Genomic DNA, 57,671 nt, shown 5'->3' with positions numbered 1-57,671 from the left:
CAACTCGGCATTCCTACTTGGGCATTCAATGGGTGGCTTAATAGTGCTTCACTACTTAGGTAGGATTGGTAAGGGAATTCGCGCAGCGGTGACAAGCGGAGCCGCTGCAATAGTCAATGTTAGCGCTGGTTCCTGGTTCATGCTATCACTACTCAATGCGTTATCACCAAGGTATAGACTAAACCTACCGATAAACCCTGAGTTCCTGACTCATGATAAGAAGGTCGTTGAGGAATACGTAAGTGACCCCCTCGTCTTTAAAAAGCCAACCGCCAGGATCCTGTATGAGCTTGTCAGGGCATCAAGGAACGTTTGGAAGTATATCGATAACATATCGGTACCCATAATGATGATGCATGGAGGTGAGGATAGGGTAGTACCACCAAGGGCCACCCAGGAGGTATTCAGTAGATTGAGGGTTAGTGATAAGGCTATGAAGATCTATGATGGGATGTACCACGAAATACTAAATGAGTTGAATAGGAATGTGGTTTATGAGGACGTACTAAACTGGCTGAGAGCTCACACCTAATTCTCCGCAGTCCTTATACGCATCCAATACTGCTCTCAAATCACGTAGTGCAATTTCAGGGGGCATTGGGACGTCGGCATTATTAATGACTGACTGTATGAAGAGCTCAATCTCCCTCTCAATCGCATTTACCTTCTCAACAATGACCTTCTCTCGCTTCTCATCAATACTAATTACTAAACCACCGTATGGCTTACCAGGAACACGACTATCCGGGTCCTCCATTATGAAGCCACGTTCACCATAAACCTCGAAAGCGGGTGCCCTATCACCACCCGACGATGACCAGGAATAAAGCAAGGTCCCCACAGCACCATTTTTAAACTTAAATATTGATACGCTGGTGTCTTCACCCTCAAGCCCGGCAAAGCCGCGTGTGCATATTGACTTAACCTCGGTATAATCACCACCAAGGTTGAGTAAGGTATCAATATAGTGAATACCACCGTCAATAAGCGCACCACCACCCATCAACCTCCTAATTCTCCTCCAACCACCCGGTGAATTAAACTGAAGCTTCCTAACAATAATCATCGAGATCTTACCTAACTTACCCATAAGTTCCTTGGCCTTCCATACTGACGGATCGAAATAATGATTCTCAAGAACCATGAATTTCTTACCACTGGACCTAGCAACATTAATTATACCTACTGCCTCCTCGATCGTCCTCGTTATCGGCTTCTCAAGCATCACGTGCTTACCAGCCTCGAGAGCCGCTATGCTCATGGGCATGTGGGCGTCATGACTAACCACAAGGTCTATTACGTCTACGTCAGACCTCAATACATCGCTATACCTCATGAAGTAGCCACTGGTGTCATACTCCCTATGGCAATCCCTCGCGTACTCCTCAGTCCTACTAAACACGTAAACCTCCAGCCCATACTTATCACGAAGTTTTGATAGTGCATTTAAGTGGATCTTGCCAAATCCTCTACACCCAACAACCGCAATTTTAAGTGACATTCGCTATAACGTTAATGCCATTTTATTTAAGGGATTTCTTGGCAAACACCTTCCTTGGATCAACCCTATGGAATACCCTGCCAGCCCCATGGAGTGGTATGTTTGTCTTACTGAAGTCTATGCTCCACTCATCAGCAATTCCAGTTTTCACTTTAACTTTCAATACTTCAAAGACAAAGAGCGTACTTTCACCAACATCTAGCCTATTCATAACCCTCACCTCATACGCGGCAATCGCATCCCTCCAGGTTGGTGCCTTAACGATATCACTCGGTATTAACTGTACCTTAAATTCTCTTATCTTATCCACGTCCCTACCTGAGACGGAACCAAGTTGATAAATTAAGTCAACATGCTTAATGCTTGGCACATTAATCGTGGCCTCAGGGTGGTAATTAAGGCATTGATACGTGAATGTCTCCCTATAAACAGCCACCCCAATTGTTGGCGGTTCCTCTGATATTGGTAAATTCCAGCTGGCGGGCATTATATTCACCCTATCACCTGGGCATAACGTAATCAGTAGGATTGTGGGTCTTGGATGTAGAAGCCTATAGAATACGCCATTGTATTCTATGAATGACACGTATAGAGAGTTCACGGTACTTAAAAACCTAGTTCCTCGTTCTCTAGCAATATTACTTACATATTTTCTACGCATTATCAATTATTGTAAGTATATGGTAATTTTATTTCGTAGATTTAATGATAATTGATGTATGATTACGTAATTAATTGTGGGAAAGTTGATGAAGATTCTCTCGTTGGTTCGTCTATTAAGGAGGTCATTAATTGGGCCGTAGGTAGGGTAATGAGTAATGAGAAGACATTGATCATAATGGGTGAGACTGGCAGTGGTAAAACCACCGCATTATTAGCAATAATGAATAGGTTAAGGAAGTTAGGAATACCTGTAACCTATGTAAATGCCTATAATGAGCTTGGCCTTAGGTCCATAAAACTTGTTGATTGCCATAATGACCTAAATGCGAGGGTCTTACTTATTGATGATATTGATGCAGCATTCACAGTACCTAGGATTGCCCAGGGATTCATTAACAAGATCCTGGATTTTAACGGTACGGTAGTCGTCACATTAACGATACCCTTGCTTGTTGGCAATGAGTTAGAATTACTTGAACCATTAGTAAGGTTTCTACGTAATGCGTCAAGGATAGCTATTGAGTATCGTGATGACGACATAAAGATGTTCGCCCAAAAAATAGGTATTAGTTATGTTAAACCCATTGTGAAGACTCCAGGCATGGTTCTGAGGAATTTCAGGAAGTGGGATAATAATGAGAATTCAGTGGTTGATAAGGTTCTTAATGATAGTAATAGTGTTGTGTTATAGTATCCCACGAAATTCCTCCTTCATTCTCTCGATAAGAATTTCAGAGCAATCAAGTATGTTTGTGCTTCCTAGGTCAATTAGATTTATACCAATGCCATTAATCTTAAATATTTCTGGGTCAATCCAGGATATTTTAAGGAGATCCGGATTAATGCTTCCCTGGATTACTGATGATGTGAGTGCGTGTTCACCATTTATTGAATACTCAATCATGCCACCTTTCTCATCAGTCTTGATATCGAAATACTCCCTTAAGGTTTCAATGTCTTCCTTTAATACATAAGCCTTGATATAGTTATCATTCAATTTATTATTACTTATAAGGTACTCAGCAGCGTCGGTATTCGTAGGCACCCTATTCAAGCCCTTGGTTAATAGGTATATATAGCTATCCGCAATAATGTCGAGTCCTAGGTGCGTTGGATTTATTACGAAGTATACAGGAAGTGCTATTAGGCTCTCCACAACTATGCTTGTTGGGTTCTCAAACATCTTCTCTAATGGTATTAACATTTCACCATTGATATTCTTAACCTTAATATCAATGCCATACTTCCTCATTAACGTTTTATCAATATATGCTATCCTCTCGCCATCTCGTATCGATTTATCCTTACAAGTCACTGAGAGTATACCCTCATTAACACTTATTGATATGCAGTCATTGAATTCCGCGTATTTAATATTATCGATTGACCAATTATTTATCTTTGCCAAGTCAGCAAGGAGTGCCACTGAATCCTCCATAATTATATAATCCAGGTTTTTCCCGTCGACTCGGTAATCATAGGCATTATATGGATATAGGCTAATTACATCCTCAGTGCTTAATGACATTATTGAACTCTCTCTAATGGCCTTAACTATGAAGGCCTCCTTAACCATATCCCCAACTATCTTCTTAATCCTCACCAATATCTCAAGCGCATTCATTTTATTAATGATTGAAATTAAAATTTAAAAACTTATCAACTGATTTTAGCCATAATTACGTTAATGAAAGCATCCTTAGAATTCAGGTATAACTTATTTAAATTTATAATTACTCATGTTAATACGTGGACCCTTTAGTAATTAAGGAATTCCTTAAGGAAAATCTTAATAGAATATATGATGAATTCAGTACCCATGAGTCGTTACTTAGGATTACGACGAGTAAAGCCATAATTATTGGTGATCTACATGGCGATTTTGATACATTATTACGAGTAATGGATAGGTTCTCACCAGATAAATGGACATACATAATGCTTGGAGATTATGTAGATAGAGGCGAGCACCAGATCGAGACGCTATACCTCGCATTAAAGTTGTTCCTTGAACATAGGGCTATACTATTAAGGGGTAATCATGAATCGCCATTGACTAATTATGAATACGGCTTCTACATGGAATTACTAAGGAAGTTTAGTCCTAGGGATGGCGATTCCATTTATGATAGGCTAAAGGACGTATTCTCACAAATGCCAATCTCAGCAGTTCTCAATGATAAGTACTTCCTAGTTCATGGGGGTTTACCAATAAATAACGTGAGTATTGATAGTATCGCCAAGCTTCCAAAGCCTGATGAAATACCTAGTAATGAAATAACATTTCAACTGTTATGGAATGATCCATCTGATGATGTTAAGTATTACGAACAAAACATTATTAGAGGCCCAGGAACATACGTATTCGGGCCTGTATTAACAGAGAATTTCCTTAATAATAGTGGATTAAAGATGGTGATTCGAGGACATGAATATACACCACAAGGCTACAAGTGGAACCATGGAAATAAGGTCTTAACAATATTCACTTCGAGAGCCGGTCCATATAATGGTACAAAGCCCCACATGGTGCTAATTGATGGTGGCTCGCTCAGTATTATTGATGTTTCCTCGTAGTATCCATACGCGCAGTTTAACACTGTTTCTTACCTTAATTATTCATTATTAATTACTCAGTCTGGGGCTTGGCTCAGTCATGAGTCCTAATCAGAGGTGGTCATCACACGCGTTCTTATACTTGGGAGTGATTTAAATATTATTGTATCAGAATGATTTATAAAGGGGTTTCCCCCCCATTAGTGTTGTAAGGCGGTTACTACGTCCGAGTCCGAGAGACCAAGAAGGAGAAGTTTCCAAAGAGGTAGGGGTAGAGGTCCAAGAGGTCCTAAGCCAGTAAATGTTGGTGATGTAATAGAGGTAAGCATAGTGGAGACATCTAAGAGAGGCGATGGTATAGCTAGGGTGAAGGGTTTCGTGATCTTTGTGCCTAATACAAAACCGGGGGATAAGGTTAAGGTTAAGATAACTAGGGTAGGTAGATCGTACGCTGTAGCTGAGATAACACAGGAAGGAGCTGAGGCGTCTCAGGAAAGTGCTGAGGAGGCCGGAACCGAGGAATTTGAGGAAGAATCTGAGGAGTGAAATCCCCCTATAAAGGGTTTTTATTAAAATTATCCGTGTAATGTCTTTCTAAGTATTATTTTCGGGCCATTTATTAAGGAGAATTTAATAATGGATGCTGGTACTCGATAATACCATATATTTCCCCTCATTATTCTCTTGATCAATTTCTTAGTATTTGACATGGAAAATGCACTTATTCCTAGTCTTCCCATTACTAAATGATCAACTCCATAAGCGCCTAACGATAAGTAATAAGCCAATGATAGGTTCTTAATTAATGGTTCGATACTTCTCAAATAATTATTTGCAAATTCTGCAGGGTTACTTGAATACCTTAGTGCTAGTGCTGCTAATGCACCGCTATACATGGCGTAGAAAATGCCCTCGCCTGTAGTTGGGTCGGCAAATCCACCTGCATCACCAATTAAGGCTATGCGTTTGGAGATTATATTCTCACGAGGCTTAATTGGGATGGGATGGCCAAGTACTGCACCTTCTCTTAGTCCTATATCATGTACGTACTTAATGAGTTGGGTTTTATAATTAGCCCAACGTATTGAGCCAATACCAACATCATATTCATTATCACCTCTTGGAAATACCCATGAATAACCCCATTTCATTCTTGTCATATCTATAATACATAAATCATTATGGTAGCTCCCACGTGCTATTGTCATGAACGCCATTGCGTTATTTCTCCGTATATTATTACCAAGGCTCTTGGCAATTATGGAATTAACACCATCTGCTGCAATTACGTATTTGCCGATGTATGAATTATTCATACCCGTAACACTAACGTAATCATTACCATTATTAATCCCAATTATTCTATCATTAACGTAATCAGCACCCTTCTCTAGGGCATTGGATAATAGATAATTATCGAATTCATCTCTGGAAACTACACTTATTATTGGTTCATTGTCGGTAATGATGAAGGAACCTGCATTATTAATAATAACCACTCTATTACATGTATTCCTAATGACATTGTTTAAGTCAATACCGAAACTCCTCAATAAAATTACAGATTTCTGAGTTAATCCGCCACCACAGGGTTTCATTCTTGGAAAACGAAATCTATCAATAACTAATACCCTTAATCCAAGTCTTGCTGCTACGTAAGCAGCCATAGAACCGGCAGGACCAGCACCAACTATAATAGCATCATACGTATTGCCCATGCTATTGAGATAATGCTAGAACCCTTTTATTTCATATACCTTATTGTGATTTTCACTAGTACCTGTGCGGTATTATTAGCTTAAACCCGTATAGGAGAATAGCCAATATACTTGCTATGTATAGTGTTGTTAATACCTGGTTACTTAATACCAGAATAATCATCACTGCAATAAGTACTAGAATAATCGATAGCTCATGAATTAAATCCTTTAGGAAGGAATAACTATGGGTTAACTGTCCCTTAGGTGTTGGTACCCACTCCCACTCATCAATTAATAATGACTCTATTGAGTATGCAAGCATTGGGAATGACATAAGTATCGTAAGTAGTACCGACCTTACGGCATTTGTTATGAAGTCCCACATTCCATAACCTACACGCCTACTAATTAGTAATAGGATTATGGTTAGCGGTATTACGATGATTGCGTTTATGGCCTCGAGAAATAGTATTGATATTGGTGGTACCAAAACGCCTATTATTGAGAGTATTACTGTTACTAAAATTGATAATGCAGCAAAGGACATGCTTGGAAACTGTAGCATCCAAAGCAAGCCATCAATCTTCTCCCAAAATGTGGTCTTATTAGACGTAATTAGTAAACTCAGGTTATGTTTCATATTCCATATACTATTAAATAACCATCTGCTAAATTGTTTCTTAAATGATGGGTATGTATATGGTACCTCACAGTAAACATCAGAATCTATTAGCCCAACTTTATACCCTCTCGACCTCAACTTTATACTAAGATCAAGATCCTCACCAGTGCATTCGCAAAAGCCGTTAACAGAATATAATACCTTTCTCCAGATCACTAAGTTATTACCGGTTATGGCTGGGAAACCACCACTAAGGAACCTACCTCTTATGAAAACTTCATTATAGACATCATACATGAACTTCAAAAGCCTTGAAATAACATTATCAACCGTGTAATAACCCTTCCACACAGCAGTGATCGCATCATAACCGTTCAATAACGCATTCACAGCCTTCATTAAGTAATCACTAGGCATTATTGTATCAACATCAAATACAGCAATAACATCACCTTTAGCATGCTTAATCCCATAATTTAGGGCACCGCCCTTATAACCAGTATTATTTACCCTACGTATTATCCTAGCGTTTACGCCCAACTTATGCATCATAGAGCCTATTATCTTAGTGAGCCCATTTACGTAATATTCAGGGTCATCACTTATGTATAGCACTTCAAGTAATTCCCTGGGATAATTAAGTGATGCTATGTTCTCTAGGTTTCTTTTTATTGTTAATACGTTCTCGTTCTTTATAGGTATTAATATAGATACAAAGGGTAATTTGTGCACTGGTATATTTTTGATACTTAAATTGTTCCTTCTATAGGTCTTAACATACCTTAAACTCGCCATGCTATATCTCACTAATACTACTATTTGTATGAAGCTTAGTATAAGTGTCGTTATTGTTATTATGTATGTTATTGATAATATCATTAATGCTACTGGTGTTAATGGCCTTGTTATTATTCCCCAGGGATATTGATTCATCACGTACTGCTGAATTATTTGCTTAGTCAGTTCCTTAACCTCGAAATACTCATTACCGCTCATTATGTAATGCCAGTATTAAATAAGACCCTTAATTTGTGTTTCTCTCATTCTCTATCATTTCCTGGAGTTTGGATAAGGCATGTTTATAGTCCATTGATAGTACAAGCATTTCTGTGTCTCCATACTTAGATAATAACCCATTATTAAGTAACTCCTTAATACTGTCCTTAACATCCTTACCCAATAGCATTGAGTAAAGTGCAATCACTCTCTTTGCCTGTGCTGATATTTCCATATCAATCATTTCATCATAAATCCTAGAGATTCCCTCAGCAGTACTAATTAAATTCTCAAGCTTGACATCACCCACAACCTTTATCCTAGAACCCTCAATTTCCGCATTTATACCCTTAATATGGAGTAAATCAATGATTAGGTCAATGGGTATGGCAGCACTAAGCCTTGCCTTACTGAGTATGAAGGATATATCATAAGTGCGAACACCAAATTTACCCCTCATTAACTTAATATCATTATATAGTCTCTTGATCTCCATGATATAAAGCTCAACTTCATGGGGCTCGCCCTGTATTGAGACCCAGACCCTAATCCCACTACCAGTATCATAGCGAATAAGCACCTCTTTGCTCTTAATCTTATTTGTAATCATCTCCATGAATGTTAATGCCTCATTTATATTATTAAACGTGAATACTAATTCCCTGCGCACTATTGATCACAATCATTGTGGAACTAATGGGTTATAAGGCTTTGGTATCGGGCAGCACCGAAACAGTAACGTGGTGAGGCATACTATAGATCTTAGCTATTTCTTCCTCTATCTCAGTGGCCACATCATGCGCCTCAACGATGCTCATGCTCTGCGGTAAATATACAAGTATCTGCATAATGCTTACGCCCTCAATATCGATAATGCGAACATCACCTACACGACCACCATACTTAGAACTAATATTTTCAGCCACCTTCCTTATTTCATTGATGTTAATGATTTTCTTATCAGGCTCTAAGTGAATCCAAACCTTGGCATTGGGTATTACCTGCCTTACCTTACTCTCTATTTCACTTATAACCTTACTAATATCGCTTAACTTAGCATTACTTTTAATAACTACGTGCATACTAACTATAGCATCATTATTTGGAGAATCTATTATATTTAGTTCATGAATATTAATTATTAATGGATCCCTAACACCAGCAAGCACCTTTTCCACCTTTTCACGAAGTTCAGGTTCTACATGAACCATAACAATTGATGAACCGATTTCATGTTTTATGGCGGATTCTACATTATCAGCAATGTCATGGGCCTTAGAAATACTTAAGTGATCAGAGACGCCTATTGTTACCTCTATATGAGCCATGGAACCTGCCCTCCTGGCCCTAACATTCTTTACGGATATAACGCCAGGTACAGACTTAGTAATGTTAGTAATCCTCCCAATGAGTTCCTCAGATGACCTATCCATTAATTCATCTATTGATGTCCTCATTAGGCGAATACCAATTATTGAAAAGTAAATGACAATTCCAAAGGCAACCATGGCATCAAGCAAGGTACCCCACCTATCAAACAAGCCAACGTTCAGTCTTTCCATTACTAGGCCAACAGACATGAGAACCACAACCAACGCAGAGATTGCAATATCACTCATGAAGTGATAGGAATCAGCCTCGAGAGCTCTACTGTTCCATTTTATTGCCACTCTTCTTAATGCCCTTGACCTATTTACATCGATTATTATTGCCATGGACATAACAATGATTGCAATAATATCCGGGCTGAATGGTATCCTCATTATTATACGTTCTGCACTTTCATAGCCAATGAGTATGCCAGCAATGATTATGAATAAGGAACCAAAGAGTCCACCAATGCTCTCGGCCTTACCATGGCCAAAGGGATGTTCCCTATCAGGTGGCTTAGAACCAACGCTAACTGCGACCAGTGTTATTGTCGTCACTAAGATATCTAAGAATGTATGCATTGTCTCGGCAAGCACGGCCAAGGAGTTTGTGAGGAGCCATGCAGTAATATTCATTATGGTTATCGATAATGAAGCTAATAATGAAAGGAGGGCTACCCTAGTCTTCTCGTTCTTCATATACATAGATAAACTTCTCATTCCTACTTCTTTATCCTGGGATTCATTAATTAACCTATCTTCAGTCATGCTCTAATTCGATAGCAAATCCGATATCAAATTAATAAAACTAACTGCTCAAGAAAGATTTATTAACCCTAACTTTAGGGTAGCCCTAATGAATATGGTCTCACGAAATGGTCTAACAATGATAAGCAACCTGGCATTACTAACAACTGTGGCAGTATTACTTGGACTTGGGGCATTTAACCTAAACTTCCTACTTCATCCATCGAGGCAATTAACTGTGACTGAAATACTAATAGTATCTCTATTTCTGGGAATGCTTCATGGAATAACGCCTGATGAGCATACATGGCCAATAACCTTCAGCTACGCAGTTGGTGAGTACAGTACAAAGGGAGGTATGAGGGCAGGTTTCCTATTCTCGCTAGGTTTTACGATACAGAGGGCCTTGTTAACGACATTGGGTTACATAGGGCTTGCCTACTTCTACATGAAGTATAACCTTGATGGGCCGGTTTACTTCGTGGTTGGCCTGGTTATGGCAATAGCTGGTTCATACATATTGAGGGGTAAGTACATACACATACCAATTGATGTGTTACTTGGTGGTCATCAGCACCATACAAATGAAGCCAGAAGAATACCACTTCATGAGGCGCATCCTAGGGAAGTACCGATAAAGATGACAATTATCCATGGATTAATAGCAGGTTTTGGTTTTGGTGCTTACGCTTCAATAATAACATTCGTACTCGCCCCAGAAATGCCAAGCATATGGTACGCACCATTACCCGGATTAATGTTTGGAATAGGCACTATGATAATGCAGATAGTACTTGGTGCGGTCTTTGGTGGATTATTGAGGGCTAAGAAGTTCACGGAAGAGGAGGTTAAGTACGTTGGTAGGAAGACGGCGGGTATTACGCTTTATTATGGAGGTATTGTGTTCGCCCTGGTTGGTCTACTGATCATCTTCTTACCACAAATTGATGCGTGGGCAATAAGTACTGGAATACCAATACCAAACCTCGATGCAATAGATATAGGCTTTCTACTTGTTATCTCGGTAGTGGGTATAATTGGATTATACGGCATTATTAGGTCATATAGGGAGGCCGTTAAAATCCACAGAATTAATTCATCAACAACCAATAATGCATGATTTAAAATCTATTTTCGTAATAACACTTATTAGGTCTTAGATTCAGTCTTTATTAGCGCTAATGCCTGAACGACTCTTTTCACAAGTTCTAAGTCGGCCTTAACCCTAGTGTATACATCATCAGGTATTTCACCCTTAGCCCTATTATCCTCAAGCTCCTTTATCATGCTATCAACTTGGTCAGTGGTTAGTGTTGTGACATCCATTGACCTAAACCAATGTTCCTTAATACCCCTGTCAATCTCGTCAATCTTAGACTTAGCATCATCATACATATTAGTTAACTTTGTGAGTGTATCTGTTAATTCCGTAGATGATCTTGAGTACTCCTCATCATCAATGAGCCCAAGCTCCTTCTTAACCTTAAGCATGTCGAGTTCCTCACGTATTGAGTCAATACTAGCCTTAAGCTCATTAATCCTAAGTGCTAATAATATGTTATCAACGTCCCAATTTCTCTTAACGCTACCAACGGCGGTTTTATAATCAGACCACATGCTGTTTAAACGCTTTATTTGCTCAGTGTAGCCGTCATAGGTCCTATTAATTTGCTTAAGTAGCTCCTCGTATATTTTCAGCATATCCTCACTCATGATATCACCCCCTCAATCTCAGCCTTCAGCTTCTCATAAATCTCCTTACTGATCTTACCATCCCTATACATCTCCTCAAGCTTCGCTAGGGAGAGCTTAAGCTTACTGATCTCAGGCGTCACTGTAGTCATTAACAACCTCTTATAATGCTGATTTATTGTTGATTCAACATCTTGATATCTAGCATTCAATTCCTTAAGCTTATCACTAATCCTATCAAGCTTCTTCTGAATATTATCCTTAAGTTTATTATAGGTTTCATCGTTTATCAAGCCCATACCCCTCCTAAGCTCAACCTCCTTAAGATCCTCGCTATACTTATTACGAATCCTCTCAAGAATAACCATATACCTCTTAAGCTTTGCCTTCTCAGTCTCCCAATTCTGTCTAGTTGATTGTACAGAGCCTTCATAATCCTTCCACTTATCATTAAGAGTCTTAGCACTTCCTTCAAACTTGGATATTATTGATTCACTGTTCTTAATTAACTCATCCTCAGCATCTCCCATGGACTCAACACGCGTGGTTGTTGCGGTGACGGGGACCGTAACTACTTGTTGCTGTGACTGTTGCTGGGTCTGCTGTTGTAGCGGTTGAACAGTTTGTGAAGGCTTGGTCTCGGCTTTGACCTGCGCGCCCTTGGTCTTTGTGTATTGTACGTATATTGGGCACTCAAAATAATCACCAAAGCAGTACCACTGGAATGGGTTAATTGGTCTCTGTGCATATGTACATACGTACCCACTCGCTGTCCTTTCAAGTCCTGGACAAACAGCCCTAGACATTATTAATAATCCCTGTATTTTAATTGCTTAAATATGTTGCGTTCAATGATCTAACGATCCATGGTCATGTTACTAATGAATTCAAATAATCCTGAGGCACTCCAAGGTCTATATAATTACCATCCATTAAATAAACAATTATTTTCAAGCCCATCTGCCGTAAGGTCTCGATGTACTTATTCATGTCGAGTCTTTCTTTATTCAATCTTTTAATCAATGAACCTCTCAATATGTATATGCCAGTGACTATTGGTAATGTAATGGTGGGTTTCTCAAGCCATCCTCTGAACTCGCCATTAGGACCAATATCAAGTACTCCATACCTAGCAGTTAGCTTATAATTTATTGAGATTATCGTTATATCTGCATTATTTGACTTATGGTATTCAAGGGCTTTTATAAGAGATGCATCAGTTAATACATCGCCATTTATTATGATAACATCATCATTATCATTAACTAATTCTCTCACGTACCATAACTGCCCAGCAGTACCAAGTAATTGGTCTGCTGTAACAAATCTAATATTGCGCATGGCATTACCCAATAACGAAAGTATCTTATCCGTCATGTATGCTGTCACTATGATGAGGTCATCATAATGCAAATCCTGTGATTTAATCCAACTCAGTATATGCTCAATTATTAATCCATCACGAAGTGGTAAGTATGGCTTAGGAACCAAGTAAGTGAGTGGTCTTAATCTCTCCCCTAAACCTGCAGTTAAGATAATTATTTTTAACATTGTAGACCTACATGTAGTCCTTAAGACCAAGCTTCTTTAAATGCCTATTAATTACCGAGGCTTGCTTATCGAGCTTCTTAGCCTCCTCAATAATATCCCTCTCCTTACTCTCCATATTCCTAAGGTCAAGCAAACACCTGCCATCAGGTGCCATTGCATGAGCCTCACAGACTGCGTACTGGCACTTATACCCAATGCAAGGTCCTCCAAATAATGTACATTGAGTTACTACCTTATTACCCTGCCTAACGATCTTCAAAGCCTTCTTGGCGCACCTGAAGTATTGGAAGTTACACCAGGTACCATCACAGTACTTAACCTTAACCTGGACATTAGCCTTGGACACGGTAATCCCCTAGCTCTTAATACCCAATACACACCTTACATATATAAGTTTTTTCCATTACTAAATTAGAACTGCCCGAGTTGAGTCAATATTTCATTGGTCAACTTAGCATAACCAAGAGAATTCAGGAAATCAAGTACTTCATTTAACTTAGGTGACGACCTAGCCCCCCTCTTAGTAACCTTAAGTGATGCGGTTGCATTAGCAAAAACAAGTTTATCTATTGGGTCCAGGTCTAGTACGGAAGCAACAGTGTAAGCCGCAGCAAATGTGTCACCAGCACCGGTCGTATCTATTGGAGGAACCTTAAATGCATCTGAATACTTAACCTCACCATCTCTAAGCAACAATGCCCCGCGGGGGCCAAGCGTAACTATTAACTCCCTAACCCTAACCCTACTCACTATATTCTCGGCGGCCTTAACAACATTTTCTGAATGACCTAGTTCTCTGGCCTCAAAGCTGTTCATGAACCAAATATCAACATCGTTCATTATATCCTTAATCACATCAAGCCCCTTTTTAGCCAATGGTGTACCTCCATCAACAGAGACGGTTAGCCCCATGGATTTGGCAATGCGCTTTGCTACCTCGATAATCTCGGTTCTACCGAGGGCCACGTGGACGTGTGATACACCATTCATGACATCATTAGTAATATCGTTGGGTGTTAATCCCAGGTTAGCCCCTGAATACCTAATCATTCGTTTAGAGCCATCGAGACCCACAATCACAATCACTGTTCCAGTCTTTTCATGGCTAATGCGCTTTATGAACTTTGTATCAACACCCTCGGATTCCAATTCCTTAATCAGCATGTCGCCGAATTGGTCATTACCCACGGACCCAAGGAACCTAGAGCCAAGCCCAAGCCTTGCCACTGCAACGGAGAAATTAGCAGCAGAACCTCCACCACCCATATAGGTCTCATATGCGTCAACCGACTCATCGGGTCTTGGTATAGCATCGGTCTTAACGTAAATATCTAGGTTTAGGTTACCCATTGAGAGTACTATCGTTCTTTTGTTCACGAGTAGCTTTATTAACTGGGCTTATTAATTCTTAACCGTGGATAATACAATAGATGTAAAGAGGTTGCTTGAGCTTAGGGATAGGCTGGATAGTAGGATTAAGGAGCTTCAGGAGGAGCTTAATTTACTGAATGAAGTTAAGAGCGTCCTTGATGACATAATAAAGTCTCAATCAATAGTACCAGCCACTGAACTCGTGAGTAGACCTCAGGACCTAGGCAAGTTGGTGGAGACAAGGGAGATTAGATCTAGGATTGGTAATGAATTACTGGGTACCGTTGAGGTTTACGAGAACGGTGTGAATATTAAACCGATAAAGCCATTCAATAAGGATAATACGGCATTTAGGAGGTTCTTTAGGGATAAGATACTCGAGGGCTTTAAGCAGGAGGATGACAAGTTGGTCAAGGACGGCCAATTAAGACGTGAGGAGGCCTTTAGCTATGAGATTAAGCTTGATGGGGATAATGTGGTCAGTGTAATCATTAAGAATTATAGGAGCGATGAGAGGCTCAGGGAGATCATTAGGGCCCTGAGATGGACACTAGAAAGGATATTGAAGGAGGAGGGTGGGGAATAAGATAATCATGGGTTAGGGCCTTCCTCAACCTTGACCTTCTTCTGCTCCTTATACATCTCGAGGATTTCATCCACTGTTGTTGCTTGTTCTGGTGATTTATCGGTTCTATAGCGTCCCGTGAATCTTGGGAATCTAATGGCCAGTCCAACATCGGATCTTACGCTACCCACGCAACAAGTGTGGAGTGGACTTAAGGTTATTTCAGCGCCGATTATTTCAAGGACGACGGCAGGTACAAACCAAACATCAGGCTCCATCTTAGAGACAACCCTTGGATGCCTATGCGGTATCCTATACGGGTCAAGCATCTGCTTAAGCTTTACTAAGTCCTCATCGGTAAATCCACTACCCACCTTACTCACTGTGTAGAATTGGTCAGTCTTAGGGTCATAGGCAGCAATAAGCAATGCACCATACGTGCCAGCTCTCTTACCACGGCCCCAGAAGGCGCCAACAACGACTAAGTCCAGGGTATCCGTCAATTCACTCCTATAGTCACGCTTATACTTAATCCAGAGCCAGCCCCTGGCGCCCATTTCATAAATGGAGTCAGCTTTAATGGACTTACACATGACTCCCTCACAACCATCACTTATGGCCTCATGGAAGAACTTATCAAGTTCCTCAGCATCATTAATTACCCTCCAAGTCGCTAGATGGACATACTCACTTGGTTTGAGAATTTCGAGCAGCCTTCTCTTCCTATCAATCAGTGGTAAATTCGTTAGGTCCTGTCCATCGACATACATAACATCAAACAGGAATATGTTGACTGGGTACTCCTTCATCGCCTCCTTGACATCATGCTTCCTCTTCCTATGCATTAACTCCTGGAAGGGCCTAAACTCACCCGTGTCCGGATCAATAGCTATTATCTCACCCTCCACTATGTACTCCTTGGCATCAATGGCCTCCTTAACATACTCAGCAACGTCTGGATAAGCATACGTGATGTTCTCAAGTCTCCTACTGAAGATCCTAACCTCGCCATCCCTAGTCCTATGCACCTGAGCCCTTTCGCCATCATACTTATACTCAACCATTGCAGTACCACCTAGCTTAGCCAGTATCTCAGCTGCTGTACTCAATCTTTCCGCAAGCATTGGCTGGATGGGTACACCCGGCGTCACATGGATCTTACTTAAGGCGTTCTGACCCTCCTGGGCAACCATCTTTGCTATATAACCAAGGTCTGGGTAAATGTGGTAGGCTCTCTCAAGGGCGTCCCTAGACACCTTATAAGCATCAGACAGGGCATCCAGTATGGTCATGTCAGCAACACCAAGCCTTAACCTACCAATCACGAACCTAGCAATGTACTTAGCCTCCTCAGGCTTAGCCCTTGAGAATAGGTATATTAGGAGCTTAACCTTAGTATCTTGGGCACCCTCACCGCTTGCCTTGGCTATTGACATTAACGTATCGTAGACCTTACCCATTGTCAATTCCTCAATACCCCCACCACCAAAGAACTCAAGTATTGACTTACCGCCACCCTGCTGAGGTTTACTACTCATTATCCTCTTCGCGGTTTCGCCAATATCGCCAATCTTTTTATATAAATCTTCGACTTGCTTAACAGAGGCCCCAGTGGCATTGGCAATAGCCCTAAAGGTGAACTTTTCAGCGACACCAAGCTCCACACCCTCCCAATCAGGCCTTAACTGACCAAGTATGAAGTAAATAACCTTATCAATAACATCCGGTGGCGTCTTCTTTAGGAGAGATGATAGTAACTTGGCCATGACAGTCCTTTGAGTAGTTGCCTCAATACTCTCAAGAACTCTCACAACATCGATGAATTTAATATCATTACCGCTAGACATAGCGATTACAACACTCTATTAGGAGGTTAATTAATCCACCGCTTCGTAATACCCAAAGAATAGGCTAGATAGGCAGAGAATTAAAACTTTAATAGATAAGTCGTTAGATCTCAGTAAATGTCGATGGATCCAGATTCAGTATTAAATGAGGTATTAGATATAGTGAAGACGCATAATAAATGGCGTAGGTTAGAGGCAATAAACCTCATACCCAGTGAAAACGTAATGTCACCATTGGCGGAATACGTGTATTTAAATGATATGGAGGGAAGGTATGCGGAGGGCACATTAGGTAGTAGGTACTATCAAGGGACTAAGTATATTGATAGGCTTGAGGGGCTTCTTGCGGGCTTAATGGGACAGTTATTCCACGCAAGGTTCGTTGAGGTTAGACCTATTTCAGGCACTATAGCCAATGCTGCGGTTTATGCGGCACTTACACAGCCTGATGTCACTATAATGTCTGTCCCGCTTAATTCAGGTGGGCATATAAGCCATAAAACAACGGGCGCGCCAGGAATTTTTAGATTGAAGGTTGTGGATTTGCCGTGGGACAATGACGAATTCAATGTTGATGTTGGCAAGAGTATTAAGTTGATTAAGGAGGTTAAACCAAAACTCGTGATTTTAGGAGGTTCTGTATACTTATTCCCACATCCTATTAAGGAACTTCTTGATGCTATTCATGAGGTGAATGCCGTATTACTCCATGACTCAGCTCATGTACTTGGATTAATAGCTGGTGGAGTATTTCCAAATCCACTTGATCTAGGCGCCGATGTCATGACGTCATCAACGCATAAGACATTTCCCGGTCCTCAGGGTGGTGTGATCTTCACAAATAGGGAGGATTTATTTAAGAGCATTCAAAAGACCGTATTTCCCGGCCTAACATCTAATTATCATCATCATAGGTATGCCGCAACTGCCGTGACTGCAATAGAAATGATGAAGTTCGGTAAGGCATATGCCGAACAAGTCGTTAATAATGCACGGGCACTAGCTGAGGAATTACATGCCCTTGGATTTAATATTGTGGCTGAGAATAAGGGGTTCACGAGGACTCACCAGGTTCTTGTTGATGTTTCGAGGGTTGGTGGTGGCACGAAATCCGCTGTTTTGCTCGAGGAGGCTAACATCATAGTGAATAAGAATGCGCTTCCCTGGGATAGAGGATTTAGGGACCCAAGTGGGCTTAGGCTTGGTGTTCAAGAAATGACTAGGTTTGGCATGGGTAAGGATGAAATGAGAATTATCGCGGAATTTATGGCTCGTGTTCTCATAAAGAGGGAGGATCCAAGTAATGTTAGGAAGGAAGTGATGGAGTTTAGAAGGGAGTTTACGCAGGTTAAGTATGGCTTAACGCCAAGGGATGTTGGTATTGATTTCAATATAAGTATGTTAATGTAAGTGATGGTTCATCAAATAACTAAGACCTTATGTAGTTAAAGGGAGTCCCTATGCACGGTGGTATTGTGCTTGATCCAATGGAGTGGTTAATAGTCAGGAGTTATTATACGGCACTGCTTCCTCAATTAAACTTTGAGGGTGATTACCTAGCGGCTGAATTGGCGCCTAGCTTCTGTAATTATGATGGTGATTTAAAGGAGTTTAAGTGGGATATTGTTAATATTGTGATGCCGCCAATCGAGATAAAGCCCAGTGATGATGGCTTATTAATCGCTGTTGAGGGTTACTCCGTTAAGTTACTTCATGATTGGGGTTTAAGTCCTGGTATTGTTATTACGGACTTTGACTTTAATCCTGAGGAGGTAATTAATTGTGATTGTCTAGTGCTTGGTCATGCGCATGGTGATAATATTAATTACTATCCTAAATACGCATCCAGGGTTAGGAAGTTGCTACCCACAGTTCAGGTATGGCCGAGAGGTTGCTCATTATTAATTCCTGGATTTACTGACGGTGATAGGGCCATTTACCTTGCATATTATATGGGTGCTAGGGAAATTAGAATTTATGGGTTCAATCCAAGTAAAGTTGTGAAGAGGAATGATGAGATAAAAAGAGCGAAGCTAGAAATAGCTAAGGCGTTAATTAATAGAGTCTTACAAAAGGCTAAGGGTAATACCGTGATTAAACTACTTTAATCACTGCGTTGTTGGTGTCTCCTGTAACTGGGCTATTGTTACTAAGGGCTTTTCCTTACCCACTGCAAACAAATAATCAATTATTGTCCTAACTTCCTTGCCATCACTTGTCATAATCTTCGCCGTAGACCCCCTCTTCCTGTATGTTTGTATTATTTCAATTATCTTGCCGTAATAGCCCACGTTCTTACCATCAACTATGAGCCCCAGGGAGCCTAGTTCCAGTTTTACGTGGTCTAGGATCTTATTCCCGCTTATGTCTATTAATACTGAGTCAAGCGTTTCGTACTTACTCCCCTCTTCATAAGGTAATTGTAGGTTTTTACCATCATGTAGATTAAGTTGTATTTGTCCTCCCTTAACCATCGTCTTGTTCTCAATTCTACAAAGCTTATACCTCGCCTCCTCCTGACTTATTGGTACTGGCCATAGAAATTTAGTTGGATGAGGAACTAACCTATAGGTCTCGTTCGTTGGTATAATCTCAATAACATCCATCAATCCAACTGGGTATTTATAATCTCTCCTAATTTTTCCATCAACCTTTATCAATCCATTACCAATTACGTACCTAGCCTCCCTAAGGTTTTTCGTATATCTAAGCACGTCCCTTACCAGTATCGCTAATGGTAATGACTTAGCCAATGGGTGAGGTCCAGGGCTTGGCCTAACAACCCAAGTGGCTTCCTTAGTTGATACTGGCCACCATTCAGGTGCTTGATAACGCCTAAGATGTCTTCTAGGCATTGCCTATCACCGTGAGTAAACCCTATTTAAAGGCTTACTATTGTTTCGATTCATTACTACCGCCTTGTCCAACAACAATGACTTCAGGTTTTCTCAGCGCCTTGGTCTCCTTAACCTCCTCAAGCTTTCTAAGGTACTCTTCACGCTGTTTCCTGACCCTCTCAATGGCTTCAAGTCTCTTCTTATCACTTGTGTCCAGCTCAACAATCATTACCTTTGACGGATGTATTGGGTAATAAACAGTCTCACCACCGGGCTTCTTCAGTGTTGCGTTCTCCACGTGAATCCTCATCTTCCTTAGATCAACCTCCATTACCTTACCCCTAACGCCCTTGAAGTCACCCCTTAGTATTAACACGGTGTCACCCTTCCTAACAGGTAACCTCTTAATGCCATACTGTCTCTGCAGATCCTCGCTTAATCTAGCCGTCAATAACCTACGCCTAGCATGAAGTGGTGCATTATATAGCGCCCTCCTCTGTTTCCTTGGTTGTTTCGACTTTGTTAATGCGACCATGCAATTAAACCCGCTAAGTTAATTACTTAAAAATTTTAATATTCTTATAAGGCATGAAATTAAATCGAGGCTAGGTAAATTCCCAAAAACATTATTGCGGAACCAATTATCTCAGGTATGGTGGGCTGAATGCCCATGATTAAGTAATTAAGCGCTAATGTTAGTGCTGGTACTGTGAATATGTATGGTGTTGAATTAGCAACACCAATGGCATTAACAAGCAAGTACCAGGTTAGGAATAATACGGCACCACCAATGACTGATGTACCCAGTAAATTACCGATAAACCCAGGCACCCACTCAATTCTCATAAATGTGTTTAATCCATCAATCATTATTCCCATGATTACAAGCATTAACGAACCAATTATGAACATGTTAGACACGACAATTAAGCCATCATTATTACCCAACTTCCTGAAGTATATGCTATATAAGGCCCAAAATATGGCATTTATCACTGTGAGTACTGAACCCATTAGCGATACTCCCCTAATTATTGAGGACACGCCGTAAATAATAACACCAACAAATCCAGTAAGAGCGCCAATCACGTTCAAGGTCCTTGGTTTTTCATGAATTATCAATACTGATAATGGTATTGCAAAGAGGGGCATCGTGTAGCCGAATATGGCTGAGGAACCTGGATCAATGTAAAGAAGTCCGTAGGCCCACAATGCCGTGCTTAATGAGGAGAAAAGGCTCAGTAGGGCTAGGTCCTTATTTAGTATGAAATGGTACTTTCTATTAATTATTACAGCAATTACCGCCAATATTAATCCAGCCACCGCATATCTAATTGCCATATAACCCAATGGCGGTGAGTACCTAAGACCGAATTTAACAAAGAAGTAATTAAACGATGCTGAGAACACATAAATCAATAAATAACTAATGAATATTGTCTTCCTCATCATCGTTGACAGGTATATCACTTATCTTAAAAACCGTTCTACTTAATGATTAATGAAAGGGATAAAAGGCAGACCCTTAAATTACGTTAGGTATTAATGCATTACTACGATAAAGAACCTGCCTTTAAGGAGATGAAGATTAGGAGGATTAATACCGTGATTAGGGGATTTCCACTAACCTTCGTGTTAGCTCCTGGCGTCTTTTCAAGCGAATACGTGGATGCCGGCACTAGGTTATTGGCTGAGAACATGGTAATAATGAACGACTGGGACATACTCGACATGGGCTGTGGCTATGGTGTTCTCGGCATTGTAGCTGCCAAGTTAGCGCCAAGAGGTAAGGTGGTCATGGTCGACATAAATAAGCTCGCAGTTAAGTTAACGGCCATTAACATTAAGATTAATAGGGTAAGTAATGCCGAGGTTCGATTAAGTGACCTATATAGTGCGGTTCAGGGTGAGATGTTTAATACGATAATTTCAAATCCGCCAATAACGGCAGGTCTCGATGTAAATAAAAGATTAATAATTGGGGCCAAGGACCACCTAAAGCCCGGTGGCCTACTGCAAATCGTTGTGCCAAAGAAATTAAGATCAAGGTTTGAGGAGATCCTATATAGTAATTATGACATTGTGGAGAGACTGGCTAAGTCAGGTAATTACTTAGCTTACGTAGCCAAGATCATGAGTTAGCCCTTCGCCTCCATCCTATCCATCCTATCCATAATCCTCCTCTGCTCCTCCCTGATCCTCTCAATCTCCTCCCTCAACCTAGCGTATTCAACGCCCCTCTGCATATGCTCTCTAATCTTCCTGGCAACATCCCTGGCATAACGCCTAATCCTACCATCTAAGTCCTTACTGGCTAGATCATCAAGTATGTCCAGGAACCTAGGATCTAGGGAACTCTCTGCAGCGGACACGGCCGCGTACCTGACTCTGTAATATTGGTCCCTAAGTAACTCCCTAACTCTATCGTATACTCTCCTAATGCCTATGAACTTACCCAGAGACTGTGTCGCAATCATCCTAACTAGCGTAGGCTTACCAAGCTCTGTATACTTAATCAACGTATCGATTGCCTCATCCGTACCCAGCTCTGATAACCCCTGCAGTGCGCCCTGGGTTATTACGTAATTATGGCTTGGGTAATCAAGGGCCTTAATGAGGTACCTGCTGTAGTCGGGTATTCCCAACTTACCGAGTGATTGCGCTACCCTGGACCTTACGTAGTAACTCTCAGACGTATTTTCCAGGACCGATACAAGAACCTTAGCCACGTTTTCATTACCCTTAAAGTTACCCAGGGCTTCCACAATAGCCTGCCTAACCCTTGGATGTATCTCATTACTTAACACATTAAGTAGCGCCTTAAGTGCGTCCTCCGTACCAACCCTACCGAGCGCCCTGGCAGCCTCAGCTCTGACGCCCCAGAATGTATCACCCATTAACGCCTTACTTAGTCCATCAACGGACCTGGCACTACCATCCTTAGCCAATGCGTCAATGGCCTCAAGTCTACACATTAAGTTATCACTGCTTAATTCCGCAATGGCTTCCTCAAAGCCCTTATCACTACTTACGGATTTAACACCTAGCTTGAACTGTGGATCCAGGCATATGTATTGAGGTCTTTCGCTGGTTGGTATGTATATTGCGACCTCCCTTTCATTCAACTCGAACCTGAATATATCGACCTTACCGCTTGGGTACTTAATCTCAAACTCAAGGGGCAGTCTATAGATTGGGTATGAGTCATCTCCCTGGGTCTGGCTAACACTTAATTTAATGAATTTATTACCTGGGTCATAGCTCCAGGAATACTTAATAACGGGATGTCCAGATGAGTAGACAAACTGAGTGAAGAACCAATCAAGCGGTTGTCCAGAAACCTCCTCAAGGGCCTTTCTCAAGTCCTCCGTGTCAGCATTACTATGTGCATGCCTGGTTAAGTATAGGTTTATGCCCTTCCTAAAGGCTTCATCGCCAAGTAAGTTACGGAGCGCATGTAGGACCAAGCTTCCCTTCTCGTACGTATGCCTATCAAACATCTCCTCGGGATCTTTATATAGTCTAGTGACTATGGGTCTCGCGTACCTATTGCCATATTCATTGAGGTAACTCCTAAGGTTCTGGTATAGTTCATATAGAAATTCATCACGTCCTTTGGCATACTCCATGTATAGTGCCTCGAAGTACGTGGCGAATGCCTCATTAAGCCAGATGTTCGCCCAGTCCTTAGTCGTTACGTAGTCACCAAACCATTGATGGGCAAGTTCATGAGCCACCAAACCATCTGATGTGAAGTCTTCCATTCCTGGGCATGGGAATTTAGAGCCTGGGCAGTGGGCATGCTCATCGTGTAGTGTAGTATCTGTGACTATGGTTATTGTGGTATTCTCCATACCGCCATAAATGAATTCACTAACGGCAACATGCTTATAATTAGGCCATGGATACTTAACACCCGTGTATTCGCTATAGAATTTAATCATGTCGCATGTCCTGTAGAAACTGAACCTAGCCCTATTACTGTGTCCCCTGGGTACGTAATGCTCAATCGTAATCCCATCACAATCTTCCTTAACGACCTCAAACTCGCCTGCTGCGAGAGCCACTAGGTATGCCGAGTGAGGCTTATCCAGTCTCCAGTGCCACAGTAATTCATTGCCTAAGTCCTTGGTCTCCACTAGGATACCGTTGGATACTGCTGTCCAGGGCTTTGGAACTATTATTAATAATTCACTCGTGAACTTAGCATTTGGGTAATCGGGCATTGGTAGCCAGTAGTGATTATCCTCGCTCTCGCCTTGGGTCCAGACCATGGGTACCCTATCCCTATAATGCTCATCAGGAAGCACAAAGTAAAGTCCCTTCCTAGGCTTAGCTTCATAGCTGACTTGCGCAACGTGACTTCCTGAATTAACATATATCCTGAGCGTCCTACCATCATACTCAAACTTAGTGTCCTGACCGTCAACCTTGACCGATACTATCCTCATCTCAGCCGCATTAAGTTCAATGAAGTTCTTGCCAGGTGGTATATCGATATTGTATTCACTTAATCCCTCTATTGCTTTTTCATTTACCTTAATCCGTATTTGAGCCCTTAAGTGCCTTAGGGTATAGCCGTAGTACTTGGGGAATTGAAGCCTATAATCAGGGTATACAAAATTCCTACCGATCAAGTAACCAGCCCTATCAAATGACACGTAATATGGCATTAAACGAAATTAATATGCATTACCCAGCATTAGAAGAACCTTACCTTAAGAATCGAGAGTTTATACACCCTATTCTGTTCCTCTATCTTGGTGATCCTCTGTCCAAGTAATGGAAATAACCTCTTTAACGTTAAGTAGCATTCCTCATCATCGAGTATAAACGTTATTATTGTACCAACAGGTGCATCACGGAAGTGCTGTATAGCTAATGTACTACCGTATGGACAACCAATGCCTCTTAAATCAACTGTTAACTCACTAGCCCTCACGGGCTATTAATGAATATGCAGCGGTACTTTAGGTATAATGCACTATGCATTTTTTGCATAAGTTATTGTTAGAGGATAAATACAAACATTGGGTAACAACCTTAAGGAGAATTTATAAACCACAGGGTTAATAATTACTTTAGGTTCATGTCCGCAGGTAGAGATTTCGTTAATCAAGTAATTATGGAGATTGAGAATTCAATTCTTAAACCCCTTGAGGACATTGAGAGTAGTGCTGAGGGAATTCTTGAGAGTTTAGCTGAGGGTATGAATATTGAGAAGCCCAAGGTGGTAGCCACTATTAATCCCACGAACGAATGCACTGAGCATGTTGATAAGGATCAACAATGCCAAATGGTCATGGGTAAGTACTTTGCGGAAGAGTCAATAATACTCATTAATTATAGGATTGACATGAATACGCTCCTTCACCTCTTTGCTCATCATGTGCATGCCGTGGAGATGGGTAAGGCTAAGTACGTTAGGGTTAGGAGGCTTGAGGAGTTGAGACTTCCCTGGGAATTAAGACCGACCGAGATAATTGCCATGTATAGAACCACACAGTTGGTGCGTATTCTCCAACCTAGGGCTTGGAGGATTTATAATGAGGAAATTAAGCCTAGGATTAGAGAGATTGATGAGAAGTTTAGTGCAGTTAGATTAACTGTGAATCACCTAGAAAGGCAAGTTGAGCATGTACTCAGCGATAAGAAGCCTATTTGAAATTAGTCATAGTCATTTTGCGTCTTTAAAGCGGCGCCCACTGGCATTATCATGTAATCATTATTTATTATCATTAATAAATAAAATGTAGATAAAACTTTTAGATTTCTATATTAATGAATTTATTTGTATGTCAGTTACATGGGCTCTACCCTTTAAGGAGAAAATAATTCCTGAAATTGGTAGAGAAAGAGCTATTGATCCTGAGGAGTATAAGAGGATTCATGAGGAGAGCCTTAAGGACATAGAGGCCTTCTGGTCTAATATTGCTAGGGAACTCGAGTGGTTCAAGCCCTGGGATAAGGCCCTGGTTGCCGATCCACAGCCACCATTTTATAAGTGGTTTGTTGGCGGTAGGTTAAACGCATCGTACCTAACCCTTGATAGGCATGTTAAGGGCGGTAGGAAGAATAAGGTTGCCATTATTTGGGAGGGCGAACCAGCTGATCAGAGTGGTAATCCTGTTGAGGTTCGTAAACTCACATACTATGACTTATGGCGCGAGGTCAATAGATTCGCCTACGTGCTTAAGAATAAGCTTGGCCTTAGGAAGGGCGATACCATAGGTATCTATATGCCCATGATACCTGAGCTCCCAATAGCAATGTTAGCGGCCGCTAGACTCGGCGTGATATTCACCGTGGTCTTCAGCGGATTCACGGCACAGGCCCTAGCCGATAGGCTTAATGATGCGGAGACAAAGCTCGTGATAACAACCGATGGTGGTTATAGACGCGGCAGGGTAATTAGGCTTAAGGAAATTGTTGACAAGGCCCTTGAGCAATCACCAACTGTTAAGAACGTAGTTGTCTATAGGAGGGTCGGCCTTAATGACGTTAGCATGGTTAAGGGCAGGGATTACTGGTGGCATGAATTAATGAGTGACGTACCAGCGAATACATACGTTGAGCCAGAACCTGTGGAGAGTGAGCACCCATTATATATACTGTACACATCAGGAACTACGGGTAAGCCCAAGGGCATTGTTCACGATACTGGCGGCTACATGGTGTTACTCCATGCAACAATGAAGTGGGTATTCGATGCTAGGGAGGATGATATTCACTTCTGCACAGCAGACATTGGCTGGGTCACTGGGCATAGTTACATCGTCTTTGGCCCGCTCCTTGAAGGCATGACCACAATACTATATGAAGGTGCACCTGATTATCCCAACCCAGACCGTTGGTGGGCAATTGTGGAGAGGTACGGAGTTACCATATTCTATACAAGTCCAACGGGTATAAGAACACTGATGAGGTTTGGCGATGATTGGGTTAGAAAACATGACCTAAGCACAATAAGGCTCATGCACTCAGTCGGCGAGCCAATAAACCCAGAGGCCTGGAGGTGGCTTTGGAAATTAGCTGGTAGGAAGAAGGTACCCTTCGGCTCCACTTGGTGGATGACAGAGACAGGAGGCATACTGATATCCCATGCGCCAGGCCTTGCCCTGGTACCGCTTAAGCCAGGTACTAACGGACCACCATTGCTTGGTATTGATGCTGATGTTGTTGATGATAATGGTAATCCAATACAACCTGGGCAAAGAGGTTACCTAGTGATTAGGAGGCCATGGCCAGGAATGCTATTGACGATTTGGAAAGATCCCGATAGGTATGTCAGGACATACTGGAGTAAGTTCCCTGGGATGTTTTACGCCGGTGATTACGCAGTTAAGGATGAGGACGGCTACTTCTGGATACTTGGTAGGGCTGACGAGGTTATTAAGGTGGCTGGCCATAGGCTCGGTACGTATGAACTCGAGTCAGCGCTGATACAGCACCCAGCTGTGGCTGAAGCAGCTGTCGTTGGTGTTCCAGACCCTGTTAGGGGTGAGGTTCCCGTGGCCTACGTTGTCCTAAAGCAGGGTTACCAACCCTCTGAGCAATTGAGGGCTGAGTTAAATAACACGGTTAGGGAGTTTGTGGGTCCAATAGCCACGTTATCTAATGTCTTCTTTGTAACGAAGCTCCCAAAGACAAGGAGTGGTAAGATAATGAGGAGGCTTGTTAGGGCCGTGGTTACTGGCCAATCATTGGGTGATGTGACGACACTTGAGGACGAGGCAAGTGTTGAGGAGGTTAAGAAGGCATATGAAGAGTTTAAGACGGAATTAGAGAGACTCAGTAAGTAAGTTGTTAATAATGAATAATCAATTGGCAAGTAATGCCATGATTTAACTGGAGTGACATAGTCATGCCGTAATAATATATTTAGCTATTCAATCAATTTTTATATACTTATATTCATAATTCCTAAAACTTAAATAATCATTTAAATTATATATTAAATTATATGAGTGAGTAAAACTTTTAAGAGTGATTAATTGCCTTTGTTTTTATGCCGACATCGCATAATAGGAAGGGTATATCAAAGGCCGTGTTAATAGGTGTAATCGTTGTTGTGGTTGTGGTAGTTGCTGTTGGTGCTTATTTTGCTGTTACTTATCATCCTAAGCCCACTGCGCCTTCTCCACCACCTACAACTACTAACGTTACGAAGCCAACAGTCACCGTGGTCTCGAACCAAACAATCACATTAGCACCACCAAACCCAAACGAACTCATTGATTTAACTGACGTAGCGTCTCCAGACTGTCTAGACCCAGCCACGGGCTTTTGGACCATGGATGAGCCGATATTCAACGTTGTTTACCAGGAATTAGTAACATGGAATGGCAGTGATTACTTCCATGCCGTTCCCATGCTCGCCACTAATTGGACTGTTAGCCCCGACTACAAGCATTACATTTTTACCTTGAGGCAGGGCGTTTACTTCACTGATGGTGAACCATTCAACGCAACCGTGGTATGGTTCAGCTTCTATAGGACAATAATCATGGGACAAGGACCAGGAGTAAGTAATTATGGTTCATTACTATTCCACATGAGTGTTTATAGTCAGACTGGTTATGCCATACCATGGGGTGCATGCCATGCACTCGCCTACGCAACTGGTAACAATGCCTACATAAGTAATGCCACACTGTGCGCCTACGCACTAGCCAACGTACTAAGCAACTTCAACGTTAACAATGCCACGATACAGAAAATGATGAGCTATCCAAACCAAGCCATTGTTGTTCTTAGCCCATATGAGGTTGAGTTTAACCTGATACATCCATACATGTACTTCCTACTTGATATAGCTTCATGGTGGGGTGCTGTGGTTCCACCAGCCTACGTAGATGCTCATGGCGGAGTACAACCAAACACACCAAACAGCTACCTATGCCAGTACGGAATGCCGGGCACAGGTCCATACGAGATCCAGAGTGTCACGGGAACACCAGGTGAGTTCACGGAAATAGTCCTAAAGATCAATCCCAACTACTGGGGTAATAATTACCCGTCTGGTTCATTACCAGTGCTTGACCAACCAGCCCACATACAAATAATCGACCTGAAGATAAGTGAGTCACATACAAACAGGGTAGAGTTATTCGCAGAGAACCAGGCACAGTTCTCATACGTAAGTTCACCATTCCTAAGTCAGGTATATAGTGCATGGTCACCATATAACCAGTACTTACCACCAACAGCCATTGTTCATGAGAACCCAGAATTAACTCCTGAGTGTATAATGATGTTTTCAATGAATACGCAGAGGTGGCCGACCAACATAACGGACTTTAGGCTGGCCATTGAGTATGCAATTAATTACACGGCTTTACTATATACCTATTACTCACCATTGTTGAATACAACACTTGCAACATACTACCTAGGTCCATTCACACCAATCAACCCATCACTATATAACCCGGACAACCTACCATTCTACAGCTATAACCCGAACCTAGCCATTGAATACCTCAACGAGTCAGGTTGGGAGGGCGACTTCTACACAGTATTGCCTAATGGCACAGTAATCGGTAATCCCAACGGGCAAAAACTACCTTCAATACCGATTTACGTAATTCCGCCAGTAACTCCGCAGTTAGAGGAGCAGCTTGAGATTGTATCCCAGGACTTGAATCAAATAGGTATACCAACCGCCGTGAGTTACGTAACGACATCGGAGTACGATAGTTGGACATCACCATCAGTTCAGTGGTAGGTTGATCTATGGTGTTGGTTGGTGTGCTGATTGGCCAGACCCAATAATGCAAATAGCAATATCAATACTAACTGGTTCATTACCAACTGGTGACTATGCATGGTACAACAACCCGAACGTCACAAACCTACTCTATGAGGCAGCCTTCACAACAAACCTAACCGAACAAATACAAATAGCCAAGCAGGTCTATAGTATTGTTTATAATCAAGCACCGTACGTGTGGATACCAGATCCGGTACCATACTTCCTACAGCAGCCATATGTTCATGGTGTCATAGTAACATGGACAGGGTACTACTACAACACTATGTACTACAAGCCAGTGACAATAACGGTGGTTACGTACTCAAATGGCACTAAGGTTGTTCAGGTAAGCTAATAACTAAAATAAATATTCTCTATAATTAATTAAAAATTTATATTATTATTTTTATATTCAATACATACCAATTTATAATCTTAGATATTTTTAGGACTATGTACCTGTGGGTAAGCTTTTTAAAGGAACGATTACTTTGATGTTTGTATGGCTGGTCGTGACTTCGCAATATTCGTAGTAAGGAGATTTATTAATGCCATAATAACACTATTACTATTGCTCCTGCTCATGTTCATTCTGGTTCATGCAATTTACACAACACCATTGGCACTGGCCAGGCTTTACGCGGGCCCTCACCCAACAATGGCGCAGCTGGAGACTATAGTTAAGGAGTATCACCTCGATGCTCCTCTCTATGTCCAATTTATTAACTACTTGGTGGGTGTATTTACTGGTAATCTTGGTTATGACCCGATATATAAGGAGCCCGAGGCCTATATAATAATGCATTACCTACCCATAACACTGACTTTCATGATACCGGCAGTGATAATAACGGTGCTCCTCGGGACCTACCTAGGCGCTATTGCGTCGGCTAATAGGAATAAGTGGGCTGATTATATCATTAGGGCCTTTTACATATTTACCTGGTCCTCACCACCATACTTCATAGCCCTACTCCTACTATTAATATTCGCCATATGGCTTGGACCGTGGACTCATCTACCAACCAGTGGTTACGTGAATCCACTACTACTTAAGCCAAAGGCAGTAACTGGTTGGCCCTTAATTGATGCCTTAATAGAGCATGACTGGGCCTACGCAGAGAGTTACCTAATCCACATGTTACTTCCCATGTTTGCAGTTGTTCTCTATAGTTTCGGCGTTTACACGAGGATGGCTAGGAACACGATGCTTGATGTCCTCGAGAGCGACTATGTGAGGCTAGCCTATGTTAAGGGGCTTTCCAGGAGGGTTGTGGTTTATGGTGTTGGCCTTAGGAATGCCTTAATACCACTGGTTACGCTTATGGTATTAACCTTCGCCTTATCATGGACTGGGGCTTACGTTGCTGAGGACGTGTTTGATTACCACGGCATGGGGTACATAACCACGGTAGCCATTACGAGTGTCGACCCATTAATGGTTTATGACATAACACTTTTCGTTGGTGTATCGGTTATAATTGCGAACTTCATTGCAGATATACTCTATGGTATGCTTGATCCAAGGGTGAGGATAGCATGACAGAGCAGGTAACTGAAAAAAGGAGGGCTGGTGGACTTGCAGCGGGTATTTGGTCTTGGATTAAATTAATATCTAGGGATCCGGCAGGTCTTGTTGGTCTCATTATTGTGGCTGCCTTCGTCATTTGGTCAATAATACAGGGCGTACTTGAATTACTAGCTACATACCTCAGGTACCCAAGGCTTGGTTGGGTATTGCTCCCGGGTAATCCATTTGCTCAGAACTTAGCAGCTGCGTTTCAACCACCATCATGGATGCATCTAATGGGTACTAATTACATGGGCCAGGACATACTGGCCAGGATACTATATTCAATACCCTATAGTGCGGCTTACCCAGCTTTTCTCGTTGTGCTCTCGGCAATACTAATTGGTGCTGCCCTAGGCATTAGTGCTGGTTACCTAGGTGGTTGGTGGGATGAAATACTCATGAGGATAACCGATGCCTTCCTATCAGTGCCAGCAATAATACTTGCCATAGTCGTCTCAGTACTACTCAAGGCAAGTTTCATAGGTATGATTTACTCTTTCATAATTGTTTGGTGGCCAATATACGCAAGGCTCTTCAGGGCTGAGACACTTAGGGTTAAGGCCATGGATTACATAGCGGCTGCGCAACTCTACGGTGTTTCACCAATTAAGCTCTTCTTTAAGTACCTATTCATTAACGCAATTGATCCAATAATAGCTTATGCAATGCTAGACTTTGGTAATGTGATATTAGCCGCGTCAATACTGAACTTCATAGGTGTTGGTCTACAGCCTGGACTACCAATACTAGGTGAGATGGCATCTGACGGTGTTAGTTGGGGATTCCCGAAGTACTGGTGGTGGGCTATATTCCCAAGCATAGTAATATTAATAATTGCGCTCGGTTTCGTACTACTTGGTGATAGATTGCAGGACATAATAGGCGGTAGGGCAGTGTACTGAGGTGATATGTTATGGCATTATTATCAATTAAAGACCTATTTGTTGGTTATAGGACTATCATGGGAACACTGCATGTGCTTGATGATGTAAACCTCGAAATTAATAAGGGCGAGATAGTGGGTATTGTTGGTGAGAGTGGCTCTGGTAAGTCAACACTTGGTCAAGCAATTGCTAGGGTATTACCAGGCAATGCCATTGCCTCTGGGAGTATAATGGTTGATGGTGTTAATCTGTTGGAGCTTAGTGAGAAGGAAATGGAGAATTATAGGGGCACTACGGTATTCATGATTCTACAGAACCCATTCACAAGTCTTAATCCCGTTAAGACAGTTGGTTATCAACTCATGGAGGCTGCCCGGATCAGGATGGAAAGGAGTGGTGAGAAGTATAGTGAGGATAGGGCTTATGAGATGGCGATACAAGCCCTTAAGGACCTTAGGTTCCCAGACCCAGAAATAATAATGCTTAGGTACCCGCATCAATTATCCGGTGGTCAGATCCAGAGGGTTGTGCTTGCAATGTCATTAATACTGAGGCCAAAGATACTCATTGCCGATGAGCCAACGTCGGCTTTAGACGTCACGATACAGGCACAGGTAATAAACCTATTCAAGCAGTTGAGTAAGGAGATGGAGACAGCAATCCTATTCATAACCCACGATATAAGCCTAGCATACGTAATATCCACGAGGCTTGTGGTTCTCTACGCAGGACGTATAATGGAGGATGGGGACATAGAATCCGTGATTAGGGAGCCAATGCACCCATACACCCAGGGATTAATAGCCGGCGTCCCCGATCTATCTAAATTCGTTAGTGGCAAGATTAAGCTACAGTCAATACCTGGGAACCCACCATCATTCCTAGACCTACCAAGCGGCTGTAAGTTCCATCCAAGGTGTCCATACGTTAAGGATATATGTAAGGTTCAGGAGCCAAAATTAACAAGGGTTAATAATAGGATAGTTAGGTGTTGGCTTTATGGTGGGTGATGGGCATGCCCCCAATAGTTAAGACTGTAAATCTCAGGAAGTATTACCTAGCCTATAAGATGGGGTTATTGGATAGGTTATTTGGTAAGAAGCCTGCCTGGGTTAGGGCTGTGGATAATGTGAATATTGAGATTGAGGAGGGCGAGACCCTGGGACTAATTGGTGAGAGCGGTTCTGGAAAGACAACACTAGGTAAGTTATTAGTCACGCTCGAGAGACCCGACGGCGGTGAGTACTACTTCATGGGCGAAAAGGTTACTGAGGATAAGATACCTTGGGTTAGGCAGCAGGTTGCCATGGTATTCCAAAACCCATATAGTTCACTCAATCCGAGACTCACGGTTAAGGAAATAATCTCAGAACCACTCGGGCATTTTGATGAGGACAGGGTTAGGGAGGCAATGGAAATGGTTGGGCTCAACTATAGGGAGCATAGTAATAAGAGACCTAGGGAATTATCTGGTGGTCAGGTTCAGAGGGTTGCCGTTGCGAGGGCCATTGTTAAGAGGCCTAGGTTTATAGTACTCGATGAACCTACGTCTGCGCTGGACGCGTCATTACAGGCCCAGGTGCTTAACCTATTAATGGATCTTAAGGAACAGTTGGGACTGACCTACCTCTTCATAACACATAACATAGCCATAGCCTACTACATATCCGACAGGGTGGCCATAATGTATGCAGGCAAGATCGTGGAGATGGGTAATGTCGATGAGGTGTTCAAGAAGCCAATGCATCCATATACGCAGTTACTAATGAAGTCAGTACCGACAATAGGTAGGAAAGAGCTTGAGCCGCCGACTGGTGAGGTCCCAAGCCTAGTAAATCCACCACCTGGTTGTAGATTCCACCCGAGGTGCCCATATATAATGAGTGTGTGTAAGGAAAAGGAGCCACCGCTAATTAATGTTAATAATAGGCAGGTCGCCTGCTGGCTATATCAGCAATAATAATACCTCTTAATTTATTCCCTACTTAGTTTTAATTCAATGCTAGCTTATAAATGTGCAGGAGGTAAAAATAAATGTGGTTAACATAATTAAACCAAGGGTTGAGCTTGTGCTTACTTGGGGTAATGAGGAGCTAATAGCGGCAATGACCGATGTTATCTATAGGGCACACACAATCGAGGATGCCATGAGGAAAGTTAAGGAGAAGCCCGAACTCGTGACTAGGAGGATAATTAGTTTCCTTTGGGATGGGCATCACAGTGTGCTTGAGTTCATGGGTGCGAGCTGGCTCATCGAGGGTAGTAGGGCGTTCACACATGAGCTTGTTAGGCATAGGGTGGCTAGTTACTGGCAGGAGAGTCAGAGGTACGTGGACTACACAAAGGGGCAGCTACGCTACGTACTGCCGCCAAACCTAGCCAGTGATTGGACTAGTCATCTTGATAATGTATCACAGGCCTACATAAAGGCTAGGGAGGGCTTCGCACCCGAGGATGCCAGGTATTTACTACCTAATGCAATGGCCAGTAGGGTTTGGGTTCAGATGAATGCCAGGGAGTTCTTCCTAAACTTCATACCGCTCAGAACCGGGCTTGGGGCCTTTCATGAGATTAGGCTGATTACATGGCTAATGTTCACTACACTGATTGACAAATTCCCAATAACTGCCAGGTGGATTTGGGAAAACCTACCAAGGCTACACCCAGACTACTGCAGGGGCATTGATAAGTTGAAGGACTTGTACGGCACCGACGACTGTAGGTTAGTAAGCATTGAGGACTCATTTAGGAGGTGGCAGATTGAGATCCCGGAGACATTAAGAGCCTTAATGGGTGGGAAATGATTGTTTAGCCTTGGCTAGGTTTTTATTAATTAACGTTGATACAATACTTGATGAGTAGAATTGGCAGGCTGTATAGGGTTTACGGTGAGATTAAGACCATAGGTAGGATTGATAGGCTGTATCCCGCTAAGTTGCATCCGTGATTGGTGAACCTTGGTGGTGAGAATAAGATTGAAATTAAGGACGAGAGAAGGGAGGGAGGAGGTCACGGTAGCACTCCTTAATAGTGGATTTGAGAGTGAGACGCCACAGATACTACTTCCGATAAACCTAGCCAAAAGACTTAACCTATGGGATAGGGTCATAGTTGAGGGTAGTGCGCAAGTTTTGGAACTGTCGCTGGCCCCACTAGGCTTTATGTCCTGCCTTCATCCGTGTATGTCTCGGTATTTGAGGATGTACGGCGACAGAGCCCGTATTATCGGACGTGATCATCTCAGATGTGGAACGCGAAGTACTGATCAGTGATTATTTAGCAGGACTTCTTGGACTCATAGTTGAAGACTTTAGGGAGGGCTTATAGAGATTACGTAGTGACTTAGGTAATAGGGTTAGGAGGAGTTATAAGCCTCAGTATTGATAATATTATCTTTATTACTTTGTAAATGGTATTAATAATGGTCTTGCGAACCTAGGTAATTGATCAAGCAATGACTTAGGCAGGGGTTTAACAATGTATAGTGATATAATGGTTATGGTAATGGTTATTAGTTGCATGGCGGGCCAGGTAATCGGTGGGTCATTAAGTGGTAGGGTCCATGAGGATATCAGGGTTAGGAATGTGGATAAGCCAATGATGCTAACGGTACTGTTCATAATGTTCCATTTCTCTAAGACCCAGAAGAAGGTTAATATGACTATGTACATTACATAATTACTGACAACAGCCATATAAAGCCCCAGGATATGTAGAAGCACATACATTGCAAGTCCAATGCCAAGCCCAACCAAGTTAGCCACCAACGCGTACCAGCCTTTACCAATGACCCAGTAATACGATGTATAAACGGTGACGGCAACGGCAAAGGGTGCGGAGGCGAATAGGGCTGATGCGTATGGTATTGAGCGTACATAATCACCATTTATAATACCAAGCCTGGGCAATATGGGTAATGCAAGGACTATTAATTGTACCATGATGGCTGAGGCTATGAAGGTTGGGATTGCAAAATCCCTAAAAATGCTCCTGACATCAATACCAAGCCCAAGGCCGTGAGAAACCCTACTATTGAGGACTGTGGACACCGCAGGCCCGAGGGCTATGACTGCGTTGACCATTGCCGCGGCAAGTCCGTAAATACCCGTCGCGTCGGGACCTAAATACCTGTACACCAAGTACGTGAATAAACTAAAGCTTAGTATACCCATGTAACCAAGGATCCAGGACTGAAAACCAAACTCAAGGATGTACTTGACCCTAGAGGTGATTATTCCAATACCAAGGATAGGACTAACAAGGTCCTTTATATTACCTAAGTAATACAGTAATTGCGCTACCGACCCAATAAGGGTCGAGATGGCTATTGCATAAACATTACGCATAACCACAATAAGCAAAACCTCGAGAAACCTCATGAGAAGCATGTTAACCGTAGAACCAGCACCCTGGGTTACAACCCTACCCATAAGCCACAGGTACAGGCCTAAGGCACCAGCCAGCGACTGAGCAACCACGGTGCCCAGGTATATGTAGACAGTACCTAGCAACCAATGCGGAATGCCATTAATTAAATAAATCGGTATGGCAATCACGAGTACTGCGGCATATATGATAGCCATTATTAATGACATAAATACCAAGGCCGCAAAGTAAGGCCTAATATTACCACCCCTAATGTACTCAATAGCACCTTCCCTAGCGATAGCACCCGATATTCCTGGTATTGGTATCAACGAACCTATGGCATTGACAATAGCAAAAAGCGCATTATAATAACCATATTGCGTCAATGGTATGTACCTTGTTAAAACAACTATATAAGCTATTGCCAATGCATAATTAGTAGCTGTCGGTAAATAATTCAATACAACACCGGCAATGGCACTTTCTCTCTTCATTCAACGCAATGGTTAATTAATATTATTAAATATTTACTGACAAGGGTCGATGAGGTTTCTCTAGTAATGAGGTTTATGGCCTTAATGGAAACTTTAATGCTTTAAAGCCTGCATTTTTTGATTATTTCCAATGGCATTAACAAGCATCATATTAGTGGCGGGCGAGGGTACTAGGCTTAGGCCATTAACGTATACATTGCCGAAACCGTTAATACCAATAATGGGTAAACCACTCGTCGTTAGGTTGATTGAGGGATTGCGGGATGTAGGTTTAAGTAGTTTCTATGTGGTTGTTGGGCACCTTGGTTTCCTCTTTAGACAGTTGCTCGGTGATGGTTCTGAGCTTAATGTTAGCATTAAGTATGTTGAGCAGAGGGAGAGGCTTGGTATTGCCCATGCGATACATAGGGCTATTGAGGAAGGCGCCAACGGGCAACTAGTTGTTCATCTTGGTGATAATTACTTCGGTGAGGGCATTAACAGCTTCATTAGGGAGTTTATGGAGGGTGATTATGACGTATTTATAGTATTAACGAGGCATAAAGACCCGACCAGGTTTGGTAATGCCATTATTAGTGATGGCAAGGTCGTGAAGCTCATAGAGAAGCCCAGGGAAGTCCCGCCCAATAGTTATGTGGTGACTGGCATATACATGTTCAAGGATTCAAGGGATGTGGAGAGAGCCTTCAGTACGTTGAAGCCATCAGCTAGGGGTGAGTACGAGATAACGGACCTAATCCAGTGGTTTATTAATAATGGACACAGGGTTGGTTATGCAATAACCAATAGTTGGTGGAAGGACATGGGGACACATCAGGACATACTCGACCTACTATACCTAATGCTCGATGAGATTAAGTCGAGGATTGAGGGTGAGGTTAGGGGTGAGGTGAATGGCAGGGTTATTATTGAGAAGGGCGCCATGGTTGAGGGCTTTGTGCATGGACCGGCCTACATAGGTAAGGGTTCGGTCATTGGTAGGGAGACCGTGATCGAGCACTATGTCGATGTTGAGACGAATGCCAGCATAAATGGTGGTAGTGTGAGCAGGAGTATTGTACTTGACAACGCAAGGCTGGAGCTTGGTAGGGCTAGGATAATAGATAGCATAATTGGACCGAACTCGAGGATAAGGCTAACTAATGGTATTAGCAGGTTAATAATTGGTGAAGGTAATGTGATAGAAAGTATGTAATGTTCATCACCACGGTGTGTCTTTCCTAAAGAATTCATCACTAAGGAGCGGTCTCCACCACCACTCATTTTCTAAGTACCACTTAATTGTCTTCTTCAATCCATCTTCCCAAATAACCAATGGTCTCCAGCCCAAGGACAAAATCTTATCTCCCTTCATGATGTATCTTCTATCTTGGCCAGGTCTATCACTAACGAAACGTATCAACGCCTTCGGCTTATTAAGTACCCGTAGTGCATCCTCAACAACCTGAAGAATGCTTTTTTCATTAAAGCCCGGCACATTATAGATTTCGCCGGATACTCCCTTCTCGATAATCGTTAGGACTGCCCTGCAGGTATCCTCAACATAAAGCCAATCTCTCCTCTGTGACCCGTCACCATGGACAACGACTGGGATATCGTTAAGAGCTCTAATCACGGTTCTTGGTATTAACTTTTCAGGGTATTGGTAAGGACCGTAATTGTTAGATGGACGTATTATAATAGCGTCAACACCGTAGGTTCTGTGAAATGCCATTATTAAGGCATCACCGGCGGCCTTTGTGGCTGCGTAAGGATTACTTGGTCTCAATACCGTATTCTCATCAGCAGGTTCCTTACCCTCCATGTCACCGTAAACCTCATCCGTAGATATATGGATAAGCCTAGTCCCGAATTCCTTCACAATCTTTAGTATTGTATATACCCCATATACATTCGTCCTAATAAAGGGTTCAGGGTTCACTATACTCCTATCGACATGTGTCTCCGCGGCGAAATTAACGATGATCTCAGGATGAATTCTCTGTACGACATCCTTCAACCTATCATAATCAGTAATGTCACCCTTTATCACCTCAACATCCCTAGGTAAATTCTCATAACGACCAGCATACGTAAAAGCATCATAGACCGTGATATCATTACCTAAATACCGTGAAAATCTAACAAAATTACTACCGATAAATCCAGCACCACCAGTAACCAGAATCCTGTATCGACCCATCAACCTAACTAAACACTCAATAAATAAAACTTAACCTATACAGCACATGAACATCATTAAAAGTAAATAATAGGAACACTTAATAACTCTAGTTCATTTTCATAACCCGACGAATAGGGGATAAGGCAGTGGGTATAGCGTTGCTTGTAATATCGATAGTTATCATACTCGCTTACGCCTACATAATGTTCGCAACACCCTACAGCCTATTCCTACTAAGGCTGACGGGTGTAATAGCCATAGCCGTAATATTCGGAATACTAGCTTGGGTAGGCTACGCACTAGCCACAACACCACCAAAGCCAATCGAGGAAATCGAGAAGGAGATAGAGGAACTAAAGAAGCTCGAGGAAGAGACAAAACAACAAGCACAACGACAGCAACAAAAGTAAAGTCGTAGTAAAACACCCTAAAAATACTGCCTTAATAAAACATGGTACTAAGCCCATGATTGCTACTACAATACTGCTTAACAACCTTGACTCACCTGAAAAACGCTGTATTCAATTACTATTATTTATTAATATCAATGCATACTATTAAATCCCTCCTGCAGTAAGTTTTTATTTAAGATTGTTATCGTTTTAATGTGAGTATTAAGGATGAGTTTTTGCGTTTGTTGAGAGAGGATGAGGAGTTTAGGCTTTTGGTTATGGCTTACCTGGGCATCTCGGACGTTCAGTCGGCTCTTGGGCGATTGGTTGATGCTGTGGGTGGTTTGGTTAGGAGTCAGTCTGTGGTGATGGATGTCTTGAGCAAGATCCTCGAGAACATCGAGAAGCTTTGGGAAAACCAAAACAAACTGTGGGAGGAGGTTAAGGCACTACGCGAGAGCCAGAACAAGTTATGGGAGGAAAACAACAAGATATGGCAAGAGGTGAAGGCATTGAGGGAAAATCAGGAGAGGCTGTGGCAGGAGGTCAAGGCTTTGCGTGAGAATCAGGACAAGACCTGGAAGGAAATCGAGAAGCTATGGCAGGAACTAAAAACCTTCAGGGAGGAGCAGGAGAAAAGATGGCAAGAAAACGAAAAAAGATGGGAGGAGACGTATAAAAGGTTTGAGGCGATTGAGACCGAGTTGAGGAATTTACGGGAGGACTTTAACAAGTCTATAATGGCCGTTAATAGGAGGTTGGATGCGTTGGGTGCTAGGTGGGGGTTAATTTCTGAAGAGGCGTTTAGGGAGGGTATGAGAGGTGTTGTTGAGAGAATTCTTGGGGTTGCTAAGGTTGAGAAGTGGAGTTATAATGACGTTAATGGTGAGGTCTACGGTCACCCTGCCATGATCGATGTAGATATTGTGGTGAAGGATGGCAGCCACATATTGGTTGAGGTTAAGTCTAGCGTATCAAGGGATGATGTTGCTGAATTTTGGAGAATTGGTAGACTTTACGAGAGGGTTAATGGTGTTAAACCTAGGCTTGTCATTGTTTCGCCTTATGTTGATGATAGGGCTATGGAGCTTGCCAGGGAGCTTGGCATTGAGATTTACACAGAGGTTACATAGGCATGCCATAATTAATTTCCATTGATCGTCTGTTGAATTACTAAAGGGTGGCCGGCAAAGTTCTGGGCATTGATTGGATTTCATTACTTCCGTTTTATTTTTAGGTCCCCCAATTTCTCATTAATTCCCAGTGGATTTAACGGAGTGCTATAATTGAAAATAAAATTACTTCCTCAACAATCCCATCGCGTAAGGTATTTATTTGGGTTGGTGATCTTTGTGGTGGTTGTTTGTTTTGGTTGATTTTTTGACGATAATAACTGTGATAGTTAGTGTGGCCACTTCGACGGCGTCACTAGCCTACTGGCTTGGGAGGAAGTTTACGGAAATCGATGCTAGGTTTGGGAGCATTGAGGCTAGAGTTACGAGCATGGAGGGTAGGATAACGAGTATAGAGGCTAAGATTAGCCAGGTTAAGGGTAGGTTAGCAAGCCTAGGGTCTGAAGTAGTGGAATTAAAGGGTAGGATTGGGAGACTTGAGAATGCGTTTATGCAGTTTTCCGAGGTTCTTATTTCCACGCTTGAGGTTAAGGGTGCTTTCACGGCCACGGAGGCAGCAGCGTTTAAGGGTATGGTTAGGGTTTTGTTGTCTATTCCAGGGACTAGGTACTATACGTGGGAGGTTTATGGGGGCTTAGGCAGTTACTTGATAAGGACCCGAATAATTACACAATGGCTGATATTGAGCAAATGAACGAAATTGCCGATTTAATAGAGAGGGAGGGTTTCGAAGAAGAGATGAGGGACTTGGTTGAATAATCATGGAAGTTGAGGTACTACGCAATAGTTACGAGTATTTATACCACCCAAAACTGAGACAGCAACAGAAATGACAATGCACTAAGTCTGGCGCTAATTCTCTCATAACTTCATGATGATGCTAATTACCGTACTTTCCTATTCGGCGAAATGCCCATATGCATAGAGTAATTAATAAATAAATGTGCCTAGAAAGGGGATTGCTAATTGCCTTAACAATCCCAATATTCAAGGTAGGTATTTAAGGGTCCAAACTAATCTTAGGATGTGAATACTGAAGCCCTTGAGAGACCTTTGCCTAAGCCGACCACGGAGGATTATGTCAGTGCTAGGTTACTGGAGGCTTTGGTTGAGGCTTCACTGGCGATTAGGTTCCTAAAGGACGGCCTCGTTAGGAATGCCGCGAGTAAGGCATTCCAGGCTTGGCGTGCCTTGTTGGCTGCCCTACTCAGGCTTGAGTTAGATAAACTACTTCAGATAGCCAAGACCGACGAGGAGAGGAAATGGCTCAGGGAAAGGGCAGTACCAAGGGTACCAACGAGTAGGATGAAGGCATTGTCCCAATTACTGGAGTCCGTGGGCTATGTCGATGCATCACTATGGACAGATAAAGCATTAGACTTGCATGATTACCAGTACAACGGGCCGGACCCGGACATGGTAATGAGCAAGTATAGAGGTAGGGATGAGGCCGCCTATGATGTAACTAAATTAATAAGTGGTGTGGTTAAATATGTGGAAGCAATAAAGGAAAGGGTCAAGTGGGATGAGGAGCTTGAAAACGCGTTCAAGGCTTTAAAGAGGGAGCTCGGTGCTAAAGTGGAATGAGAAAACCGAACCAATGGTGATTCATGCTCATTCTCTGAGCTCGATCAATGCTTCGATTTAAGTCAATGTTTATTAACTCATGAGGGATTAAGGGGCCAAAAATGAGGGTGTGCATACTCGAGGAATTCACGAGGCTTGGCGGTGGTCAGGTCTACGCCATGCAACTAGCCAAGGCGTTAACCGAGCTTGGGCACTCAGTAGAGTTCGTAGTTACTAGTGACGTTAAGGTCGACCCAGGGTACCCAATTAGACACGTTGAAACAAGCTTTAAGGCATCCTACGACCCGCACTCACTACTCATTGACTACCTCAACTTCAGGAAGTTAAGGAGGTTAATTGGCAAGTACGTTGAGGACTGCGACATAGTGATAAATAATCATCCAAACTTCATACCGTATAGTAAAGGGCCAATAGTGCTCCATGGGCTATCCTTCATAGACTTCATAATAGACGAGTGGGGCAACGTGAAGAATGACCTACTATTCTGGGTACTGTCCCGGATTTACAAGATGTACGATGGTTCATTCATGATCTACAACTCTAGGTACACAATGAACCTAGCCAAGAAATTATTACCAAGAATGGGGATAGAGCCAAATAACGAATACGTACTAAGCCCACACTACACAATAAGCACGGAAGAGATACCACAGAAGGAGGACTACGTACTCACCGTAGGCAGACTAGAGTGGAACAAGGGATTCAGGGAACTAATAAGCATAGCACCGAGGATAAGGAGGAGGATAATAATCATAGGCAGAACAGACACGAGGGAATCCAAGGAAGTGATCAGGAGGCTTAAGGCAATAAGCAATATAGATGTGGTGCCAGACGCGGACGAGAAAACAAAGGAGGAATACTACAAACACGCATCGATATACCTACACCTAAAACCAAACGAGCACTTCGGAATATCAGTACTAGACGCAATAGCCACAGCAACAATACCAATAGTACCAAGGACAGGAGGACCCTGGATAGACATAGCGGAGGAGGGAAAATACGGACTGGGCTACAGCAAGATCGAGGAAATACCAGAATTAATAGACAAAGCTGAACAACTAATAAGCAGAGAAAGGATACACAAAAACAGGGAAAGATACAGCCCAACAAACTTCAGGGCAAGGCTTAACGCATTAATAAGCGTGATTGAGAAGGAGTATGTCAAATAAGAGGGTTTTTAATGCATTAAGAGAGATTAAACATGATGGATGAGGAATACTTCCGCGAGTTGATTAAGGCTAGGAGGAGGTCCATGAGGAAGCTTGGCTACATGAAGAAGAGGGCTGTGCTGGCTAGGTTAGTCCCGGTGGAGGGGCATGGTGGTGAGGGTAAGGCTGAGGAGGGGCGCGAATGAGTCTGTAACGGCGGTGTTAATAAATAGCGGCTTTGAAACAGACACACCAGACATAGCAATACCCATTAAACTATAGATTAGTCAACCTATGGCCGCCGAGGTTCGGCGAATTAATAAGTGTGGAGACAAGTGGTGGTGAGGTAGAGGCATACTTCTATAGAGATACCGCTGACCTGGAATTAGCCCTAGAGGATAGACAGACGAAGCCCGTAAGGGTCAATGTTATAGTGAACCCTAGCATATACGAGGTGTCAATGAGTGATTACGTCACGAGCCTGTTAGGCATAGTGCTCCTAGACGTAAAGAAAGGCCTATGGAGGCTAGCTGATGAGGATAAGGTAAGGACCAACGCGGAACCCATGGAGTGGATATAGCGAGGGTAAACCATTAAAATCTAAATATATTACTTAAAGAATCACGTGAAATGAGGATAAAGGTGAATGAAAAAGCATTAGCAGTACTGGGCATACCGTTAATCATACAATTCTACATAATTTGGGCGCTGGGGTACCTAAACATAGCACCACAACTATATAACTATGCCGTAATACACGCATTGGCAATAATATTCACAATAGGGCTACTCCTACCCTTATCCCCAATAATACTCAACCAAATAAGGCAGGCAATCAATGATAAGTACTACGCAGCAACACTACTAATATTCCTAGCAATAACCTATGAACTAACCTACCTAGCCACAGTACCACCATACTACGGACTAAGCCTAGGCGCAAGCCTAGACACGGCAACATACCTACAATCATTCGCATCACTAACATACTACAGGAAGTTCCTGGAAAGCTTCGTAGGACCATTCTTTGGTGTGCATGCATCACCAATACTACTCCTGATATACCCAATATACGAGGTATACCCATCAATATTCACACTAATGACAATACAAGTAGCAATACTAATGCTACCAATGCCACTAATGTACAAATTAGGCATGAAAATATTCAACAACCAAAAACACGCATTAGCCACAGCACTCCTATACATACTATACCCATGGATAACAACGGCATATGCACCGTTCGAAGTAGTCACTCTAGCGGGCTCGTTCATGGCGATGGCACTAATAGCAATGTACTTAAACGACAAGAGGGCCTACTGGGTATCACTAACCCTGGCAATGGCGTCGGTGGAGTACGTACCATTATTCGGCATTGGACTAAGTATATACCAGGCACTAACGAGGGAATTTAGAAAACTAGCCATACTAACACTCGCCTATTCAATGGCATGGTTAATCGCCGACTACTACCTAGTGATGTATTTCAGCGGCTGGACTCACAACATATTCTCAAACCTATATGGGGCAGCACTAAGCTCATTACTAACAAGCATAACGAATAAACTACTAAGCCTTAAGGCGAAGGCAATAGTAATTGACCCGCAGTCGCATGGCGATGTAAACATGGCCAGTATACTGAGTGGTATTGTCCAACAAGCCGTTTCGCAGTACAACGTGAAAGTTCAATACTTAATAGAGGTGTTTGGACCGTTAGCCTTCATGAACTTCCTAGAACCACAGACAATACTGCTAATGCCCTGGCTAGCGGCATTACTAACGAACTTCACACCATACTACATACCCAACGTATACTACACAATCCTAATCAGCGCAGTCGCATTACCAGCAACAATATGGATACTGAGAAAACTAGGGGTCGAAACAAGGAAAAAGGCGCTAACGGCATTACTGGTGATAAACACAATAGCCGGACTACTCATGGGACCACTAACACCACTCTCCGGGTTATACTACGGAAACGCAATACCGAACTGGAACGCGCCGGTGACGAATCAGTACGACCTAGCCATGATACAACTGGCTAATTACATACCATGGAACGCATCTGTGGCCGTACCAGCCACGGCAGTACCCTGGTACTCAATAACAAGATATGGATGGAACGAACACGGAGTACCATTCCTTGGGCCAAGCGGTGATACCGAGTACGTAGTTTACTCACCGCTCATACCAACGGGATACCCATTCAGTATAGGAAGCACTGAGTATAGACCGTACATTTTCGATGACGGTGCATGGCTACTAAAGGCTAATTACACAGGACCAATAAAGATAATCAATGGTTTTTACTATGAGAATACATACGTAATAAACCCAATACTACCAGGGACCTGGCAATACCCAATAGCCCAAATACCACCAACAAACATAACAATACAAATAAAGACCGAGGTAAAACCACAACAGGCAATAACACTAATAAACACAACACTCTTAAAAACACAATTACAGCAACCCCAGGGAATAGCGTGCGGAATAGGGCCAGGGGAAATAGAGATACCGGGAAACACCTACATAGCACAACCAATAACTATAGGTGAGGTCACGAGGATAAACACAATAACGATATTCGCATCCTACATAACGAACCTAGCCACGGCAGAACTGGCAATAACATCATCACCAATACCCAACCAAGAAAACACAATCTACACATACACCTTTGGAACACCATGGTGGTGCTCACCGCATTCCTGGGCAACACCAATAACAGCGAACCCAGGCATAACCCTAAAGCCAGGGACATACTACATAATACTCACATTCCCAGTACAGGGGCAAACAATATGCGAACAAATACTAAACGCACCAAAGGCACTACTCATAAACTCAACAACAGGGCAGGTAATAAGGCAACTACCATGCACCCTAGGAACAATAATAACACTAAACGCACAAAACATCATCGAAGCCACACCACAAATAAACGCCACAATAAATATATTAGGCAACAACATTGAAGTACATGGGAACCAGGAAATAACGATGCAAGTGGAGACCAAGAACATAGCAAATCTTGTGCTTGCAATAAATTCATCCGGCGTAGAACCCAACACGCAATTAATCATAAAATTAAAAATTACAACACAAGGCATTAAGGAACCACCGACATTATGGTATTCAATACCAACAATAGGACTAATACCGGTGTACCTACTTCTTATTCTCGTTATTTTATTGCATAAGATAAAATCATGATGAAATCATAAAGCTTATTATATTATTAATCCAGGCTAAATATAATGAATATTACAATTGATTGTATAGGCGATCCTGAAGGTTTATTTAAAAGAGGAATTAGGTTCCTTATTAATGTTAGAGGCGTAACACTTCAGGATGAATTCCGTCTTCTGATAGCAGCATTAATATTTTTGCTTAACATATTATTTAGGTTCATAAAACTTAAGGATAACGTTTATAATTTATCATATTACATACCAGGAAGTAATCCAGTACGGGTACGATATCACGATGAGAACTATGACGTAATATTCATAATTAGACCAAGAAGTGGGGATTTTTACGATATATTAGGAGAACATCACGAACTAAATAATTGGTTAGCTTCAGTACTTAATACTACCAAAAATGCTGTCATCGTTGATGTTGGCGCATATATAGGTGGTTATACAGTAAGGGCGTGCAGGAGGGCGAGGCGTGTAATTGCCATAGAGCCCTTGGAGGATGCCGCATTTCTGCTTCGTAATAACATAGAGCTTAATGGTTGTAATAATGTAATAATAGTAAAGAAGGCAATATGGAAAGAAAAGGGTAGGGTTTCAATGAAGGTAGTTAAGTTCAATGAGGAAGAGTCGGCAATAGACCCTAGTGGTAATATAATCGTGGAATCCGATACCCTTGATAATGTGATGAAGGAATTAGGGATTGACCATATCGACTTCCTTAAGATCGATATTGAGGGTGCCGAGGCTGAGGCAATACATGGAATGAACGAAACCTTAAGAATAACTAGGTACTTAATGATAGAGCTAAGGTCAAGCACACTATGGGTAATTAATGAGTTAAATAAGCTAGGGTTTAAAGTAATTGATTGTGTAAACTACGGAACCTTCATTAACGTATTCTTCAGTAATCAGAGATTATAAGTTAAAAACATTATTTATATATTAGTATTCATAGTGACTGTGCTAACTTACGGACTACTAATATTTAATAGGAATGATGTAAATGGCGTACTTCGCTTAACTAAGTTACTTAATGATGCCGTAGATGAAATCGTAATTATAGATTCATCAGACCCACCTGAGTATAAGAGACTAATGGATAAATTGACAAAGCGTAATTTAAAGAGGGCAGTAATATTTAGAGCCATACCATTAGGTTATGCGGATCCACTTAGGATGTATGGATTAAGTAAGGTAAATACTGACTATATATTACTCCTTGATACTGATGAGATACCCAACACGAAACTTATTGAAAAATTACGGTATCATGATGAGTACGATGGGTACGTAATTAATAGATATGAGGTAGCGCTTAAAATTGTGACAAAGCAGTTACGATTATTTAAACGAAAGAAAATATTGTTTAGAGGAATAATTCATGAAAATCCAGAGGTATTAGGTCAAAGGTCTAAGCTTCCGGATGATGAATACATACTACATATGGTGGGCAAACTTAATGCATTAATGCCTAATTATAGTAGGTATATGGTGATAGAGTTATTTTCAAGATATCCATATTTACTTAATAACTTATTAATCAGATCATTCCGAAGAAGGATCTATTATATGAATACGAATATTATCAATATATTTAATGCCATCTTAATACTTACGTATTATAAGGCAATAAGCTTATTCCAATTAAGAGATACTGATATGTGGTTTCTTTATTTCATGAATCTATTTAAAGTATTTATGAATATTCCCAACAGATATCAGAAAGTATTGATTGATATTTCCCGAGAGGTCTATGAGAGTGATGGTATTATTAGTTATTTATGTCTAAATAATCCGAGTATTGTTGAGTCATTAACCGAGACGTATACGTGGAATTTACCTGGACATAAAGTCTTTCAGTACCTCATACTTTATAGGTACAAGTATAAAAAATGTGCTACGAACTTTAAGGATGTTCTTGAGACCTTTCACCTAAAACCTCATAAATAAAGTCCATAGTTTCCTTGGCAACATTTTCCCACGAACTATGCTCCTCAAGAAATCTTTTAGTGTATGCATCCTCATGTTCTTTAGCGTACTCATTTAGGTTCATATTCATTATTTTCTTTGCTTCATTAACTAAGCCCTTTATGTTATGTTCAGGAACAATATGCACAGGCTTTAACCTGCCGTATATTAACCTTATTGCTGGTATATCATAGGCTACAACCGATGTACCTAACGCTAATGTCTCTAAAACAACCAGTGGAAATGAGTCAATGTGAGAAGGATATATGAGAACCTTTGCCTTTGCAACACTGCTATATAGCTCATCACTAGGTCTATATCCCATATATTTAATATTATTAGGCAAATTCCGTAAGAATTTATTTTTTATTCTATCAGATACTGGGCCAAAAATCACTATGTCAATATCATTTAAATGCCTAGCTACCTTAATTATATCCCATATACCCTTAGCCGGAGTTATTCGCCCATAAAATATCACGTAATTCTCCTTATCATGAATATTACGGTATTTATAAATTAAATCCTTATCATAAGCATTACCATAGCGGTAAACTCTTAATCTAACTCCATATTTAATAGCTAACTTATCTACGCTGGAATAATAAATAGGTACTTGCGAAACGGAGGCTATGCCGCGTAATAAGCCACTTTTCATCGCCATTTCATAAACAGCCTTGGTAAGTCTATGTTCTATAAATACATATGAATCCTCAAGCAAACCGTAAACACCATCAACGTACCTATAGCCTCTCCCAAACCACCTGAGAGCCCTAAACGGCTCATTATGCAAAACCTTTACAATCGGCGCTTTTAATCTCTTAGCAAGATATAACGCATATATAAGTGACGTACCACTTTCATGAATATCAAGTATTACGTCGAATTTAATACCACGTGATATTAAATCATTAATTAATTCATTAATTAAAGATTCACAATAAATATTATTATTATTAATTAAAAAATTATAAAGCCCTTTTAATATCCCTAAAATATTATTACTATTATACTTAACACATATTTCCTGGAACTCATAATTAATATCATGAATTAATAATCCCTGGCCCCTTATTTCATGTAATGACTCAAGATTAAAGTGAAATGGCTCCTCAAAAACGAGGATATTGTGACCGTACTTACTCAATATTTTTAATACCTCAACACCATGTCTACGTGCACCACCAGGTGACCCGTCAATAATGGCAAGTATATTCATAAGACCATCATGATTCCTAATTACCATGGAGATTTTTAATACTAAAATTATCTATAAGTCTTGTTCTTACATCTTTAGGCCTTAATTGTTTCTTAATTGCTTCTATAGCTAATTTAAGACCAAAATTATAGGCTTTAATTATAATATCTTTTCTAATAATTGAATATATATTTACTAAATTACTATAATATTCTAATTTTCTTACATTAATATTAATTGAATACTGAGTTACCATATATGGCAATAATGCATTCTCTATGTTAAGAATAATCATTGCATTAAGATCTTTAGGTCTAGCTAATGAGTCTCTCTCCGCATGATTTACGTTTGCACCTTTAAATACGACCGAGTGCATTTTATATTTTGTAAGATAATGTAGCATTAATAATTGCTCGTTATGTAAGCCACGTATTGTTGCCCCAGGTAATTTGAAATCATCAATGAATTTTGATTTAAAGCTCATATTAACACCAATGGGTCCCTTATAGTACATCAGCATGTTTTTTCTATAAACTATATCAAAAATGTTATCATTACACGCCAATAAACCCACATCGTTTATATAATATTGATAATCATTGAACTCATTAAGCAACGGTTTATAATATTTAAGCAAGTGTCGAATTGTTGGAAAATTAGTGTTACACTTGTCGATAAATAAATCATTTATTAGTTCTGTGAATACTCCTATTTTTTCATGGTTTTTGTGCATTGTTATGTGTTCCTCTACCCAGGTCTTTAATGGTATTGCGTCGTCGTCTGTTGTTAGTGTTATGTCGTAGTCTCTTGCGACTTCGTAAATGATGTTTAGGGCTTCCTCGAAGTAGCCGTCGCTTTGTATCTTGACTTCTATGTCGAGTTTGTCCCTAAACTCGTCAACAACATCTAAAGTCCTATCACCAGGGCTCGGCTTATAAACAACTAAAACACGAAAATCACGAAAAGACTGACTAGCCAAAGACTCGAGAGTACGCCTAATAGAATAACCAAACCTCGAATTATTATATGTAGGAACACCAATAAGTACCTTCATAGCGTTTATTATCAATTAGTAATAGGTAATTCTTTTTAAGTTTATCATTTTTCATAAATTAATGACTGTTGTTGGTTTTAATTGGCCTGTGGAGCATGATCACTCGGTTGCTGTTATTGTTGATGGTGAGTTGGTCTTTGCCAGTGAGGAGGAGAGGTGGACAAGGCATAAGCACTCGCCGGGTGAACCACCAATAAACGCATTAAAGCAAGCCTTTAAATTCCTAAAGAACAAGTATGGGATAAAGCCGAAGGAAATAGATGCATATGCCGTGAACTTCCACCCAGGTATATTACCTAATAAACTGTATATGCAAGCGAGCTGAGGACGCACAGGGGGTGGGTGAAGATACACTACAGAAGCAACAGGCAACTCCACAGATACCTCTACGGTGGGTGGAGGCTCACTGATGAACTCAAGATAAAGCTTGATGGGAAGAGGGTGCTGCTCTACCTTACTTTCAAGAGGGACTTCGAGGTTACCTACAACCCTAACAACGTCATTGCTGTTGATGTTAATGAGAACAACGTCACGCTGGCGGTATTCAAGGATGGCGGCCTCAGCGATGTTTACAGGATTGAAACTAACCTAGGTAGGATAGTTATTGCCTACTCTGAGAGGAGGAAGAGGATTACGAAGGGTAGGTCGACCAGGGATAGGGAAGTGAGGAAGGCACTCAGGAAGTTGAGGGAGAGGGAGAGGAAGATGGATATTATCTACAAGACAGCGAGGATTATTGAGGAGTTGGCTCTTGCGAACAACGCAGTTGTGGTTGTTGGGAACGTCCATAGGGGCAAGAGGAGGCTTATCAATGAGAGTGGCAATAAGAGGTTAACGCATAGGATACACCAGTGGAGCGTTGCAACGCTAGTGAGGGTCTTGGGTGGGAAGCCCATCCACGTTGTGGAGGTTTCCGAGGCCTACTCCTCAAGCACAGACCCATTCACCGGCAACCGCATCAAGTCCTTCAACCCCTCCGTGATCCGCACTGCGGTGAGAGGGGTCAGGAGAATAAGGGTAGTCAAAATCGCCCTTAGACTTACCAGACTGGGCAACGGGTTAGTCCTAGATAGGGACGTCATTGGAGCCATAAACATCGGGCTGAAATACCTATCCACAGGTGGGAGCCCAATGGCGTTGGCCTCGACAGGGCCCCATGAAGTTCGGCTGAAGCTAATGACGCCGAACCAAGGACCAACCCCGCCCACGGAGATAAAAGCAATTAAAATCCACTAGAAGCATCGTGAGCGGGGAAACGCTTAACCATAAACGACATCACCAGCACAATCACTAGTCCTATTATAAAAAGTATACCGAATATCCTCAACACGCCTGGGCTATATAGTTGTGGTGCCAGGTTTGTGAAGCCCAGGGCCCACACTACGTAGAATAGGAGCATTAGGGCTAGTCCAAGGATGAGTAATGCCTTCCTCATCCTCCGTCTAGGCCTTAGGCTTGGCATTAATGGTAGCGCCGCTGCTATGGGTAATGCGGCTAGGCTTATCAGTAATGATCTGCCTGGATCCTCGAGCGCCCTAATGATCATTGGTGCTGGACAGTGCGTTGGCTCTAGGGGCTTTATTGATATTGGGCCTATGGTTATGTTCGTGAGTAGTACCGGCTCATTCACGGTTATTAAGAGACTTATTGATGAGTTGACCCAATGAGTTACGGTAATTACGTCCCTCAACTCATAGGTACCACCACTTGTTATGTTCATCATGGTTACTTGATTAATGGCGCTTAATGAAACCCTTAACCACGTGAATTTCACAGGTACGGCTTTGGTGATTGTGTATATTATGGAGTACGCGGGGATCTCACCGGGATAATTAAGTGTTGAGTTATTGCTTATTATTTTCATTCCCGTGCCCGTACTAACATAGATGAGGAGTGGCTGGTCCGTGTATATACTTAGTTCGTAAGTCCCCGGCGTGATGTTTGCGTTTATGTTAAAGCTGATTGGGTATGGCTTCATTCCCTGCGTTATTGATGGGGCTTCATCGGAGGTTCTTACGATTACCTGCCCATTCCTGAGTATTGTGAGTGAAAGAGTTGCTGGTTGTTCTGAGTACGATACTCCATAGATAACTACCTTATTAATAGTTCCCGTGAAGTTAAGCCTTAGGTCGAAGGTCATTACGGAGTCTGCGCTTATCGGTAGTACCGTGCTTGTTAATGGTGTTGACATAACCTGGGGTATTGATGTGTTCACGTAGGGCGTTATGGGTATTACTCTTATTGCCGTGGTCACCACGTACATGCCGGGAGGTATTGCTAACTCATTGGTGCTTACCTCAATGGCGCTTTGGTATAAACCACCTGGTATGGTCAATGAGTCATCCTCTATATAACTCGTGGCGTTGGTCATTAATTGGGTTATGGATTTCTCAAAATCATTTATTATTGGAAGACCTGTATAGTTCTTAAGGATTAGTTGGTAATCACCGCATATCGCGTATGTACCGTTCATTGGCTTAACGGGTATTACATAGCCCATGGCCTGTCTCCCCGGATTTATGGTGATTAGCGAGTACGTTGGGACCACGGAGCTCTCTATGTAGCCTGCGGGTGCCAGTGAAGTGAGGCTATAGACATGGGCATAACCCCTACCCAGTGGTTCCCAGTTGATGTTTATGGGGCCGGTTCCCTGGTATGGAGGCCACATTGGTGATATTGGCGTTGTCAGTACCGTGATTATTAGGGCCATGGATAACGCTAAAACGGCTAATTTATGTTCACGCAACTTACCAAGCGCCTCTATGAGCGTTATTATGAGTATTGCGGGGACCACCACGGCATAGCCAAGGCCGCCGAGTGTGGTGGTTATTAGGGCTGGTATGGCTGTGCCCAGGGTGGCTAATTGCATGAAGGAGGTTGTTGAGAGTAGGTAAATGAGTTGGTTAAGTATTCTCTGCGCAGTCACGTGGTGGGTAATGGCGTAGGCGCCGGCTATCCAGTAGTAGGTGAATGCTGCCAGGCCTATGGTCGCTACGTACTGGCTTGATTCATTAAACTCCCTCTTAATGAACCAGTGGGTTATTGGGACCAGCACATTGAGCAAATTAGTGACTGGGCTTAGGAATGCCATCAATGCCGAGAGGGTGACGCTAACAAGCCTATTATCCCTATCAATGTGGTAGTACATGGCTATGGCTAATGCCGTTGATATCACCTGCGGGAGCCAGAGATTAGTCATCAAATTGATGAGTGAGGCATTAATTATTGATGCAAGGACTAGAAGGAGGATGAAGCTCATTTCCAAACCCCTGGCCCTACTGAGTCTATACGTGTAAATTGCGATTAGTGAGTTTGTGATTACTATGAGGAGTGCTATGAAGATCGGTAAATAACCACTCATTACTAATGGGCCAAGTAATAGGCTTTGACCAAGGTCTTTAGCGTCAATACTCAATAATCCCAGTGACTTCAGGATCAACTCCCCAAGCCCGTAGTAATAACCACCCCCATTAAATAATTGTAGCCAAACATAGATCAACTCAAACATGCTGACTATGTACGTTATCAATCCAATTACTGGCTTAACTATTAATTCGCGTTTCATGAATAATTAATGAATGTAATAACGATAATTCTTTAATGCTTTACCTCAATGAAATGTAGGCAATGCCTAATACCAATTATTAAGTATATTAATTCATTAATTACCTCACCAAGGGACTTACCGCTATTCATTATCGTGATCGGCATATCAATCCTTAACTCATTATCATTAACAACCCTGATCATTAATTGGTTAAGTACGTGGTCGCCCTTTACATAATTCATTAGTACATCCATGATTTTACTAAGTTCGTTAACCCTTATTATGCATGGTACGTAGTTAATCCCATTAATCACGTACTTACTATAGTCCATATCGCACTCCACGTGAATGTCATCCTCATCCCTAACGAGTGTGCTCACAGTAAATGCCACTAGGTATAACTTTTTAAAGGGAACGCCCAATAATTGTTTTGATGTCATCAATTGAGGAATTAATAACGGGAACTGCGGTTGGGATTAAGGCAAGTGACGGCGTTGTGCTGGCTGCCGAGAAGAGGGTTGCCTATGGATTCACGATGTTCAGTAGGTCTGGTAAGAAGGTGTTTAAGGTTAATGACAATATTGGCATGGCCTCAATAGGAATACTGGCTGATATGCAAGTGCTCACTAAGATAGCTAAGGCGTACATGTCGCTCTATTCCCTAGACACAAAGACAAGACCCAGCATTAGATCTGCGGCTAAACTCTTATCATACGTACTATTCTCTAATAGGATATTACCATACTTCGTGGAGGTTCTCGTTGGTGGTATCGATGATGAGGGGCCACACCTCTTCATAATGGATGCGCTTGGTTCATTGATTGAGGATGACTATGCAGCCGTTGGCACAGGGACAAAACTGGCAATCGCAATACTCGAGAGTAATTATAAGCCAGGAATGAGTATTAAGGAGGCCAGGGATTTAGCCATTAAGGCAATAAACCAAAGTATATCCAGGGACCCAGTCTCTGGGGATGGCATTGACATACTGACAATAACGGGTAATGGCTCAACCGAGGAAACAATACCACTACAGCCGTTACGGTTATAAAACCAAATGTGCCCCGCGTTGGAGGAGCACAGCCTCATCGGTGGGTTAATCCCAACTCGGTCGGCCCACGCCAGCGGGGCTGGGTAAATACATTACCTAAGGAATTTAGCCCTTTTGGTTTTCGTAATGATTATCAGAGTTCCTTTTTCATGAAGACTTAAGAACCACCTTCATACAACTTACTTAGTGATGTGCCTCCACGGGACTGAGGGTTGATGAAATTGGTCTTTGCTGATTCCCTTACCCTAAAGGCCCATCGTCTTTCATCAACCGTTTTATGTTATTGATGATTTGCAACGTAAGTAGTAATTATATTGAAGGATTAAGGTATTGGAGGTCATTGATTAATGATGAGGTAGATTTTTATTTCATAATGCCTACTCATAATTGTTAGTTGTTGTATGGCATTAATACTGGTTAGGTATGGTGAAGTTGCGATTAAGAGGTCCGGCACTAGGTCGTTAATGGAGAGATTACTCATGCATCACATACTTAGTGGATTGAGGAGTATTAGTATTGATGCCAGGGTCACTAGGTCTCAGGGTAGGTTGTTTGTTGAGGTTCCCGATGATAAGATTAAGGATAGTATTGACGTAATTAGTAGAGTTTTTGGTGTTAGGTCATTATCTCCAGTTAAGGCTTATGAATTTAAGGAATTAAATGATATTGTTAATGCCACCGTTAAGGAGTGGAGCGAATTGATTAGGGGTAGGAGATTTGCTGTTAGGGTTCATAGGGTTGGTTCACATAACTTCAACTCAATGGATGTGGCTAAGGCCATTGGTGCTGCCTTGAAACCGTTTAGTGCCGGTGTTGATCTTAAGAGTCCGAATATTGAATTATTTATCGAAATTAGGAATGACAAGGCATACCTCTTCACTGAGGTGATTAATGGCCCTGGTGGTTTACCGCTTGGCTCTGAGGGTAAGTTACTGGCGTTAATATCTGGTGGTTTTGATTCACCCGTGGCTGCCTGGTTCATGATGAGGAGGGGTTCCTATGTCAACGCATTATTCTGCTCATTGGCCTATCCAATTGATGTGATTAATTTTCTCAGGGTTTCACATGCATTATTTAGTAGGTGGTCCATTGGTTATGATCCGAGGCTCTTCATAATTGATTGCTCGTCATTAATTAGCGAGTTTAGGGCTAAGGCAAATCCACACATATGGAGTGTATTGTTTAAGAGGATACTCTATGAGATTGCGTCTAAGATTGCTAAGTCGATAGGTGCGCTAGGTCTCGTGACCGGTGAGTCCCTGGGGCAGGTATCATCACAGACTCTCCATAATCTAATGGCTATTGAGCATGGCATTGACTTACCTGTATATAGGCCATTAATCGGACTTGATAAGGATGACATAATGAATTACGCGAGGAGGATAGGGACTTATGAGGAGTCCATGAGGACTGAGGAGTTCTGCGCCATATTCTCAGAGAAGCCCAGGACAAAGGTTACAGTCGATGAGTTAAATAATGAGTTGAGAAAGCTTGATCAAGGTCTCATTAATAACCTGGTGAGTGGTGCTGTGGTGTTGAGAGTTAGTTCGGCTAAGAAGGTCATTAATGAGTTAATGATGAGTACTAGCGATGTGGAGATTAATCACGTGCCCGAGAACGCCGTGGTCATTGACCTAAGGAGCAGGAGTGAGTACGAGACGTGGCATTACCCAGGTGCTATAAATGCCAGTGTTGATAAGTTAGTAAGTACGGTAGAATCACTGGGTAGGGACAGGTTGTACGTACTATACTGCAGTAAGGGTTTGAGCAGTAGGTGGGGTGCACTTGAGCTTAGGAGGTTGGGTTTCAAGGCATTCTCCATAGATATTAACAGATTAAGGAGGTTACTATGAGAATATCGAGAGGACCTAGTGAAGGCTACGTGAGGTCCAAGGTGCCTAAGGGATTTCATCTTGAGATTGCTAGAAAGATACAGACAGCGTTGGCTGGTAGGGTTATTGAGGATGATTTAATCAGTATTGATAGTGTTGACTTAGTAACAGGTATTGATGTTGCATATATTAACCGCGGAAGTACGGAAATTGGAGTTTCAGTAGCTAGTACGTATTCCATAAGTAAGTCGTTGATTATTGAGTGGAGTTGTTGGATTGGTCCAATATACT

The 57,671-nt window shown here is 41.9% G+C and carries 58 protein-coding genes and 1 pseudogene (2 of these 59 cut by a window edge); 35 read left to right on the top strand and 24 right to left on the bottom strand.

Annotation, left to right across the window (positions count from 1 at the left end):
• Positions 1-532 carry the 3' portion of an alpha/beta hydrolase gene (locus tag VMUT_RS00585; RefSeq protein WP_048056773.1) on the top strand. 302 nt of this gene lie to the left of the window's left edge, so 532 of the gene's 834 nt are visible here — the last part of the coding sequence; its start codon lies beyond the left edge, outside the window; its stop codon occupies positions 530-532.
• Here the strand turns inward: VMUT_RS00585 and VMUT_RS00580 are convergent.
• Both VMUT_RS00580 and VMUT_RS00575 read right to left on the bottom strand, forming a co-directional pair.
• Entirely contained in the window at positions 506-1,501 is a 996-nt protein-coding gene (locus tag VMUT_RS00580; RefSeq protein ID WP_013603493.1) for a Gfo/Idh/MocA family protein, read from the bottom strand. The two genes, VMUT_RS00585 and VMUT_RS00580, sit on opposite strands and share 27 nt — an antisense overlap.
• A 22-nt stretch (positions 1,502-1,523) precedes the next feature.
• The gene (locus VMUT_RS00575) at positions 1,524-2,162 is read right to left on the bottom strand and encodes a flavin reductase family protein (protein WP_013603492.1); all 639 of its coding nucleotides are present in this window, start codon (positions 2,160-2,162) and stop codon (positions 1,524-1,526) included.
• 54 nt (positions 2,163-2,216) lie between these two features.
• Between VMUT_RS00575 and VMUT_RS00570 the strand changes: the two genes are divergently transcribed.
• The gene (locus VMUT_RS00570) at positions 2,217-2,855 is read left to right on the top strand and encodes an ATP-binding protein (protein WP_013603491.1); all 639 of its coding nucleotides are present in this window, start codon (positions 2,217-2,219) and stop codon (positions 2,853-2,855) included.
• Here the strand turns inward: VMUT_RS00570 and VMUT_RS00565 are convergent.
• On the bottom strand, positions 2,850-3,788 hold the full coding sequence (locus VMUT_RS00565) for a hypothetical protein (protein ID WP_013603490.1): 939 nt from the start codon (positions 3,786-3,788) through the stop codon (positions 2,850-2,852). The genes VMUT_RS00570 and VMUT_RS00565 overlap by 6 nt on opposite strands.
• 125 nt (positions 3,789-3,913) lie before the next feature.
• Between VMUT_RS00565 and VMUT_RS00560 the strand changes: the two genes are divergently transcribed.
• Positions 3,914-4,741: a metallophosphoesterase gene (locus tag VMUT_RS00560; protein ID WP_013603489.1), complete on the top strand. Its 828-nt coding sequence runs from the start codon at positions 3,914-3,916 to the stop codon at positions 4,739-4,741.
• Positions 4,742-5,029: 288 nt separating this feature from the next.
• Positions 5,030-5,266, top strand: a pseudogene (locus tag VMUT_RS13060) (TRAM domain-containing protein); the annotation flags it as partial.
• 29 nt (positions 5,267-5,295) lie between these two features.
• Here the strand turns inward: VMUT_RS13060 and VMUT_RS00550 are convergent.
• From VMUT_RS00550 to VMUT_RS00535, 4 genes are read right to left on the bottom strand one after another with little or no spacing between them, the layout of a single operon-like run.
• Entirely contained in the window at positions 5,296-6,438 is a 1,143-nt protein-coding gene (locus VMUT_RS00550; RefSeq protein WP_013603487.1) for a geranylgeranyl reductase family protein, read from the bottom strand.
• Between the two features lie 55 nt (positions 6,439-6,493).
• On the bottom strand, positions 6,494-8,038 hold the full coding sequence (locus tag VMUT_RS00545) for a glycosyltransferase family 2 protein (RefSeq protein ID WP_013603486.1): 1,545 nt from the start codon (positions 8,036-8,038) through the stop codon (positions 6,494-6,496).
• Positions 8,039-8,066: 28 nt separating this feature from the next.
• Positions 8,067-8,708, bottom strand: coding sequence for a DUF2067 family protein (locus tag VMUT_RS00540; protein ID WP_013603485.1), 642 nt, complete (start codon positions 8,706-8,708; stop codon positions 8,067-8,069).
• 31 nt (positions 8,709-8,739) lie between these two features.
• Positions 8,740-10,128, bottom strand: coding sequence for a cation diffusion facilitator family transporter (locus VMUT_RS00535; RefSeq protein ID WP_237699675.1), 1,389 nt, complete (start codon positions 10,126-10,128; stop codon positions 8,740-8,742).
• A 166-nt stretch (positions 10,129-10,294) separates the two neighbouring features.
• Here VMUT_RS00535 and VMUT_RS00530 point away from each other — a divergent pair, with 166 nt between their 5' ends.
• Positions 10,295-11,275 carry a hypothetical protein gene (locus VMUT_RS00530; RefSeq protein ID WP_013603483.1) on the top strand — a complete coding sequence of 327 codons (981 nt, stop codon included), beginning with the start codon at positions 10,295-10,297 and terminating at the stop codon, positions 11,273-11,275.
• 29 nt (positions 11,276-11,304) lie between these two features.
• On the opposite strand, the gene VMUT_RS00525 is transcribed toward VMUT_RS00530, so the two are convergent.
• From VMUT_RS00525 to VMUT_RS00505, 5 genes are all read right to left on the bottom strand, one after another.
• The gene (locus tag VMUT_RS00525) at positions 11,305-11,868 is read right to left on the bottom strand and encodes a hypothetical protein (RefSeq protein WP_013603482.1); all 564 of its coding nucleotides are present in this window, start codon (positions 11,866-11,868) and stop codon (positions 11,305-11,307) included.
• Positions 11,865-12,653 (bottom strand): coiled-coil domain-containing protein, encoded by a 789-nt coding sequence (locus tag VMUT_RS00520; RefSeq protein WP_013603481.1) that lies wholly within the window; start codon positions 12,651-12,653, stop codon positions 11,865-11,867. Before VMUT_RS00520 ends, VMUT_RS00525 begins: the two co-directional genes overlap by 4 nt.
• Positions 12,654-12,717: 64 nt before the next feature.
• Positions 12,718-13,398, bottom strand: coding sequence for a nucleotidyltransferase family protein (locus tag VMUT_RS00515; protein ID WP_013603480.1), 681 nt, complete (start codon positions 13,396-13,398; stop codon positions 12,718-12,720).
• Between the two features lie 7 nt (positions 13,399-13,405).
• A complete protein-coding gene (locus tag VMUT_RS00510; protein ID WP_013603479.1) occupies positions 13,406-13,744 on the bottom strand; it encodes a hypothetical protein in 339 nt (112 codons plus the stop codon).
• Positions 13,745-13,809: 65 nt separating this feature from the next.
• Positions 13,810-14,748 (bottom strand): carbohydrate kinase family protein, encoded by a 939-nt coding sequence (locus VMUT_RS00505; RefSeq protein ID WP_048057095.1) that lies wholly within the window; start codon positions 14,746-14,748, stop codon positions 13,810-13,812.
• Between the two features lie 64 nt (positions 14,749-14,812).
• Here VMUT_RS00505 and VMUT_RS00500 point away from each other — a divergent pair, with 64 nt between their 5' ends.
• Positions 14,813-15,355 carry a hypothetical protein gene (locus VMUT_RS00500; RefSeq protein WP_013603477.1) on the top strand — a complete coding sequence of 181 codons (543 nt, stop codon included), beginning with the start codon at positions 14,813-14,815 and terminating at the stop codon, positions 15,353-15,355.
• A gap of 5 nt (positions 15,356-15,360) precedes the next feature.
• Here the strand turns inward: VMUT_RS00500 and VMUT_RS00495 are convergent, their stop codons facing one another.
• A complete protein-coding gene (locus VMUT_RS00495) occupies positions 15,361-17,163 on the bottom strand; it encodes an ATP-dependent DNA ligase (protein ID WP_048057094.1) in 1,803 nt (600 codons plus the stop codon).
• A 141-nt stretch (positions 17,164-17,304) separates the two neighbouring features.
• Between VMUT_RS00495 and glyA the strand changes: the two genes are divergently transcribed.
• Both glyA and VMUT_RS00485 read left to right on the top strand, forming a co-directional pair.
• Complete coding sequence (gene glyA, locus VMUT_RS00490) at positions 17,305-18,591, top strand: serine hydroxymethyltransferase (RefSeq protein WP_013603475.1); 1,287 nt, start codon at positions 17,305-17,307, stop codon at positions 18,589-18,591.
• 50 nt (positions 18,592-18,641) lie between these two features.
• Positions 18,642-19,289, top strand: a complete 648-nt coding sequence (locus VMUT_RS00485) for a hypothetical protein (protein WP_013603474.1) — start codon at positions 18,642-18,644, stop codon at positions 19,287-19,289.
• On the opposite strand, the gene VMUT_RS00480 is transcribed toward VMUT_RS00485, so the two are convergent.
• Genes VMUT_RS00480 through VMUT_RS00470 form a run of 3 tightly spaced genes read right to left on the bottom strand, consistent with a single transcriptional unit; the run spans position 19,290 to position 21,470 of the window.
• Positions 19,290-20,036, bottom strand: a complete 747-nt coding sequence (locus VMUT_RS00480; protein ID WP_013603473.1) for a 30S ribosomal protein S4e — start codon at positions 20,034-20,036, stop codon at positions 19,290-19,292. It lies immediately after the preceding gene.
• A gap of 37 nt (positions 20,037-20,073) precedes the next feature.
• Positions 20,074-20,553, bottom strand: a complete 480-nt coding sequence (gene rplX / locus VMUT_RS00475; RefSeq protein WP_013603472.1) for a 50S ribosomal protein L24 — start codon at positions 20,551-20,553, stop codon at positions 20,074-20,076.
• A 59-nt stretch (positions 20,554-20,612) separates the two neighbouring features.
• Positions 20,613-21,470, bottom strand: coding sequence for a DMT family transporter (locus tag VMUT_RS00470; protein WP_013603471.1), 858 nt, complete (start codon positions 21,468-21,470; stop codon positions 20,613-20,615).
• Between the two features lie 93 nt (positions 21,471-21,563).
• On the opposite strand from VMUT_RS00470, the gene VMUT_RS00465 reads away from it, so the two are divergent.
• Entirely contained in the window at positions 21,564-22,160 is a 597-nt protein-coding gene (locus VMUT_RS00465) for a class I SAM-dependent methyltransferase (protein WP_013603470.1), read from the top strand.
• Here the strand turns inward: VMUT_RS00465 and VMUT_RS00460 are convergent.
• Positions 22,157-24,691 (bottom strand): M1 family metallopeptidase, encoded by a 2,535-nt coding sequence (locus VMUT_RS00460; RefSeq protein WP_013603469.1) that lies wholly within the window; start codon positions 24,689-24,691, stop codon positions 22,157-22,159. The genes VMUT_RS00465 and VMUT_RS00460 overlap by 4 nt on opposite strands.
• A 29-nt stretch (positions 24,692-24,720) precedes the next feature.
• Positions 24,721-24,960 carry a sulfurtransferase TusA family protein gene (locus VMUT_RS00455; RefSeq protein ID WP_013603468.1) on the bottom strand — a complete coding sequence of 80 codons (240 nt, stop codon included), beginning with the start codon at positions 24,958-24,960 and terminating at the stop codon, positions 24,721-24,723.
• A gap of 147 nt (positions 24,961-25,107) precedes the next feature.
• On the opposite strand from VMUT_RS00455, the gene VMUT_RS00450 reads away from it, so the two are divergent.
• The 10 genes from VMUT_RS00450 (at position 25,108) to VMUT_RS12575 (ending at position 35,501) form a co-directional block, all read left to right on the top strand.
• A complete protein-coding gene (locus VMUT_RS00450) occupies positions 25,108-25,683 on the top strand; it encodes a hypothetical protein (protein WP_013603467.1) in 576 nt (191 codons plus the stop codon).
• 130 nt (positions 25,684-25,813) lie between these two features.
• Positions 25,814-27,820, top strand: coding sequence for an acetate--CoA ligase (gene acs, locus VMUT_RS00445; protein ID WP_013603466.1), 2,007 nt, complete (start codon positions 25,814-25,816; stop codon positions 27,818-27,820).
• A gap of 206 nt (positions 27,821-28,026) precedes the next feature.
• Positions 28,027-29,745 carry an ABC transporter substrate-binding protein gene (locus tag VMUT_RS00440; RefSeq protein WP_052298491.1) on the top strand — a complete coding sequence of 573 codons (1,719 nt, stop codon included), beginning with the start codon at positions 28,027-28,029 and terminating at the stop codon, positions 29,743-29,745.
• A gap of 1 nt (position 29,746) precedes the next feature.
• Positions 29,747-30,127 carry a hypothetical protein gene (locus tag VMUT_RS13055; RefSeq protein WP_052298490.1) on the top strand — a complete coding sequence of 127 codons (381 nt, stop codon included), beginning with the start codon at positions 29,747-29,749 and terminating at the stop codon, positions 30,125-30,127.
• Positions 30,128-30,274: 147 nt separating this feature from the next.
• Positions 30,275-31,315 carry an ABC transporter permease gene (locus VMUT_RS00435; RefSeq protein ID WP_013603465.1) on the top strand — a complete coding sequence of 347 codons (1,041 nt, stop codon included), beginning with the start codon at positions 30,275-30,277 and terminating at the stop codon, positions 31,313-31,315.
• Positions 31,312-32,247 carry an ABC transporter permease gene (locus tag VMUT_RS00430; RefSeq protein WP_013603464.1) on the top strand — a complete coding sequence of 312 codons (936 nt, stop codon included), beginning with the start codon at positions 31,312-31,314 and terminating at the stop codon, positions 32,245-32,247. Before VMUT_RS00435 ends, VMUT_RS00430 begins: the two co-directional genes overlap by 4 nt.
• Positions 32,248-32,258: 11 nt before the next feature.
• Entirely contained in the window at positions 32,259-33,239 is a 981-nt protein-coding gene (locus VMUT_RS00425; RefSeq protein ID WP_013603463.1) for an ABC transporter ATP-binding protein, read from the top strand.
• Positions 33,239-34,189, top strand: coding sequence for an ABC transporter ATP-binding protein (locus VMUT_RS00420; RefSeq protein ID WP_013603462.1), 951 nt, complete (start codon positions 33,239-33,241; stop codon positions 34,187-34,189). Before VMUT_RS00425 ends, VMUT_RS00420 begins: the two co-directional genes overlap by 1 nt.
• A gap of 76 nt (positions 34,190-34,265) precedes the next feature.
• Entirely contained in the window at positions 34,266-35,033 is a 768-nt protein-coding gene (gene thyX, locus VMUT_RS00415) for an FAD-dependent thymidylate synthase (protein ID WP_237699673.1), read from the top strand.
• A gap of 156 nt (positions 35,034-35,189) precedes the next feature.
• Complete coding sequence (locus VMUT_RS12575) at positions 35,190-35,501, top strand: hypothetical protein (RefSeq protein ID WP_148224603.1); 312 nt, start codon at positions 35,190-35,192, stop codon at positions 35,499-35,501.
• Between the two features lie 126 nt (positions 35,502-35,627).
• Here VMUT_RS12575 and VMUT_RS00410 read toward each other — a convergent pair whose 3' ends face one another.
• Entirely contained in the window at positions 35,628-37,091 is a 1,464-nt protein-coding gene (locus VMUT_RS00410; RefSeq protein ID WP_013603460.1) for an MATE family efflux transporter, read from the bottom strand.
• 130 nt (positions 37,092-37,221) lie between these two features.
• Here VMUT_RS00410 and VMUT_RS00405 point away from each other — a divergent pair, with 130 nt between their 5' ends.
• Positions 37,222-38,286, top strand: coding sequence for a glucose-1-phosphate thymidylyltransferase (locus tag VMUT_RS00405; protein WP_013603459.1), 1,065 nt, complete (start codon positions 37,222-37,224; stop codon positions 38,284-38,286).
• 6 nt (positions 38,287-38,292) lie between these two features.
• Here the strand turns inward: VMUT_RS00405 and rfbB are convergent, their stop codons facing one another.
• Positions 38,293-39,273, bottom strand: a complete 981-nt coding sequence (gene rfbB / locus VMUT_RS00400; protein ID WP_013603458.1) for a dTDP-glucose 4,6-dehydratase — start codon at positions 39,271-39,273, stop codon at positions 38,293-38,295.
• Positions 39,274-39,401: 128 nt separating this feature from the next.
• Between rfbB and VMUT_RS00395 the strand changes: the two genes are divergently transcribed.
• From VMUT_RS00395 to VMUT_RS00355, 10 genes are all read left to right on the top strand, one after another.
• Positions 39,402-39,665 carry a hypothetical protein gene (locus VMUT_RS00395; RefSeq protein WP_013603457.1) on the top strand — a complete coding sequence of 88 codons (264 nt, stop codon included), beginning with the start codon at positions 39,402-39,404 and terminating at the stop codon, positions 39,663-39,665.
• Between the two features lie 197 nt (positions 39,666-39,862).
• The gene (locus VMUT_RS00390) at positions 39,863-40,780 is read left to right on the top strand and encodes a PD-(D/E)XK nuclease family protein (protein ID WP_013603456.1); all 918 of its coding nucleotides are present in this window, start codon (positions 39,863-39,865) and stop codon (positions 40,778-40,780) included.
• A gap of 235 nt (positions 40,781-41,015) precedes the next feature.
• Complete coding sequence (locus VMUT_RS00385) at positions 41,016-41,474, top strand: hypothetical protein (RefSeq protein ID WP_013603455.1); 459 nt, start codon at positions 41,016-41,018, stop codon at positions 41,472-41,474.
• A 332-nt stretch (positions 41,475-41,806) separates the two neighbouring features.
• Positions 41,807-42,367, top strand: a complete 561-nt coding sequence (locus tag VMUT_RS00380) for a PaREP1 family protein (protein WP_013603454.1) — start codon at positions 41,807-41,809, stop codon at positions 42,365-42,367.
• 101 nt (positions 42,368-42,468) lie between these two features.
• A complete protein-coding gene (locus tag VMUT_RS00375; protein ID WP_013603453.1) occupies positions 42,469-43,539 on the top strand; it encodes a glycosyltransferase family 4 protein in 1,071 nt (356 codons plus the stop codon).
• Between the two features lie 32 nt (positions 43,540-43,571).
• Complete coding sequence (locus VMUT_RS12745) at positions 43,572-43,724, top strand: hypothetical protein (RefSeq protein WP_013603452.1); 153 nt, start codon at positions 43,572-43,574, stop codon at positions 43,722-43,724.
• Positions 43,725-43,843: 119 nt separating this feature from the next.
• Positions 43,844-44,098 (top strand): hypothetical protein, encoded by a 255-nt coding sequence (locus VMUT_RS12395; protein WP_013603451.1) that lies wholly within the window; start codon positions 43,844-43,846, stop codon positions 44,096-44,098.
• 50 nt (positions 44,099-44,148) lie between these two features.
• Positions 44,149-46,743, top strand: a complete 2,595-nt coding sequence (locus VMUT_RS00365) for a DUF2079 domain-containing protein (protein WP_013603450.1) — start codon at positions 44,149-44,151, stop codon at positions 46,741-46,743.
• A 44-nt stretch (positions 46,744-46,787) separates the two neighbouring features.
• Positions 46,788-47,651, top strand: a complete 864-nt coding sequence (locus VMUT_RS00360; RefSeq protein ID WP_013603449.1) for an FkbM family methyltransferase — start codon at positions 46,788-46,790, stop codon at positions 47,649-47,651.
• A 33-nt stretch (positions 47,652-47,684) separates the two neighbouring features.
• Positions 47,685-48,680, top strand: a complete 996-nt coding sequence (locus VMUT_RS00355; protein WP_158304776.1) for a glycosyltransferase — start codon at positions 47,685-47,687, stop codon at positions 48,678-48,680.
• Here the strand turns inward: VMUT_RS00355 and VMUT_RS00350 are convergent.
• Both VMUT_RS00350 and VMUT_RS00345 read right to left on the bottom strand, forming a co-directional pair.
• Positions 48,637-49,944 (bottom strand): glycosyltransferase family 4 protein, encoded by a 1,308-nt coding sequence (locus VMUT_RS00350; protein WP_013603448.1) that lies wholly within the window; start codon positions 49,942-49,944, stop codon positions 48,637-48,639. The genes VMUT_RS00355 and VMUT_RS00350 overlap by 44 nt on opposite strands.
• Positions 49,934-50,950, bottom strand: coding sequence for a glycosyltransferase family 2 protein (locus tag VMUT_RS00345; protein WP_013603447.1), 1,017 nt, complete (start codon positions 50,948-50,950; stop codon positions 49,934-49,936). The genes VMUT_RS00350 and VMUT_RS00345 overlap by 11 nt, the downstream gene beginning before the upstream one ends.
• A gap of 61 nt (positions 50,951-51,011) precedes the next feature.
• On the opposite strand from VMUT_RS00345, the gene VMUT_RS00340 reads away from it, so the two are divergent.
• Together VMUT_RS00340 and VMUT_RS00335 are read left to right on the top strand one after the other, a co-directional pair.
• Positions 51,012-51,275: a carbamoyltransferase N-terminal domain-containing protein gene (locus tag VMUT_RS00340; protein WP_013603446.1), complete on the top strand. Its 264-nt coding sequence runs from the start codon at positions 51,012-51,014 to the stop codon at positions 51,273-51,275.
• Between the two features lie 17 nt (positions 51,276-51,292).
• Positions 51,293-52,186 (top strand): IS200/IS605 family accessory protein TnpB-related protein, encoded by an 894-nt coding sequence (locus VMUT_RS00335; RefSeq protein WP_013603445.1) that lies wholly within the window; start codon positions 51,293-51,295, stop codon positions 52,184-52,186.
• On the opposite strand, the gene VMUT_RS00330 is transcribed toward VMUT_RS00335, so the two are convergent.
• Both VMUT_RS00330 and VMUT_RS00325 read right to left on the bottom strand, forming a co-directional pair.
• Complete coding sequence (locus VMUT_RS00330) at positions 52,173-54,515, bottom strand: hypothetical protein (RefSeq protein ID WP_013603444.1); 2,343 nt, start codon at positions 54,513-54,515, stop codon at positions 52,173-52,175. The genes VMUT_RS00335 and VMUT_RS00330 overlap by 14 nt on opposite strands.
• A gap of 32 nt (positions 54,516-54,547) precedes the next feature.
• The gene (locus tag VMUT_RS00325) at positions 54,548-54,877 is read right to left on the bottom strand and encodes a hypothetical protein (RefSeq protein WP_237699672.1); all 330 of its coding nucleotides are present in this window, start codon (positions 54,875-54,877) and stop codon (positions 54,548-54,550) included.
• A gap of 53 nt (positions 54,878-54,930) precedes the next feature.
• On the opposite strand from VMUT_RS00325, the gene VMUT_RS00320 reads away from it, so the two are divergent.
• From VMUT_RS00320 to VMUT_RS00310, 3 genes are all read left to right on the top strand, one after another.
• The gene (locus tag VMUT_RS00320) at positions 54,931-55,548 is read left to right on the top strand and encodes an Ntn hydrolase family protein (RefSeq protein ID WP_013603442.1); all 618 of its coding nucleotides are present in this window, start codon (positions 54,931-54,933) and stop codon (positions 55,546-55,548) included.
• A 401-nt stretch (positions 55,549-55,949) separates the two neighbouring features.
• The gene (thiI, locus tag VMUT_RS00315) at positions 55,950-57,401 is read left to right on the top strand and encodes a tRNA uracil 4-sulfurtransferase ThiI (RefSeq protein ID WP_013603441.1); all 1,452 of its coding nucleotides are present in this window, start codon (positions 55,950-55,952) and stop codon (positions 57,399-57,401) included.
• Positions 57,398-57,671: the start of an endonuclease V gene (locus VMUT_RS00310; protein WP_013603440.1), read on the top strand. Its footprint extends 500 nt past the window's final position; the window shows 274 of its 774 coding nt (coding positions 1-274); the start codon lies at positions 57,398-57,400; its stop codon lies off the right edge, out of view. Before thiI ends, VMUT_RS00310 begins: the two co-directional genes overlap by 4 nt.

This window comes from Vulcanisaeta moutnovskia 768-28 (genome assembly GCF_000190315.1).
Lineage (GTDB): Archaea > Thermoproteota > Thermoprotei > Thermoproteales > Thermocladiaceae > Vulcanisaeta > Vulcanisaeta moutnovskia.
This window is presented reverse-complemented; position numbering and strand designations above follow the sequence as displayed.

Coding starts and splice junctions, on each gene's coding strand:
- VMUT_RS00360 (WP_013603449.1), top strand. CDS start 46,788: ATGAATATTACAATTGATTGTATAGGCGATCCTGAAGGTTTATTTAAA.
- VMUT_RS00410 (WP_013603460.1), bottom strand. CDS start 37,091: ATGAAGAGAGAAAGTGCCATTGCCGGTGTTGTATTGAATTATTTACCG.
- VMUT_RS00450 (WP_013603467.1), top strand. CDS start 25,108: ATGTCCGCAGGTAGAGATTTCGTTAATCAAGTAATTATGGAGATTGAG.
- VMUT_RS00530 (WP_013603483.1), top strand. CDS start 10,295: ATGATAAGCAACCTGGCATTACTAACAACTGTGGCAGTATTACTTGGA.
- VMUT_RS00345 (WP_013603447.1), bottom strand. CDS start 50,950: ATGAAGGTACTTATTGGTGTTCCTACATATAATAATTCGAGGTTTGGT.
- VMUT_RS00480 (WP_013603473.1), bottom strand. CDS start 20,036: ATGCCTAGAAGACATCTTAGGCGTTATCAAGCACCTGAATGGTGGCCA.
- VMUT_RS00430 (WP_013603464.1), top strand. CDS start 31,312: ATGACAGAGCAGGTAACTGAAAAAAGGAGGGCTGGTGGACTTGCAGCG.
- VMUT_RS00375 (WP_013603453.1), top strand. CDS start 42,469: ATGAGGGTGTGCATACTCGAGGAATTCACGAGGCTTGGCGGTGGTCAG.
- VMUT_RS00565 (WP_013603490.1), bottom strand. CDS start 3,788: ATGAATGCGCTTGAGATATTGGTGAGGATTAAGAAGATAGTTGGGGAT.
- VMUT_RS00485 (WP_013603474.1), top strand. CDS start 18,642: ATGCACGGTGGTATTGTGCTTGATCCAATGGAGTGGTTAATAGTCAGG.
- rfbB (WP_013603458.1), bottom strand. CDS start 39,273: ATGGGTCGATACAGGATTCTGGTTACTGGTGGTGCTGGATTTATCGGT.
- VMUT_RS00470 (WP_013603471.1), bottom strand. CDS start 21,470: ATGATGAGGAAGACAATATTCATTAGTTATTTATTGATTTATGTGTTC.
- VMUT_RS12745 (WP_013603452.1), top strand. CDS start 43,572: ATGATGGATGAGGAATACTTCCGCGAGTTGATTAAGGCTAGGAGGAGG.
- VMUT_RS00550 (WP_013603487.1), bottom strand. CDS start 6,438: ATGGGCAATACGTATGATGCTATTATAGTTGGTGCTGGTCCTGCCGGT.
- VMUT_RS00365 (WP_013603450.1), top strand. CDS start 44,149: ATGAGGATAAAGGTGAATGAAAAAGCATTAGCAGTACTGGGCATACCG.
- VMUT_RS00525 (WP_013603482.1), bottom strand. CDS start 11,868: ATGAGTGAGGATATGCTGAAAATATACGAGGAGCTACTTAAGCAAATT.
- VMUT_RS00330 (WP_013603444.1), bottom strand. CDS start 54,515: ATGAAACGCGAATTAATAGTTAAGCCAGTAATTGGATTGATAACGTAC.
- VMUT_RS00350 (WP_013603448.1), bottom strand. CDS start 49,944: ATGGTAATTAGGAATCATGATGGTCTTATGAATATACTTGCCATTATT.
- VMUT_RS00515 (WP_013603480.1), bottom strand. CDS start 13,398: ATGTTAAAAATAATTATCTTAACTGCAGGTTTAGGGGAGAGATTAAGA.
- VMUT_RS00340 (WP_013603446.1), top strand. CDS start 51,012: ATGACTGTTGTTGGTTTTAATTGGCCTGTGGAGCATGATCACTCGGTT.
- VMUT_RS00460 (WP_013603469.1), bottom strand. CDS start 24,691: ATGCCATATTACGTGTCATTTGATAGGGCTGGTTACTTGATCGGTAGG.
- VMUT_RS00575 (WP_013603492.1), bottom strand. CDS start 2,162: ATGCGTAGAAAATATGTAAGTAATATTGCTAGAGAACGAGGAACTAGG.
- VMUT_RS00580 (WP_013603493.1), bottom strand. CDS start 1,501: ATGTCACTTAAAATTGCGGTTGTTGGGTGTAGAGGATTTGGCAAGATC.
- VMUT_RS00320 (WP_013603442.1), top strand. CDS start 54,931: ATGTCATCAATTGAGGAATTAATAACGGGAACTGCGGTTGGGATTAAG.
- glyA (WP_013603475.1), top strand. CDS start 17,305: ATGGATCCAGATTCAGTATTAAATGAGGTATTAGATATAGTGAAGACG.
- VMUT_RS00425 (WP_013603463.1), top strand. CDS start 32,259: ATGGCATTATTATCAATTAAAGACCTATTTGTTGGTTATAGGACTATC.
- rplX (WP_013603472.1), bottom strand. CDS start 20,553: ATGGTCGCATTAACAAAGTCGAAACAACCAAGGAAACAGAGGAGGGCG.
- VMUT_RS00465 (WP_013603470.1), top strand. CDS start 21,564: ATGCATTACTACGATAAAGAACCTGCCTTTAAGGAGATGAAGATTAGG.
- VMUT_RS00505 (WP_048057095.1), bottom strand. CDS start 14,748: ATGGGTAACCTAAACCTAGATATTTACGTTAAGACCGATGCTATACCA.
- VMUT_RS00420 (WP_013603462.1), top strand. CDS start 33,239: ATGGGCATGCCCCCAATAGTTAAGACTGTAAATCTCAGGAAGTATTAC.
- VMUT_RS00520 (WP_013603481.1), bottom strand. CDS start 12,653: ATGTCTAGGGCTGTTTGTCCAGGACTTGAAAGGACAGCGAGTGGGTAC.
- VMUT_RS00545 (WP_013603486.1), bottom strand. CDS start 8,038: ATGAGCGGTAATGAGTATTTCGAGGTTAAGGAACTGACTAAGCAAATA.
- VMUT_RS00570 (WP_013603491.1), top strand. CDS start 2,217: ATGTATGATTACGTAATTAATTGTGGGAAAGTTGATGAAGATTCTCTC.
- VMUT_RS00535 (WP_237699675.1), bottom strand. CDS start 10,128: ATGAGAAGTTTATCTATGTATATGAAGAACGAGAAGACTAGGGTAGCC.
- VMUT_RS00440 (WP_052298491.1), top strand. CDS start 28,027: ATGCCGACATCGCATAATAGGAAGGGTATATCAAAGGCCGTGTTAATA.
- thiI (WP_013603441.1), top strand. CDS start 55,950: ATGGCATTAATACTGGTTAGGTATGGTGAAGTTGCGATTAAGAGGTCC.
- VMUT_RS00435 (WP_013603465.1), top strand. CDS start 30,275: ATGGCTGGTCGTGACTTCGCAATATTCGTAGTAAGGAGATTTATTAAT.
- VMUT_RS00405 (WP_013603459.1), top strand. CDS start 37,222: ATGGCATTAACAAGCATCATATTAGTGGCGGGCGAGGGTACTAGGCTT.
- acs (WP_013603466.1), top strand. CDS start 25,814: ATGTCAGTTACATGGGCTCTACCCTTTAAGGAGAAAATAATTCCTGAA.